The organism is Rathayibacter sp. AY1C1, assembly GCF_002932105.1.
GTDB lineage: Bacteria > Actinomycetota > Actinomycetes > Actinomycetales > Microbacteriaceae > Rathayibacter.
Window position 1 is genome coordinate 1 of sequence record NZ_PSWH01000025.1, and the last position, 52,483, is coordinate 52,483.

Consider the following 52,483-nt stretch of genomic DNA (forward strand, 5'->3'; position numbering starts at 1 on the left):
GTCCGGGGGTCGGGGGCTGTGGGGAGGGATCGGGCCGTGGACTGAGCGGCCGGCGGGTTCGCGACCCGACCGGTCGTCGTGCTCGGAGCATCCCGACCACTGCCGCGCAGGATCCCGCCGATCACGCCCCGTTCGGGCCTCCTGGCCCGACCTCCCGCCGCCTAGGCTGGCGCGGAGGAGGCGACATGGAGCCGAAGGACCGGCGCGACGAGGACCCCTCGAGCGGGCCGTCGGAGCCGCGTCCGGGGGACGGGCCGACGCCGTCGGAGCAGGCGCTGCGCGCGATCCGCGATGTCGCGAACGGGGCGGACCCGACGAACGAGGCGTTCCGGCTGTCGAACGACTTCACCGACCGGCAGGCCGAGCGGCTCCGGAGCCTCCTCGCGCGCTTCCGCCGCGGGCGCTGACCGGCGCGAGGCTCCCGGCCTCCGCCAGTGCGCGACCGATCGCCGTGCGCCGGTCGCGCCGGTGATCGCCGAGGCGGCGCCCCGACCGCCCGGCGCCACCCCGAACGGCCGCTATCCGCGCCCTCGCAGGCCGCGGACTCACTCCGCCGGCCCGCTCCGCCGCCCCGCATCACCCCCGAATGGCCGCGATCCGCGCCCCTTCACGCCGCGGACGCCCCGCACGAGCCCACTCCTCCGGCGCTCGGCTAGCCTCGGAGGCACCCGCGAGGAAGGCCCGCATGACCCACGACACCGCCTCGGCCGCCCCGACCCTCGAAGCCGTCGCCGCGCTGGCCGGAGTCTCCCGCGCGACGGTCAGCCGGGTCGTCAACGACTCCCCGCGCGTGAAGGACGGCGCCCGGACGGCCGTGCTCGCCGCGATCGAGCAGCTCGGCTACGTGCCCAACCGCGCCGCGCGCTCCCTCGCCAGCCGCCGCACGCAGACCGTCGCGCTCGTGGTGCCGGAGTCGGCGGCGAAGGTGTTCGCGGATCCGTTCCTCGCCTCGGTCGTGCAGGGCGCCGCGATGGCCTTCGCCGGCACCGAGTACACGCTCACCATCGTGATCGCGTCGGAGGCGGCGCCCGAGAAGACGCGGCGCTACCTGCTCGGCGGCAACGTCGACGGCGCGCTCGTCGTCTCGCACCACAGCGGCGACCACTCCTACGCGCAGCTCGGCGCCTCGCTCCCCGTGGTCTTCGGCGGGCGGCCGCTGACGGAGGAGGGCGGCAGCTACTTCGTCGACGTCGACAACACCGGAGCGGCGCGCACGGTCACCGAGCACCTCCTGGGCCTCGGCCGCACGGCCCCCGCGATGATCGCGAGCCGCCAGGACATGCCCGCCGCGATCGACCGCCTGTCGGGCTGGCGCTCGGCCGTCACCGCCGCGGGGCTCGACGACTCGCTCGTCGAGTACGGCGACTACTCGCCCGAGGACGGCGCGACCGCGATGCGCCGCCTGCTCGACTCCGGGCGGCCTATCGACGCGGTCTTCGCCTCCAACGACCAGATGGCGGCGGGCGCCCTGACGGCGCTGCGCGAGCGCGGCCTCACGGTGCCGGGCGACATCGCGCTCGCGGGATTCGACGGCGACTACTTCGCCGAGGCGAGCGAGCCGCGCCTCACCACGGTGCGCCAGCCCTCCACGGGCCTCGGCGAGGCGATGGCGGACCTGCTGGTGCGCCTCCTGGCCGGCGAGGAGGTGCAGCGCGTGACGCTGCTGCCGACCGAGCTGCTGGTGCGCGGCTCCACGGTCGCGGGCGCGTGACCCTGCGCCGCCCTGCGCGGATCCGCTCGCTGAGTCGCCCGGATCGGCTCCCCGCTGCGGTGTGTCGCGAGCCGATCCGGGCGACTCAGCGCGGGACGGGCTCGTCGGGGATCTCGAGCAGGTGGAAGGGACCCCGGGGGAGCGGGCCTGTGCTCCACAGCGCGACGACGGCCCAGCCGAGGTCGGCGTGGGCGACGGCGCCCTCGGGCACAGTCCGGGTGAAGAGCGCGTAGTCGATCCCGTCGAGGGGGAGGGGGCTCACGTCCCACGCGGGCCGGTCGGCGGCCAGCTCCTGGGCCCGCGCCTCCGCCGCCACCATCGCCGCTCGCGTCCGGTCCCCGGGCAGGCCGGCGGGGATCACCGAGAGGAGGAGCGAGCCGATCGCGAGCGCGGCCGTCGCGACCGGGTCGGTGACCACTCCGTGCACCGAGCCGCGCGGCCCGAGGCGGACACCGGTCAGCCGCAGCGTGCGGACCGAGTACGAGCCGCCGTCCCGCTCGGCGCGGACGGCGAGGTCGTCGACGGGCCCGTCGTCCGTCCGCCCGCTCCCGTCGACGGACCACGGATCGGAGACGGGGACCAGCGCGCGCACGCCCTCATCCGACTCCCTGCGGCGCCGCCGGTCAAGAGGCGCAGCTCGTTCAGGGGTCCTCGTTGAAGTTAGATCGAGAGCCGAGCGACCCTGAGCTCTGCTGTGCGGAGAGATCAGTTCAGGCTTAGAAAGTTCTGCGCGGCCTCCGGGGTACGACAGGAAGGCAAAGCCGCCTGAGGCGCGGCCCTCTGAGTGGGCGGCCAGCAGTTGGAGCAAGACCGCCTCAACCGTCGACGATGCGACTGTCGGGGGCAGAGTGGTGCACCATGAACGGATGACTGCACTGGAAGAAGAACCAGGCTCGGATGTTCCGATCTGGCCCGTATTCGTGGTTCCGGTACTCCAGATATTGGAGTCGGGCGATGTGCTCCATCGGAAGGACGTGTTCGGAAGAGCGGCAGATGTTCTGGCGCTCACACCGAGGGCCCGTGCGGAAACCCTGCGGACGGGTGGCCTTCGGTATACCCAACGGATCGGCTGGGCCCTCTCGAACTTGATGAAAGCCCGATGGATCGAGCGTCCGCTGAGAGGCCACTACTCAATAACGGCCGACGGTCGTGAGGCCCTCGCTCGCCATGCCGGTGGGTTCGACTACGCGAGTGCGCGTCAGATCTTCGCCCCCTTCTGGCCGAAGGATGTAGAGAAGCAGCGGGTCAGCGAGAGCGAAGCGGTCGATCATCCGCTGGACACGCAGGTGCTGGATCCCGTCGAGCAGATCGAGGACGCGATCTCGCGTATCGAGGCAGAGGTCGGTGAGGAGCTTCTCGCCCGGCTTCGCGATAGTCACCCTGACTTTTTCGAGCAGGCTGTCGTCGATCTGCTGCTTGCGATGGGCTACGGAGGGGCTGAGCAGCGAGGCAAGCGCATCGGCGGTACCGGGGACGGTGGAGTAGACGGCGTCATCGACCAGGATGCTCTTGGCTTGGAACGCGTCTACGTTCAAGCGAAGAGATACCGGGCTGGGAGCAATATCAGCCGGGAGACGATTCAGGCTTTCGTCGGAGCTCTGCACGGTTTTGGTGCTTCAAGGGGAGTATTCCTGACTACGTCCGCATTCACCCCGGCTGCAACCAGCTACGCGAACGCAGTCCAGTCCCGCGTCGTCCTCATCGACGGAGAGCGTCTCGTGGGGCTGATGATCAAGTACCGAGTGGGCGTCCAGGTGAAGGAGACGTACACAGCGGTCGAGATTGATGCGGACTTCTTCGACTGATGTGGGAGGGCGGCCGCTGAGGTGCCCGGATCGGCTGGCAGTTCCGGCGTGTCGCGAGCAGATCCAGGCACCTCAGTGCGGAGGCGTGAAGGCCCGCAGGCGCGGCTCAGAACTCCTCGTAGTTGTAGGGCTCCGGGTCCTCGTCGATCACGGGGCGAGCGATCGTGGCGCGGTTGCTCTTGATGCGGGAGCGGATGTCCTCGACGGCGGCCTCGACGGCGCCGGTGGTCGACTCCTCGTCCTTGATGGAGACCTCGACGGGGACGGCGACGAGCTCGCTGCTCGCGTCGAGCGTCATCTTCGCCTCGATGAGCTCGCCGTCCTCGGTGAACGCCGGGACCGTGACCGCTTCGGAGTGCTCCTGGCGGTCGATCGCGGTCACCAGGTCGAGGAGGGCCTCGGTCACGGCGTCGGTCGTCACGAAGCTCTTGGAGGCGTAGGTCAGCTGCTGCATGCCTCCACTCTCCCGAACGGGAGCGCCCCTCGCGCGGGGTTGCGCCTTGTCGGCCCAGCCCGTAGCGGAGGGGCAGCACGACCGGCGCGGGCGCGAGGAGTCAACCCTCTAGGCCGCGATCCGGGCGTCCGCTTCCCTGGTGGCGGGGCTTCGGGAGGAGGCGCGGGGGTCTCGGGATCCCGGGGCCCCGGCACTCGATCGGGAGGGGACCGGATGCGGCGGAGCGGCCGGGGACTCCGCGGCGACAGGGCGTTCCAGGGCGCCTTCCTGATCGGAGTCGGCCTCATGGCGGCCGTCGACGAGATCGTCTTCCACCAGATCCTCGCCTGGCACCACTTCTACGACCGCTCCACTCCGGCGATCGGCCTGCTCTCGGACGGGCTGCTGCACGCGGCCGAGATCCTCGCGCTCGTCGGCGGCGGCTTCCTGCTCGCCGACGCCCGGCGCCGATCCGCTCTGCGTCCGCGCACGGCGTGGGCCGCGGGGCTCACGGGGGCGGGGCTGTTCCAGCTGTGGGACGGAGTCGTCGACCACAAGCTGCTCCGGGTGCACCAGGTGCGCTACGACGTCGACCTGCTGCCCTACGACTCCGCCTGGATCGCCTCCGGAGCGGTGCTGCTCGTGGCGGGACTGCTCCTCCTGCCGCGGCGACGGCGCGCGACGGCGTGACCCCGCACCCCGACCACTCCCTGCTCGACCCGGGCCTGCTGCTCCTGGTCCCGCTGGCCGCGGCGGCGGCGCTCGGAGGAGGCGCCGCGGCCCTCGAGCGGCGGCGCGGACGGCCGTGGCCGCTGCACCGGACCGCCCTGCTCCTCGGCGGGCTCGCGACCGCGGCGCTCTGCTTCACGGGTCCGCTCGCGGAGTGGTCGCACGCGGATCCGCGCGGGGCGATGCTGACGCACCTGGTCCTCGGGATGCTCGCGCCGCTCCTCCTGGTGCTCTCCGCCCCCGTCACCCTGGCCCTGCGCGCGCTCGACGTCACGGCTGCCCGGCGGCTCTCGCGGCTGCTCCGGAGCCGCCCGGCCCGTCTCCTCGCCCACCCCGTGACGGCGCTCCTGCTCTCGACGGGCTCCCTCTGGCTCGTGCACGCGACCGGACTGCTCACTACCGCGCACGCCGATCCGCTGCTGCACCTCGCGCTCAGCGTGCACTTCCTCCTCAGCGGCTGCCTGCTGACGGCGGCGCTCGCCGGAGTCGATCCGAACCCGCACCGCGCCCCGTTCGGCCTGCGCCTGGGGGTGCTCGGAGCGGGCATCGCCGCGCACGGGCTGCTCGCGACCGTGCTCTACGCGGAGGCTCCGGACGAGACCGGACGCCAGGCGGCGCTCCTGCTGTTCTACGGAGGCGACCTGCTCGAGACGGCGCTCGCCGTGGTCGTCTGTGCCCGGCGCTCCGCGGCGACGGCGCCCCGGCAACCCCCTCCGCCGAGCGCGCCCTGCTCCCTACGCTCGGACGCATGCTCCTCATCTTCGGGACCCGAGCCGTCGAGGACCTCCTCCGGACGCTCGTCTTCGTCTGCCGCGTCTGCGGGCAGCGCGACGAGCAGCGGATCCTCCGCCGCCGGACGCGCCTCTCGCTCTTCTTCGTCCCCGTCCTGACCGTCTCGACCCGCTACCTGCTCGAGTGCTCGCACTGCGGCACCGTGTCCCCGATCAGCAAGGAGGAGGCGCAGGGCTCCGTCCGCTGGGCCGGCAACTCCGACCGGTGACCGCCCCGAGCGGGAGGCTCCCGCGGTGCGCTCAGCGCACCGGAGCCGGCACCGCCGCGGGACGCGCGGCGACCGCGGCCGCGCGCCGCGTCGCCCAGTTGTTCAGCAGCAGCGCCGTCACGACGATGGCTGCGCCGAGCAGGGCGACGGGCCCCGGCCGGTAGCCGCCCGCCATGCTGATCGCGAAGGTCGTCACCGGGACGAGGTTCTGGAAGAGCGTGCCGTCGAGTGCGCCGAGCAGCTTGATGCCCGTGTTCCACAGCAGCACGGCGACGACGCCGGCCAGGAGGATCAGGTAGGCCAGCTGCGGCCAGGCCGCGAGCACCTCGGCTCCGGTCGGCGGGTGCGCGGAGCCGGTGGCCGTCGCCACGGCGACCGCGACGGCGATCGAGGGGCAGCCGAGCGCGGTGGTGAGCGTCGAGTACCGCAGCGCCGACCAGCCGGGGAACGCCGCGGCTCCGCGCGTGTAGACGACCCAGCAGATCGCGCCGAGCAGGGCGAGCAGCTCGCCGAACCCCAGCTCGCCGTCGAGGAGGAGGGCGACGTCGCCGCGGGTGACGACGAGCGCGACTCCGGCGAGCGCGAGCAGGATGCAGCCGACGGTGGCGGCCGGCGGCAGGCGACGCGCGCCGATGCTCGCGAGCACCGCGCCGATCGCGGGCATCATCCCCATCATCAGGCTGACGTTCGGGGCCGAGGTGAACCGCAGAGCCGTGAAGGCGAGCAGTCCGAAGCCGGCGAATCCGGAGGCGCCGAGCAGCGCCAGCCGCCACCCGCGGCCGTCGAGCCGGAAGGCGCGGAGCCCCTCCGCCCGGGCGAGCAGCAGGGCGAGGACGACCGCGGCGGCGGTGTAGCGGATGAGAGTCATGAAGAAGGAGTCGACCGTCGCCGCGATGCTGTCCGCGACCGGCAGCATGCCGCCCCAGAGGATCGGCGGGATCAGGCAGAAGAGCAGGCCTCGCGACCGCATGGCGCCCCTGACCCGTCGGGTGCGGCCGCCCCGGGCGGGGGCCGTCGCTCGATGGTGGACCCCGGCGGCTCGACGCACAAGAGCGCCGCCCACCCCCGAACGGCCCGTCGCGGGGCCGAGCGGAGAGGGGTGCGCCGGGTGTGGAGGAGGCTCAGCGAGGCGAGGGATCAACTACGACGAAGACAAAGAAGCCGCAAGGACCTTGTACAGCCCCTTTAGGGTGACAAATTTTGCTTGCTTCCATCATCTCCGTGCCCCTAGGTTGATCGCAGCACCCCCCGATGCTGTCCTCTGTCAGGCCCTGCTCCGATCCCCCCGTCGGACGCCGTTCCTCACTCGGGTCGCGCCCACCCCGGCGACGACCTCCGTTCCGCGCGGGCGCTCATCAGCGCACATCGGCCCCCGGCCGCGGAGAGGAACAGTCATGAGCACACAGCCCGGCCACGGCGCGGACGAGCCGACGGCTCCCCGTCGCCGGGCGACCTGGGAGGCGCACGACGAGACGGCCTCGCGCCCGCTCTCGGGACGCCGTGCCGCCCGCTCCGGGCGCGAGCGGGTCTCCGCTCCGCGCCGCCTCGCGTCCGCGACGCCTGCCGGAGCGGTGACGGTCCCCGCCGCCCCGACCGCGGTGCTGGAGCGTCCGGCCGCCCCGCCCGCAGTGGTCGAGCGACCGGTCGTGCCGGCCGCTGTCCTGGAACGTCGGGCTGCGCCGACCGCGCTTCCGGCCGCGACGGCCGCTGTCCTGGAGTATCCGGCCGCCGCGACCGCCGTCCCGGAGCGTCCGACCGCCCCGACCGCGCTCCTGGAGCGCTCGGCCGCCCCGACCGCGCTGCTCGAGCGTCCGCCGGCCCCCACTGCGGTCCTCGAGCGCACCGGGCTCCCCGCCGTCGACGCCGACCGGCTCCCTCCGGCATCCATTCCGATCCGCGGCACGCGCCCCCGCAGCGGCCGCCGCGCCTCGTCGCGCATCGGCGACCTGGTCGCCGCCCTCCCCGCCCACAACGAGGAGGCCGGGATCGCCGCGGCGATCGAGGGCCTGCGGCGGCAGACGTGGCCGCCGGACCGGATCGTCGTCATCGCCGACAACTGCACCGACGCCACGGTCGAGATCGCTCTCGCGCACGGCGCCGAGGTGTTCGTCACCGTCGGGAACAGCCACAAGAAGGCGGGCGGCCTCAACCAGTTCCTCGCCGAGGTCCTCCCGGGGCTGCAGGCCGACGACCTGGTGCTCGTGCAGGACGCCGACTCCGCGCTCGACCCCGGGTTCCTCGAGATCGCCCGCGGCAGGCTGCACGGCGGCATCGGTGCGGTCGGAGGAGTGTTCCGCGGCGGCGAGGGCGGCGGCTTCGTCGGCCACCTCCAGCGCAACGAGTACGCGCGCTACGCCCGCGACGTGCGCCGGCTGAACGGGAAGTGCCTCGTCGTCACGGGCACCGCGGCCGTGCTCCAGGTCGCCGTGATGCGCCGCATCAGCGCGGCCCGCCTGGCCGGCTCCCTCCCCTCCGGAGACGGCATCGGCGGCATCTACGACACCACGGTCCTCACCGAGGACAACGAGCTCACGTTCGCGATCCGCCACCTCGGCTACGACGTGCTGAGCCCCGCCGGCTGCACCCTCGTCACCGAGGTCATGCCGACCTGGGGAGACCTCTGGCGTCAGCGCCTGCGCTGGAAGCGCGGAGCGGTCGAGAACTGCGTGCAGTACGGCTTCACGCGGGTCACGGCTCCCTACTGGGGGCGCCAGCTGCTCACGATGCTCGGCTGCATCATCACCTACGTCTACCTGGCCACGATCGTCTACGCGGTCGGGTGGGGCGAGCTGAGCCTCCAGCCGTTCTGGCTGGCCGTCACCGCGATCTTCGTCGTCGAGCGGATCGTGACGGTCCGCGACCGCGGCTGGCGGTACATGCTCGCCGCCGCGTCGATGTACGAGCTCGTCGTCGACCTGTTCCTGCAGGTCGTCCACACCAAGGCCTACCTGGATGCGCTGACACGCCGTCGGCGCGACTGGTGAAACAGAGAGAGAGACATGTACAACCACATCGGAACAGCCGCCGGAGCCGGAGTCGGTGCCGGAACGCTCGCCATGACCGGGTTCGACTCGGTCTGGCTGGCACTCGCGGCCTTCGCCCTCATCGCTGCGGGGACCGCCGTCCTGCGCATCGCTCCTCGCCGCAAGCGCGAGGTCTGAGACACGGTGGCGGGCGGGGGACAGCCCGCGCCCGTCACCGTCCCACGACCGCCGTCGCCGCGGAGGTCCGGCTCGCGGTGGAGTAGCCGGTCTTCGTCCCGGTGACGGTCAGCGTGATCCGCTTCCCCGCCTGAGCCTTCGTGAGCGTGAACCGCGGCGACGTCGCTCCCGCGATGGCCGCGCCGTCCGCCTTCCACCGGTAGGTGAGGTTGACGGGAGTCGGCGTCCACGGACCCGGGGCTGCCGTGAGCACCGCTCCGACCCGGGCCGTGCCCGTGACGGTCGGCGTCGCGGCGCCGAGGGTGCCGGCGGCGACCGGTGCGGTCGGCTGCGAGGTCGTCGGGCCGGAGCCGTCGGCGGCGCTCACCGTCACGGTCACCCGCTTGCCGACCGCGGAGGAGGGGACCACGAGATCCGGACCCGTCACTCCCGCGATGTCGACGCCTCCCGCCGCCCAGCGGTGCACGAGCGGTCCCGTCCGGCCGGCGGAGGAGGACAGGGTCGCGCCCACCGCGGCGGTCCCGACGACGACCGGAGCCGGCGCCGCGTCGGACCGGTAGACCGCGACGTGGTCGACGAGCATCGTCCCGCCGGAGCTCTTCGGAGCGGCTGCACTGTCGCACCCGCACACCCCGTTCGGCAGCCCGCCCCCGATGGCGAGGTTCAGGATCAGCAGCACGTCGTTCGGGACCGCGGCCTGCCACGCGGCCGTCCCCACCTCCGACTCCCGCACCACGTGCCGGGTGACGCCGTCGACGAGGAACTCCACGCGCTCGTCGCCGGGCACGGTCCGGTCGAGCAGGGCGGAGTAGCGGTGGAACCCCGTCACGCAGGACGCGCAGTCCAGCATCCCGCTCGTCCGGCCGGCGGGCTCGTCGCAGGGGCCGCCGTCCGGCACTCCGCAGTGCAGCGTCTGGATCACCTGGGCGGTGCCGTTGACGGCCTCGAGCATGTCGAACTCGCCGGTCGCGGGCCAGTCGATGACGGCGTTCGCGTCCCGCCCGAGAGCCCAGAAGGCGGGCCAGTAGCCGGTGGCCTGCGCGACGTCCGGCAGCTGGATCGAGGCGGTCATCAGCAGTCGGCCGCCCGCCGGCGCCGAGAACGACTTGTCGGCGGTGACGATCCGCCCGGAGGTCCAGGCTCCGGCGGAGTCGCGGAGGGCGCGGATTCCCAGAGCGCCGCCGCCCGTGAGGAAGACGTTCGCCGTCGACGCGGTCGTCCGGTCGACCGCCCCGGTGCCCCAGGTGCCGACCTCGTGCTCCCACTGGCTCCCGACCGGCGCGCCCGCCGGCCCGGTGAAGTCGTCGCGCAGGAGCGTGGTCCAGCCCGGGGCGTCGGCGGGTGCCGCCGTGACGGCCTGGCCGGCGGACGAGGCGGTCGGAGTCGTGGACGCCGGTGCGAGGGCGGCGACCGCCTGCGGGGGTGTCGCCGCCAGCACTCCGAGGCACAGGGCTGCGAGGGCGAGGGCGAGTCGCGGCCGGTCGAGGAGTCGTGAAGGCATGGCGAGTCCTCTGCGTCGAAGGGGCGCGCAGCTGCACGCGCCTCGACGCTAATGAGGAGTACTCGCTCTCCCCCCACCCTCCAGGCGGGGTGATCTCCGGCACGAAAGCTCACGACCGGGCTCGGCCGGGCCGGGTCCAGGGTGCTGGCAGAGGGGCGGCCGCCGTCGCCTCCGATCGCCCGTTCGAAGGAGAACACCATGCACCGTCGTCTCACGGCCACGCTCGCCGCGATCGCCCTCGCCCTCGGAGGGGCCGTCGCCGTCGCTACCCCCGCCTCCGCCGGGCAGCTCGTCTACCGGAACGGCGGCCCGGGCAACTGCTACGAGGTCCGCTCGCAGCGCGACTCCCTGGGTCGCGCGCAGGTCACGGTGTGGTGGCACTGCGACCAGGCGAGCAACGTCAAGGTCATCTGGAAGAACGGCCCGGACAGCGGCTGCAACACGATGAGCGTCATCAACCGCAAGTTCAGCGACAGCTCGGGAGTCGCGTCCCGCTTCGACCACCTCGTCTCCTGCTGACCCGGACGGGCTGCCCCTGATCCCTTCCGCGAGACGCCACCTCGGTACGCGGCACGCCGCGCGAGGTACTCGGGTGGCCTCTCGCGGGAGGGGGGCGGCGGCGGCCCCGCTCAGTGCTCGGCGCGCCCCGAATCCTCGATGAGGCGCACCTTCACGTTCACGGCGAGCGGCCCCGAGACCGACGGGTCGGCGGCGAGCAGCGCGTGCATCCGCTCGCCCACCAGCCGGAGCGTCTCGGGGGCCGGCAGTGCGGCGGACGCGGCGATGTGCGCGCTCACCGTGGTGAACCCCTCCGACCGGTCGATGTCGACCAGCACGTCGGGCTGCCGCAGGTCCAGTTTCACGGCGAGCGCGTCGGCCGCGGCCTCGACGATCGGCTGGGCGGGATAGACCCCCGCGACGCCCTCGATGTCGCGGATCTCGGCGGTAAGCCGCTGCGAGAGCTCGGTGTCGTCGGTCATTCCCGCTCCTCCCGGTGGGGGTACACGTCGTCGACGGTCACGTCGATCGCGCCGACGGTCAGCTCGGTGTGGCGCTCGAGGGCGTAGCGGATGCGCTCGCGCAGGCGGTCGGCGGCCACGGCGACCGGCAGGCCGAACTCGAGGGCGCAGGTCACGTCGATCCGCACCACGGCGCCGGGAGCCGAGACGTCGCCGTCGAGGGTGCAGCGGCCCATGATGACGCCGCCCATCGTGTCGCCGGCGCGGCGGATCATCCCGCGCACGGCCGCCTCCGTGAGCGCCAGGCGGAGGGTCGGGTCGGGGTGGCGGACGGGGATGTCGCGGCCGGAGCGCACCTCGGAGCGGATCGCGTCGAGCAGGCCGGCGATCCAGACCTCGTCGCGGTCGGGCTCGCGGTCGGCCTCCTGCCGCAGCGCCCGTGCCGAGAGCTCGGTGAGGCGGGTGAGGTTCGCGAGAGCGAGCCGGCACGCGGCGGAGTTCTCGATCGAGGGGTCGCGCGGCTCGCGGCCGCGGTCGAGGTACTCGCCCAGCTCCTCGAGCGTGTGGCCGTCGAGGTCGTCCTCGGGCACGGCGGCGTCGTCGGTCATCGCCATGCCTCCAATTCGTGGAGCAGGAATCGACGGGCCCGGGCGAGGAGGCCGCGGACCGTCGAGACGGGGAGTTCGAGAGCGTCGGCGATCTCCTGGTAGCTGTAGCCGGCGGTCTCGCGGAGTAGCCAACAGCGTCGCTGATCAGCAGGCAATCGGTCCAGCGCTTCCCAGACCGCGTCCAGCTGGAGTCGTGCCTCGACGATGCGCTCGGGGGAGTGCTCGGGCGGCGCGGGCGGATCCCAGTCGTCGATGTCGTCGTGGCGGCGGCGGACGCGGATCCGGTCGATCGCCTTGTGGGTGACGATGCGCATCAGCCAGTTGCGGATGTGCGCCGGGCTGTCGAGATCGGCCAGACGCCGCCAGCCGGTGAGGAACGCCTCCTGCACCACGTCCTCGGACTCCGCCTCGGAGCCGAGGAGCTTCGCGGCGTAGACGCGCATGAGGGCGCCGTGGCGGCGGGCGAGCTGCTCGAACGCCTGCACGTCGCCGTCGACGGCGCGCGCGGCGAGGGTCGCGTCGGACGCGTTCAGGAGGGGGTCGTCGTCGATGAGCGCCTCCTCCGCGGTCCCGCGCGCGGTGTCCCCGCGCGCCGATGCCCTCAGTGTGGGGCGCCGTCCGGCATGACTACCAGCCTTGACAACGGGCCGCCGAATCCGCTGGCCGGATTGCGAGTGCCGCCGATGGGGGACGTCTCGAGACGGGATTCGTGACATTCCGGCTCCTCGACACGTCTTGATTCCGTACCCCTCGTGCGTCCCCCCGAGCGCACGGACCCCGAACCCGGAAGAAGTCCCCCATGCACTGCTCCCTCCGCTGCCGCCCCGGGCGGACGTCATGAGCGAGTCGACCTTCACCCTCGGCAGCCCCTTCGCGGGCGACGAGCGGGCCGACCGGCGCTACGAAGCCTCCGGCGACGATCCGACCGCCGCGTCCGCCGTCTACTCCGAGGCGTACGGCGGAGGCGAGTTCCGCGTCGCTCCGTCGCAGCGCGGCTTCTCCTACCGCTACGCCGTCCGCGGCAGCGACCGGGTGACCCTGCGCACCTCCGACTGCTCCGGCGCCCTCACCGGCCAGGTCCCCCACCTGAAGGAGTACGTCGTCGGCTGGTTCCGCGCCGGCGGCGGACGCCTGAACCTGCCGCCGTTCACCCGGACCGGCGCGCTGTCCGCCCCGTTCCTGTTCCCTGCGGAGCGCCAGTTCGGGCTCGAGTTCGAGCCGCACCGGCAGAACCTCATCCACTTCGCCCCCGGGTTCCTCGAGGACGTCGCGACCGAGACGCACGCCGGCCCCCGCCAGCCCGTCTCCTTCGACCACGGGGCGGACGCCGACCCCGGCGTCCTCGCCCGCTGGCGCGCCGCGGTGACGGAGGCGAGCGCCGCGCTCGCGACGGCCGCGATCACTCCGCTCGTGCGCTTCACCGCCGAGCTCGACCTCGCCCGCGTGCTGCTCCTGCTGTTCCCGTGGCGCGCGTGGGACGTGCCGGCCGTGCTCCGGCGCCCGTCCGCCTCCCGCACCCGTGTCGCGCTCGACTTCCTCCAGCACCACGCCCACGAGCCGATCACCCCGGCCGACGCCGCCCGCGCGGCCGGACTGCACACCCGCACACTGCAGCAGGCGACGAAGCGGCACCTCGGGGTGTCGCCGTCGGTCTACCTGCGCGACGTGCGCCTGGACCGCGCCCACTCCGACCTGGTCGCCGGCGACCCCTGCTCGACCACCGTCGCCGCGGTCGCCCGCGAGTGGGGCTTCGGCAACCTCGGCCGCTTCGCGAGCGCGTACCAGGTGCGCTTCGACGAGAAGCCGAGCCACACGCTGCGCCGCTGACGCGCAGCCCCAGCGTGCCCGAGGGCCCGGACCGTCTCACGGCAGTGCCGGCCCTCGTCGTCTCCGGGTGCGTCCCGAGGGGCCGTTTCGGAGGATGCTTCATCGTGTCCTCCGACCGGTCTTCCGGACACGGACCTCGTGACACTCGGCGCCGGCTCAGCCCGGCTGATGCACGTGGATGTCGCTGCTCGACGTCACGCCGTTGAGCTCGAGATACAGCTGCCCCTCGACGACCGACACGGTCAGCGTGTTGCGGCGCTCGAGTACCGCGACCGCGGCATCCAGGAACCCCTGGTCGAAGCTCTGCACGGTGATCTGCTCGAGCTGGTGGACGCGCTTGCCGGACCACGCCGCGATCACCTTCTCCGGGTTGCGATGCGTGTAGACCGTCGTGCGGTCGGCCAGTCTGCTCCCGAAGTGCAGTCGCTCGGCGTCCGGCGCGCCCACCTCGATCCACGTGGTCAGCCTGCCGGTGAGATCGCGGACCAGCACCGCCGGCTCGGTCGCCGTCGACGAGATCCCCTCGCTGAAGGTGATCCCCTCCACGTATTCGAGGCAGTACGCGAGCACGCGCGTCATCATGTACGCGTCGGTCTCGGAGGGGTGCCGAGCGGCCCGCAACGTGATGTCCTCGTAGACACCGCGGTCCACATCGGCCAGCTGTATCGCGAAGTTGTACATCACTGCGCCGGCTGCCACGTGTGCGAGCTTATGTCCTCTCGCTCATCGAGGAGCGCGAGGCTTCTCCGGCGCCGGTGGGGGCATCGTGTCCGCGCGCCTCCACGCAGGAACGGCCCGGCAGGAGGCGTTCACTCCGTCGAGAGCGTCTCACTTCGGGCGACGTCGGCGCGCGTGCGCAGGTCGATGACGACGGGAGCCGACCGCTCGGCTCGCCGGGAGGGCGCGAGGCCCCGACCAGGCGACCGGACCACTCCGTTCATCCACCCCGGGAATTCCCCGCCACCCTCTCGCCTTCTTCTACCTGCATGCAATATATTGCATGCAGTCGTCTGACCACCTCATCCCGAAGGAGCAGCCATGTCCACGTCCGCGTTCACCCCTGAGGGCGAGAGGCCCACCGTCGTCCTCGTCCACGGCGCGTTCGCCGAGTCGTCCAGCTGGAACGGAGTCGCCTCCCGGCTCCTCGCCGAGGGCCTGCCCGTCCTCGCGGTCGCCAACCCCCTCCGCGGGCTCGCCCCCGACGCCGAGTACCTCCGCAGCGTCCTCGACGGGATCGACGGACCCGTCGTCGTCGCCGGCCACTCCTACGGGGGCTCCGTCGCGAGCGAGGCGGCGGAGGGCGCGGCGAACGTGCGGGCGCTCGTCTACGTCGCCAGCTTCCTCCTGGAGGCGGGCGAGAGCACCGGGGAGCTGGCCGGGAGGTTCCCGGGCGGCGAGCTCGGCCCCGCCCTGACCCCCGTCCCCTTCGCGTCCGGCGAGTTCTCCGGCGACGACCTCTACATCCAGCAGGACCGGTTCCGCGAGGTCTTCGCGGCCGACGTCGACGAGCCCACCGCCGCTCTGATGGCCGCGACCCAGCGGCCGATCGCGGCCGCCGCGCTCGAGGACTCGGCCACGGCGGCCGGGTGGAGGAGCATCCCCTCCTGGACCCTGATCACGCGTCAGGACCTCGCCGTCCCCGCCGAGTCGCAGCGGTTCATGGCCGAGCGCGCCCGCTCCACCGCGGTCGAGATCGACGCGTCGCACGCCGTGACGGTCTCGGAGCCGGACGCGGTCGCGGAGCTGATCCTCGACGCGGTGCGGGCGACGCGGTGACGGGGCGGGCGGGCCGAGGGGCCGCCTCCGGCCGCCGGACCCGGGCTGCCGCGGTCGTCCTCTCGTCCGCGCTGCTGCTCGTCGGCTGCGCGGGCGCGGCCGATCCCGGCCCGGCCGTCGAGGACGCAGCCGAGGCCGCGGCGGGCGGATCGTTCGCCCTCGCGGAGGTGGACGGCGTCGACGGCTCGGACTTCCTCGTCGTCTGCCCCTACGAGTCGCCGGAGTCGGTCGAGGCGCGGACCGGGATCTCCTGGTCCGGGCCCGACCGGTCCGAGGATGAGGGGGTGCAGACGCTGGTCGTGCTCGACGGCCGCGAGGTCGTGACGACGAGCGGACTGGACCGGGACCGCGTCGACTTCTGCTCGGGCGACCGGTGGGAGCCGCTCCCGCTCGACACCCGGCTCGCGGTGGGCGGAGCGGGCGCGGTGTCGGTGGAGTGACGCCGGTGGCGGCGGTCGAGTGGCATATGCAATATATCGCGCGGTGCTATCGTCGCCGTATGCCCATCCCGAAGACGACCGCCGTCACCCCCCGGTCCCTCCTCCGCGACGACGTCTACCGCGCCCTGCGCGACGCGATCGTCGACGGGACGTTCGAGCCGGGGGAGCGCCTCCGCGACCAGGAGCTCGAGGCCTGGCTCGGAGTCAGCCGGACGCCGATCCGGGAGGCGCTGCTCCGGCTGGCCCGCGTCGGCCTCGTCTCGGCCAAGCCCGGCCGGGCGACGATCGTGACCCCCGCCACGGCCGAGAGCATCAGCGACGCCCAGCAGATCGCCGCCGCCATGCACGAGCTCGCCACGCGCCTCGCCGGCCCGGCCGTCACTCCGGAGGCGCTCGCCGCGATGGAGTCGGCGAACGACGACTTCGCGCGGGCGCTGGCGGAGGGCGACGTCGAGCTGGCGCTGCGCTCCGACGACGCGTTCCACGCGGTGCTCACCGGGCTCAGCGGCAACGGGATGATCGAGGACGTGCTCGAGCAGGCCACTCCGCTCATCCGCCGTGCCGAGCGCCAGCGCTTCGCCTCCCTCGCGGCCCGCGGATCCGTGGAGCAGCACCGCGCGATCGTGGAGTCCCTCCGCGCGGGCGACACCGACGGCGCCGCCCGCCTCAGCCGCGAGAACTGGATGACGCTCGACCGTCACCTGCACGAGGCCTGACGCGCTGCTCCTCCGCGGGGAGGAGTCCGCGCTCGGTCATGCGCGAGGCCGACGCGATCGCATCCGCGACGAACCGCTCGGTCAGGTCGGCATGCCCTCGCCCGCGCGCTCCGCATCCATCCCGAGAGCGTAGCGCCGCCCTCCCCGCGCCTCCGCCGCCGGGATGCGGGTCGAGGCGGGTGCCGGGCGCGGCGCGGAACGACGGACGGCCGACGCGCGGGCGACCGGAGCGCTCTGGAACACTCGAGCGAGGGGCGGGGGCTCCGGAGCGGGGGAGCCGTGGCGTCACGCTTCGTCGAGCTCGACGGTCTGCGCGGCCTGGCCGCCCTCGGCGTGGTCGTCTACCACTTCACCACCGCGTTCTCGCTCGATCATCCGGATGCACCGCCGGGATCCTTCGCGCTCCCGTTCGGCGAGTTCGGCGTCCAGCTCTTCTTCGTCATCAGCGGCTTCGTGATCCTGATGTCCGCGGACCGCGCGCGGCGGCCGTCGGACTTCGCGATCTCCCGCGTCAGCCGCCTCTACCCGGCCTATTGGATCGCGGTGGTCGTCTCGATCGTCGTCGGCGCTCTCGCCCGCGTCCCCGGCACCGACCTCACGCCGCTGGAGCTGCTGCTCAACTTCACGATGGTGCAGCGGCTGCTGCTGGTACCCAACGTGAACGGCGCGTTCTGGACGCTGGCCGTCGAGATGCAGTTCTACCTGCTGGTGCTGCTCGTGCTCGTCCTCACGAAGTGCCGGTTCACGGATCGGCTGGTCCGCGTGCTGGTGGTCGTCTGGCTCGGCGTCGCCGCGACCGCCTCCGTCGCCGCCCACCTCGTCTCGGGAGGCGTCGACGTCGTCTCGGCGCCGGTCGCCGTCCGGGTCCTGGCGAACCTGACGCTGGCCGAGTACGGACCGCTCTTCTGCGTCGGGATGCTGCTGTTCCTCTCGCGACGGCAGGGGCGCTTCGAGCTCCTCGCCGTGCCGGCGGCTCTGATCGCGGCCCTGAACGCCCAGCTCCTCCACGGCGGGCCGGACGGAGCGGTCGTCCTCGGCGTCTGCGCGGCCGTCGCGGTCGTCGCGATGCGGCGCCGGACCGCCGTGCTGAGATGGGCGCCGCTGCTCTGGCTCGGGCGGATCAGCTACTCGCTCTACATCCTCCATCTGGTCGTGGGCAGCGCGATCGTCAGCGCGCTCTGGCCGCTGATCGGCCGCGACGGAGCCGGACTCGTCGCCTTCGTCGTCGTCCTCCTGCTGTCGTGGGGCGTCAACGCGGTCGCCGAGGAGCGGTGGAGCCCCGCCTGGCGCCGCGCCCTCACCCGTCGGCGCGACCGCCGACTCCCGGCGGGGACGGCGACCGCGGCCTGACGCGGCTGTGCACTCCGCTGGCCGCTCAGCGAGTGCGCCGCCGAGGCCTGTGGACGCCGGTGGCCGCGAAACGCATCTCCGCTCGACGTTCCCTGCACCTTGGCTGAGCCACCGGGACGTCCGAGCCCCGGGCCACGTCTTCATCATGTGCCACGGATCGTGAGCACCGCGGCCCCGGCCACGACCTCTGACCATCTGGAGAAGATCATGACCAACGTCACCCCCACCAGCCTCGCCAACGCCTCCTCGGCCAAGCACGGCACCGCCACCTCGGCCGGCAAGAACACGATCGCCGACGGCGTCGTCGAGAAGGTCGCCGGCATCGCGGCCCGCGAGGTCCCCGGCGTGCACGACCTGGGCAACGGCGCCGCCCGCGCCATCGGCGCCATCCGCAACGCGATCAACGCGCAGGACCGCGGCCAGGGCATCTCCGTCGAGGTCGGCGAGAAGCAGGTCGCCGCCGACATCACCGTCGTCGCCGAGTACCCCGTCGCGCTGCAGAAGCTCGCTGACAGCATCCGCTCCGCCGTCTCCGAGGCCATCTCCTCGGTCGTCGGCATGGAGGTCGCCGAGGTCAACGTCACCATCTCCGACGTCTTCATCCCCTCGGACGACAAGGACGACGAGACCGAGAGCCGCGTCAAGTGACTCCGTCCCACATCGGCCTGGTCCTCGGCGCGGTCCTCGCGCTGACCGCTCTCGTCTTCGGCTTCTGGGCGCTCCTCTGGGTCGCCCTCGCCATGGCGATCGGCTACGGCGTCGGGCGGGTCGTCGAGGGCAAGCTCGACCTGCGCTCCCTCGGCGACACCCTCCGCGGGCGGCGGTCTTCGTGACCGCGGCGGTGATGGCCGACGAGGCCAGCCACGGCCGCACGACGATCAGCTCGCGCGCCGTGCGCCGAGTCGTGTCGGCCGTCACCGCGGAGGCGCTGGACGTTAACTCGTCCGATGTGTCCGTCGAGCTCGACGACGAGGGAGGACGCCTCCACGTCGTCGCGCACGCCCCCATCCACGTCACGCCCCTGGGCGAGACGGGCCGCCGCTCCTCCGGGACGCTGCTGGACCGACTCAGCCGGGCGCAGACGACCATCCGCTCGCGCTGCCTCGAACTGACGGGCTCCACGATCGGCCGGGTCGACCTCCGGATCACCGGTGCCGACCTCCGAGAACGAAGGAGGGTGTCGTGACGACTCCCACCACTGCCGGCCGGGCGCTCTACCCGCGCCTGGTGCGGCGCGAGACGCACTCGTCCCGCTCCGGATCGGCGATCGTCCTCGCCGTCCTGCTCATCCTCCTGTTCGCGTGGCTGGGCACGGAGGCGGTCCTCGCCGTCCTCGGCCAGCCCGCGCTGCTCGTGGCCCCGCAGGACGGAGCGTCCTCGCTGCTCAACGCGGCCGCGGCGCCCATCGCGCTGACCGCCGCCGCCGGCGCCGTGCTCGCGCTGATCGGGCTCGTCCTGATCGTCGTGTCGCTCAAGCCCGGCCGCCGCGGCCGTCGCGCCGTCAGCACCGACCGCACCGCGGCGATCGTCGACGACCGCGTCATCGCGCAGGCCGTCGCGCGCACCGCCGGCTACGCCGGTGACGTCGACCCCGACAACGTGTCGGTGTCGGTCGGATCCCGCGTCGTCGACGTGACGGTCTCCCGCACCTCCGGCCGCAGCATCGACGTCACGCCGATCCGCGAGGCCGTCGACGCCGAGCTCGCCACGTTCGACTGCACCCCGCGCCTGCGCTCCAAGGTGCGCCTGTCCGAGAAGGGAACGGTCCGCTGATGACCACCACGAACCGATTCCTCAACCGGCTGCTCCTGTTCGTCGTGGGCCTCGTCCTCCTCCTCGCCGGCGGCGCCGTCGCGGTGGGGTCGCTGCTCCCGCAGGTGCAGGAGAACGTGTCCACCGCCGCGCAGGACGCGGCCGACCCCACGAGCCAGGCCCTCTCGGGCGGCACCCCGTGGATCCTCTGGGCCATCGCGGTCGTCGCGCTCGTCCTCATCCTGCTGCTGGTGCGCTTCATCGTGCGCCAGGGCCGCGGCCGCACCTCCACGCTGCTGCGCGTCGGCTCGGGAGAGGGAGCGGGGACGCCCACGGGCGGCTCCGTCACCATCGACGCGAAGGTCGCCGAGCAGGTCCTCGAGGAGGCCCTGTCGCAGGAGCCGTCCATCGTCGCGGTCGACGTGACCGCGTTCGAGATCAAGCACCAGAAGGTGCTGCGCGTCACCGCGCACACCCGCCGCGGCGCCTCGCCCGCCCGCACCCGGCAGACGGTCGACCAGGCCGTCCGCCAGTGGGACGCCCTCCTCGGCGAGGAGACGCCCGTCGTCATTCAGATCGTCAGTGGTCTGCGGACGAAGATGAGCGGCACCGCCCGCGTGCAGTAGCCGCCGGCACCACCGTCCGGCCCTCCCGATCGGGAGGGCCGGAGAGCCCCGCTCAGGCGGGATGGAAGTCTTTCTGAAGGAGCACCCCATGTCCGATCCGATGGAGCCCGGCACCGTCGAGCTCATCCGCACCGATGAGCAGCCGACCCCGAACGAGCAGAGCCGGCGCGAGTCCGCCCGCCGCGACGGGAAGCCGTCCGAGCCCGAGTCGACCGAGAGCCGGGTCGCGACCGCCGCCGGCGAGAGCGCCCAGCGCGTGTCCGGCGTCCACCACCTCGGTGGAGCCGTCGCCCGCGGCCTCGACCGCGCCTCCCGCCGCGTGCTGGGCACCAGCACCGTCCCTGGAGTCACGGTCTCGAAGGCCGACGGCGTCACCACCGTCGACATCGACCTCGTCGTCGAGTACCCCCACCCCGTCCGCGAGGTCCTGGACGCCGTGCGCGATCAGGTGCAGCGCGTGGCGGAGCCGGTCGCCGGCGGCCACGTCGTCGTCAACGTCGAGGCGACCGACGTCCACGGCCCGTTCGACCCGATCGAGAAGCCGGAGGAGGACAAGGAGCCGCTCGTCGACACCGCCAAGCGCGCCGCGTCCGACGCCCGCGACTCCGCCAAGGAGGCCGCCGGGAACGCTCGCGACGCCGTCTCCGGTGCCGTCGACTCCGCCCGCGGACGTCTGGCGGACGCCGCCGACGACGCCGCTGACGCGATGGACCGTGCGGCCGACGAGCGCGACGAGCGCGCAGCCGCCCAGAAGACGGCCGACGACGAGCGCGCCGCCGAGCGCGACGAGGACGACCCCCGCGTCGAGACGCACGCGGCTCCGGCCGTCGTCGAGACCGCGGAGTTCGTGGTCCGCGTCCAGGTCGAGCCGGTGGACGACGACGGCGACCCCCGCACCGCGACCGTCGAGGTCGCTCCGGCGGAGGAGTCCGAGCACGTCGAGCGCGACGAGGCCGCGGCCGATCGCGACGCCGCGTCCGACGACGCCGACGCCCACCGCTCCGAGGACGACCGCGCGTCTTCCGCCGCCGGTCGGGAGTAGTCCCGTGCGCACCCGCTCGTACGGCGCGCGACGCAAGCCGCGCGCGGCCTGGATCGCGCTCGGCACGGGCGTCGTGCTCTCGTTCGTGGTCGTCGTCGCCGTGCTGCTGCCCGTCCTCGGGCTGATCGGCGCGGCCGACGGCACCACGGCCGGGGCGCTCGACGTCCCGGTCGGCGCGATCGTCCTCTCGATCGTCCTCAGCTACGCGGTCGGCCTGGCCTGCCTCGCCGTCGCGTTCCTCTCCCGCAACGCGGCCCTCGCCTGGGTCGCTGCAGTCGCCGCCGTCATCGCGACGCTCATCGGCTCGATCTGGCCGCTCGTCGCGACCGGATTCGCCAGCGTCGACCAGGCGAAGGACGTCATCCCCTTCATCCAGGACCTGATCGCCCGGGTCCGGGGGTAGCGTCGGGGCGATGAGCTCCGACTACCTCCGCGCCTACGACGACCAGCTCCGCTCCGACGCCGAGACCCCGAGCGCCGTCTCCGTGACGCGCGAAGGGCCTCTGCGTCTGGTGACCTTCGCCGGCGGACGCGGCTTCGTCACCTACCGCGACCTCGCCGGCGCCTCCTCCGCGGAGATCGCCCGCCTGGTCGCCGCGGCCTGCGCGCACTTTGACGCCGATCCCGGCGTCACCCGCGTCGAGTGGAAGACCCGCGGCCACGACGAGGCCCCCGGCCTGCACGACGCGCTCGTCGCGAACGGCTTCGCGCCGGACGAGGCCGAGTCGATCATGATCGGCCCGGTCGAGGCGCTGCTCTCGGACCGGCCGGTCCCGGAGGGGGTCGTGCTGCGGCGGGTCGTCGACGAGCCGGACGTCCGCGCGTTCAGCGCCATGATCGACGCCGCCTTCGAGGAGGAGGTCGACGTGTCGATCGCCGATTCGCTCGTCGCCCGCCTGGCGCGCGGCGACGGCATGGAGCTGTGGGTCGCCGAGGTCGACGGGCGCATGGCGTCCGGCGGCCGGCTCGAGCCCGTCCCGGGCACCGCCTTCGCCGGCATCTGGGGCGGAGCGACGCTGCCGGAGTACCGCGGACGCGGGCTCTACGGCCTGGTCACGGCCGCCCGCGCCGCCTCCGCACAGGCACTCGGGAAGACCCTCGTGCACAGCGACTCGACCGAGTACTCGCGGTCCATCCTGGAGCGCGCGGGCCTGGTCCGGGTGTCGACGACGACTCCGTACCGTCGACGTCGTCCGTAGTCCGCGCTCCGTGGGTTCGCGGGGATCCCGAGACGCGCGCTGAGCGCGCTACTCGATCAGCACGGCGGGGACCCTTGCTGGTCGAGTAGCGGCGCAACGGCGGATCGAGACCCGCCCCTTCGAGCGTGGGGGATCTCGATACGCGCGCTACTCGATCAGCGTGGAGGCCTGGTGAGACCCGCCCGATCGTGCGCGCGCTGCTCCGATCAGCTCGGGGACGTGATCTCGAGCGCGATGTTGTCGGGGTCGCGGAACTCGAGGAGGCTCATGCCGCCGGCGTCCTTGATCGGCTCGTGGGCGATACCGAGGTCGTCGAGCACGGCCGCGGCGGCCTTCAGCGCGTCGAGGTCGGGGACGGTGAAGCTGACGTGGTCGAGCCCGACCCGGTCCTCGTCGAAGCGGTCGTCGCCGGGCGCGACGGGGCGCAGGCCGAGCAGTCCGCCCGGGAACTGGTAGATCACGCCGCCGAACACGAACGCCAGCTGCTCCTTCTCCTCCGGCGACGCGTCGGCCGGCGGCGCCTCGAAGGCGACGTCGAAGCCGAAGACGGAGTCGTAGAAGGGGCGCGAGACGGCGATGTCGCGGACGGTGAGTCGGACGTGGTTGTAGTCGACAGCGGGGATCGGCACAGGGGTTCCTCTCGGCGGGGCGGGCGGAGTGCCCGTCTCCAGTGGTTCGGAGGCGGCGGGCCGCCGGTTCGGGGCTGGCGCCGCCTCCGAGGATCGGGTAGCGCGTCAGTCCAGCTCGGTCGGGCGCGCCGGCTCGGCCAGCAGGGCGCGCGCCGCCATCCCGATCACCGCGCTGTAGGTGGGGTAGGCGAAGCGGACGTTCGCGAGGGTCGCGAGGTCGACTCCGGCCGCCATCGCCGTGGTCACCGACTGCACGACCTCGATCGCGTTCTCGCCGACCGCGTGCGCGCCGAGCAGCAGCTCGCGGCGCCGGTCGGCGATCAGCGTGAGGAACCCGTTCTCGCGGTCGTCGATGACGGCGCGGTCCAAATTGGAGAACGGCACCGAGGCGACGACGCACTGCGGGTCGCGCTCGCGGGCCTGCTCCTGCGTGAAGCCGACGCCCGCGTAGTCCGGGTCCGTGAATCCGCCCGCGGGCAGGAGGAACTGGGGCGTGCGCCGGTTCGCGCCGAGCACCGCGTTCTCGGCGGCGGCCTCCGCCTCGAACTGCGCCGCCTGGACGAGCATGTCGCGCCCGTTCGCGTCGCCGACCGCGAAGATGTGCGGCACGACGGTGCGGAAGTACTGGTCGGCGGGGATCGCGGAGCGGACGACCTCGATGCCCGCGTTCTCGAGTCCGAGGTCCTCGACGTCGGCGGGCCAGCCGGTGGCCATGACCACCACGTCGACCTCGACCGTCCGGTCCTCGCCGCCCTCGCGCCACGCGATCGCGAGCGAGCCGTCGTCCTGCCGCTCGATGCCCGACACCGTCTCGATCCCGGTGCGGACGCGGACTCCCTGGCGCTCGAAGGCGGCGCCGACGTGCTCGGAGATGCTGGAGTCGGAGGTCATCAGGATCCGCGGGGCGACGTCGAGGAGCGTCACCTCCGAGCCGAAGGCGTTGAAGACGGTGACGAGCTGGGCGCCCGTGTTGCCGCCGCCGATCACGGCGACGCGGCGCGGCAGCTCGGTCAGCCCGAGCACGTCCTCCGGCACGGTCGCGAGCTCGGCGCCCGGGATCGGCAGCCGCCGCGAGTGCCCGCCGACGCAGACCATGATCGAGCGCGCGCGGATCCGCCGCCCGCTGTCGAGCACGAGGGTGCTCTCGTCGACGAAGCGGGCGCGGCCCTCGTGGATCAGGTCGACCCCCGCCTCCTCGAACCGCTGCGCCTCGCGCTTGATCGAGCGCACCAGGTCGACGCGCTCGTGCACGTGGCGCACGGTCGCGGCCCAGTCGAGGACGGGAGTGCCGATCTCGATCCCGTAGTCGCCGGCGGAGCGGGTCTCGCGCATCATCCGCGCCGTCTTCGCGAGGACGCGGGTGGGCACGCAGCCGGTGTTGACGCAGGTGCCGCCGACGCGCGCGGCCTCGAGCACGACGACGCGCGCTCCCAGCTCCGCGGCGCGGAGGGCGGCGGCCGTCCCCGCGGGTCCTGCGCCGATGACGGCGACGTCGTACTCGGCCTGCTCGGGAGTGCTGTCGGGCACGGGGACCTCCGGTTCTGGGTGTGCTCCGATCCTGCCGCTCCGCGCCCCGCTGCACCCGGCCTTGACAGCCCGCCCGCGGACCGGCGTCGCGGGCGTCCCGACGCTGAACATCGGCCGAGGACGGTTGCTCGGCGGGCGCCCGGCACGGTGGGATGACCGGGTGGGCTGCGGCGGGGGACTCGAGCGGAAGGCGCTCCGATGAGCGCCCGCACCTTCGGGGTGGAGGAGGAGTACCTCCTCGTCGACGCCGGCACGTTCCTCCCGACGCCCGCGGCGCCGCTGCTGCTCGGCTCCGTGCGCGGCTCCGCTGCGGTCGCCCTGGCCGCCGAGCTCAAGGCGGAGCAGATCGAGGCGGTCGGCTCGCCCGCCCGCACGTACGACGCGCTGCTGGCCGGACTGCGCGAGGGCCGCCGCCTGGCCGACGACTCCGCCCGCGAGGTCGGCGCCCGCGCCGTCGCGGTCGCGACCAGCCCCGCCGCGTTCGAGCCGCACCTCTCGGCCGACGAGCGCTACGACCGGATGGCCGAGCGCTTCGGCCTCGTCGCCCGCGAGCAGTTCACCTGCGGCCTGCACGTCCATGTCGGGATCGGGTCGCCGGAGGAGGGGATCGCGGTCCTCGACCGGCTGCGCGGCTGGCTGCCCGCCCTCCTCGCCCTGAGCACCAACTCCCCGCTGAGTGCCGGCGTCGACACCGGCTTCGCCAGCTGGCGCTACCAGTCGTGGGGGCGCTGGCCCACCGCCGGCCCGGTCGGCATCTGGGGCGACCTTGAGCAGTACCGGAGCGTCGTCGCCTCCCTCACCTCCTGCGGCGTGCTGCTGGACGAGGGGATGCTCTACTTCGACGCCCGTCTCTCCCGTGCGCACCCGACCGTCGAGGTGCGCATCGCCGACGTCCCGCTGCACGCCGAGGACTCGGCGCTGATCGCCGTCCTGATCCGGGCGCTCGCCGAGACGGCCGTGCGCGACGCGGGCGCCGGGGTCCCGCCCGTGCCGCTGCCGACTCCGGTGATCGCCGTCTCCTCGTGGCTGGCGAGCCGCCACGGCACGACCGGCGACCTCATCGATCCGGTCGACGGCTGCCCGGCCCCCGCCTCCGCGGTACTGGCGCGCCTGCTCGACCACGCGGGTCGGGCGCTGGCGGAGTCGGGCGACGAGGAGGTCGCGGCGTGCGGCGTCGAGCGGGTCCTGGCGCGGGGCACGGGCGCCGAGCGGCAGCGCGCGGTGTGGGAGCGGACGGCGTCCGCGGCCGAGGTGATCGCGGACGCGGCGGAGGCGACGCGCGCCTAGCGGCTCGCTGGTCGCGGCCTCGGCGGTTCAGGGCTCGCTGGTCGCGGGGTCCGGTGACCCGGACTCCACCGACCCGGACTCCACCGACCCGGACTCCACCGTTCCGGACTCCGCCGCCTCGGGCTGCGGCGACTCCGGCACCAGCTGGTAGCCGCCCTCGATCGTCCCGTCCGGGCGGAGCAGGATCTGCGTGTACACCGGGGCGCCGCTGCGGAGCGTCGTACCGCTGACCCGGAGGGGTTCCCCGGCGAAGAACGCCTCCGAGCCGGTGCAGCCGGCGAAGAAGGACGCGTCCGGGCGCTGCACGGCGAGGCACACCGTGGTGCCGTTCGGCTCGGTGATCAGCAGGCGGTCGTTCTCGGCGGTGTCGAACCCGGAGCCGTAGACGACGGCCTCCCCGGCGAGCAGGGCGAGGCCCGGCGGGACGTCGGTGGTCGGCTCCCAGCCCTCGACGAGCGCGGCGAAGCGGTCGGCGGGATCCGCGGAGGCGGTCGGCGGGGCGACGGGGTCCGCGGGCGGAGGGAGGAGGAGCGCGGTGGGGACGATCGCGCCGACCGCGGCTCCGCCGACGATCGCGGCGGCGAGCACGAGGCGGCGGCGGCGGGGGTGCGGCGTCCGCGGGGCCGGCCGGTCGGGGTGCTCGGCGGGCGACTCCGGAGTCCCGGAGCCGGCGGTCGCCGACAGCGGGAGCGCGGTCGCGGGCAGGGGGAGAAGCGAGTCGGTCGCCGTCCAGGGATGCGCCGCGCCCGGCTGTGCCACGGACGGCGCGGCGCCGGTCTGCGCGCCGGACCGCGTCGCTCCGGGAGGCGCGTCCTCCGCCTCCAGCTCGCCGAGCCGTCGCAGCGCCTCGCGCCGCTCGTCCCGGTCGGCGCCGTCGTCGCGGGGTCGGGCCGACAGGATCCGCTCGAGATCCCTGCGCTCGTCGTCCTCGGCCTGCACTCCGTCAGTATGGCGGCGCCGGACACGGGAACGGCCCGCGACCCCCGGGACTCCGCCTTTTCAGCGGTGTCCCGGTGGCCGCGGGCCGTTCCGGTGCGGGCGTCAGCCCGACGGGTTCTCGACCGGGTCGCCCTCGGGGTCGGTGGCCGTCTCGGGGTCGACGTGCTCGGGGTCGGTGGTCTGCGGGTCCTCGGGAGTGTTCTTCTCGGTCATCGGATCCTCCTTGTCGCTGGATGCGGAACGTGCGGACAGATTCCACGCTACGGCGGGAGCTCCGTGGAGCGCGCCCGGTTGACTCCGCCGCCCGGTGTCCGGAACCGAGGCCAGGAGCGGCGGATCCGCCCGAGCGGCCCGTCACGCTGCTTCCGGCCTCGGCTCCGGACGCCGCTCGCCTCAGCCGGCCCCTTCACCCGTGGCAGCCGTGGGCCTCCACCGCAAGGCCTGGCAGCGCTCTGTCGCGATTCGTACGCTGAATCCATCGAGCCGAGGAGCAGCAGCGCCACATGATCCGCACCACCGTCACCATCGAGGGCAAGACCTACGGGCTGTCCCAGGGGACCGACGTCGCCGAGCTGAAGCGGTCGGCGACCGAGGCGACGCAGGCCGGAGGAGGCCTCGTCGACTTCGTGATCGTGGGCAACCGCCAGGTCAGCGTCCTGATCTCGACGGGTGTTCCGGTGATCTTCGAGGAGCTCGAGGTGCCGGACGACGACCGCGACACCGGTGACGTCCACCAGCCGTGGGACGACATCGACTACCTCGACTGACCCCGTCCTCCCGGTCGCGCCGAGTCGCGGCCGGGTCCCAGACGCCTGAGGGGCGCCGCCGGCTGGACCCGGCGTCTCTCGGGCACCTCGTGCCGCGCTACTCCGCGGACTCGCTCTCGGCCAGCTCGCCCTCGACCAGCGTGCGGGCGGCCGAGGCGAGGGCCGAGCGGATGCGCTCCGCCGGCTCCTGCAGCATCGCCGCGATCGCGTCGACGTCGTGGCCGCCGGTGTGCCGGAGCAGCCAGGCCTGGCGCTCGAGCGTCGGCAGGGCGTGCAGGCGGCGGTGGAAGCCCGAGCGCAGCAGGTCGTCCTCGCGGATCGCCGGCGGGGCCTGCTCGGCGCGCTCCATCGCGGAGCCGCTGCGCTGCACGCTCGCGCGTCCGACCTCGGAGCGCATCAGGTCGAGGGCGCCCGTGTCGTCGAGTCCCTGCGGCCGTCCGCTGCGGACGGTGACCGCCGCGTGGCGGAGGGCGGCGCTCGCCGCGGAGTCCGACAGCGTGAGGCGGTAGGCGTACGCGTAGAGGCCGAGGGCGCGGTTCTCGAGGGCGCGGCCGGCGAGCAGCTCGCCCTGCTGCTGCGACTGCGTCATGCCGACGGCGGCGACGGGTCTGTCGTAGGTGGTCACGGTGACTCCTCGGCTCCGCGCGCTCCCGGTCGGGAGACGCGTCGGAGGCGATGCTAGGGAGTCGAGAACGATCGTTCTACCCTTGACTTCTCAGATTCTTTTTCGATGCGTGCGCATGGAAGCGCTTTCCCGACAACCGTCCTGGAAAGTGGAAGCGCTCTCACTCCCGAGCGGAGAGGATGCAGAACTCGTTGCCCTCCGGGTCGGCGAGCACGACCCAGGACTGCTCGCCCTGCCCGACGTCGGACCGCGTCGCCCCCAGGCCGACCAGCCGCGCGACCTCCGCCTCCTGGTCGTCCGGCACGAAATCCAGGTGCAGGCGGTTCTTCACGGTCTTGCGCTCGGGTACGTCGAGGAAGAGGAGGCTCGGCCCGCGGCCCGACGGGGCGAGCAGCTCGATGCCGTCCTCGTCCTCGTCCACGACGTCCCAGCCGAGCGCCTCCTGCCACCAGTGCCCGAGGGTCCGGAAGTCGGTGCAGTCGACGATGATCTCTTCGAGTCGGAGGGCCATGCACCGACGCTAATCGGCGCGGGGCGTGTCGGGGAAGTGCGTCCGGCGGGTCCGCGCGGCGCCGCGGCTCCGTCCGGCCGTGTCGTCCGCGGGACGGGTGCCCGTGCCGGTTCGGCACGACGGCTGGCGGCCGGAGCGGCGTCGCGGCACCCTCGACGCGGGTGCCCCTGCGCCCGGGGACGAGGAGCAGCATGAGCACCGCACGCGAGCAGTGGGAGGCGCGCTACGCCGACTCCGATCGGATCTGGTCGGGCCGCCCGAACGCGACGCTGGTCGGGCTGGTCGGCTCGCTGCCGCCGGGCCGCGCCCTCGACCTCGGCGCCGGCGAGGGGGCGGACGCGCTGTGGCTGGCGTCGCTCGGCTGGCGCGTGACCGGGCTCGACCTCTCCGAGACGGCGCTGGGCCGGGCGCGCGCGGCCGCGGCCGAGCGGGGCGCCGACGTGGACTTCGTGCAGGCCGACCTCGCCGAGGACTGGCCGGTCGTGGAGGAGTTCGACCTGGTGACGGCGAGCTTCCTGCACTCGATGGCCGAGTTCCCGCGGATCGACGTGCTGCGGCGGGCGGCCTCCGTCGTCGCTCCCGGCGGCCGCCTCGCCGTCGTCTCGCACGCCGCACCCCCGCCGTGGGCGAGCGGCGACGACCACCGCCACCGAGCGATGCACCTCGTCGGCCCCGAGGAGGAGCTCGCCGAGCTGGCCCTCGACCCCGCCGAATGGACCGCGGAGCTCGTCGAGACGAGGGAGCGCGCCGTGACCGCTCCCGACGGCACGGCAGCCGTGCTCCTGGACGGCGTGATGCTCCTGCAGCGACGCGGCTGAGCAGGCGCCGCTCGAGGACCCGCGGCCGGGCTAGCGTGGTCCGCGACCCCGACCCCGCAGGAGGCGCCGATGCCGCTCGATCCGTACCTCGCCGCTCGGCTGCCTCTCCTGGCCGGCCTCGCGTATCCGCTCGACGCCGAGCAGGCCGCCCGCATGGCCGCCTTCGAGGAGGATCCGGGGCCCTGGTCGCTGCCCGAGGGGATCGACGTCGTCACGGAGACCGCGTCCGGCCCGCACGGACCGGTCCCGCTGCGCGTGTACTCGCCCGCCGCGCCCGAGCGCGCTCTGCTCTGGGTGCACGGAGGAGGGTTCGCCGCCGGCAGCATCGACATGCGCGAGTCGCACGTCGTCGCGGCGGAGCTCGCCCACCGGGCGGGGGCCCGGGTCGTCTCCGTCGACTACCGGCTCGCCGGCCCCGACGTCCGCTACCCCGTCCCGCTGGACGACGTGCACGCCGCCTGGCGGCACCTCCGCAGCACGGAGTCCGGATCCACGCCCGTCGCGATCGGCGGCGCGAGCGCGGGAGCGGCCCTGGCCCTCGGCGCGGTCCTCCGCGAGCGCGACGCCGGTGCGCGGCTGCCGGAGCACGTGCTCCTGGCCTACCCCTTCGCCCACTTCCCCAACCCCGCCGTCGACGACGCGATCGCGGCCGAGCTGCGTGAGCTGCCGCCCGTCCTCCGCTTTCCTCCGTCGAGCATCGAGGGCATGGTGCGCACCTACCTCGGGCGGATCTCCGACCTCCCCGTCGAGGCGCTGCCCGGCTCCGCGCCGCTGGCGGGTCTGCCTCCGGTCACGGTCCTCGTGAACGAGTACGACGAGCTGCGGGGGTCGGCCGAGCTGCTCCTGCGCCAGCTCGCGGAGGCGGGCGTCTCCGTGACCGGGCACCTGGCCGCCGGCATGCCCCACGGGCACCTCAACCGGACGCCGGCGCTGCCCGAGGTCGACCGCTCGCTGCATCTCTTCGCGGCTCAGCTGCGCGCGATGGGCTGAGGCGCTCGGCCCCGTCCCGTCCCGCTCTGCCCCGCTCAGCTCAGGCGCGGTCCGCACCGTCCCGCTCAGGCGCGGTCGTGCAGGGTGACGTGATAGCCGTCCGGGTCGGCGAAGGTGAAGGTGCGCCCGAACGGGCCGTCGATCGGAGCCGCGACGACGGGGTGCCCGTCGGCGACGAGCGCGTCGTGGATCTCCTGCACGCCGGTCGCGTGCAGCCAGATCGCGGCGCCCACACCGGGGCGGGAGGCGGATTCGAGGTCGGTGCCGGGCGCGAGGTCGCGCAGGGCGAAGGCGATCGGAGTCGTCGTGAAGACGACGGCGTGCGGCGGGCCGGCGGGCGAGCGGACCAGGCCGAGGTACTGCTCGTAGAACGCCTGGGACGCCGCGAGGTCGCGGACCTGGAGCGAGACGAAGTCGGGGCCGGTGACGGGCATGGGGTTCCTCCTCGGTTGTGTCAGCTTTCTGACACACCGGAGCGTATGTCAGAATACTGACATGAGTCAAGACGGCATCGACCTCGAGACCTCGCTCGGCTACCTCCTCAAGGAGGCGTCGAGCGCCCTGCGCGCGGCGATGGAGGCCGTGCTCCGCCCGCTCGGGATGACGGTCACCCACTACTCCTGCCTCGAGCTCCTCGCCCAGCGGCCGGGCCTCTCGAACTCGGAGCTCGCGCGGGGCGCCTTCGTCACCCGGCAGTCGATGAACGTCCTGCTGCAGACTCTGGAGCGCGACGGCGTCGTCACCCGCCCCGACGCGGCTCCCGTCGGCAAGGCGCTCCCCGCCAGGCTCACCGGGCGCGGACGCCGGAGCCTGGCCGAGGCGTCCGCCGCCGTCCGCGGGGTGGAGCTGCGGATGCTGGAGGGGCTCGCGGAGGAGGAGCGGCAGGCGGCGGCGCGCCTGCTCCGCGGGATGATCCGATCGCTGCGGGTGGACGACCGCGCCTGAGGGGCGCTGTTCCGCCGTCTGTAGGAACGGGCGCCGCGCGCTCGCCGGTACGGTCGCGCTCATGGCAGCAGGAGGAGCGGTGCGCCCGCTCGACGTCGGGATCGTCGGCGGCTCGATCGGCGGACTGTTCGCCGCGGCCCTGCTCGTCCGCGACGGGCACCGCGTGACGGTCCTCGAGCGGTCGGCGACGGGCCTGTCGCGGCGGGGCGCCGGGCTGGTGGCCCAGCAGGACCTGATCGACCTCCTGCACGCGATCGGCCGCGACGACGAGGCGCGGGTCGGCGTCGTCGCGCACGAGCGGATCACCCTCGACCGCTCCGGGCGCGTGATCGGCCGCGACCCCTCCCCGCAGACGCAGGTGTCGTGGGACCACCTCTACGACACGCTCCGCTCGCGGATCCCCACCGACCGCTACCTCCTCGGTCACGCCGTCGCCGGGGTGCGCCCCTCGACCGGGACGGACCCGGTCGTCGTCGAGCTGCGCGACGGGAGCGGCCTGGAGTTCGACGTCGTCCTCGGAGCCGACGGCCTCGGATCCGTCGTGCGCGCGGCGGTCGCGCCCGAGGCGCCGGGGAACCGCTACGCCGGCTACTCGACCTGGCGCGGGCTGATCCCGGAGTCGGCGCTCCCCGCCGGGGCCGCGGCGACTCTGCTCGGACGCTTCGCCTTCTACACCGCGCCCGGCGAGCACATGCTCGGCTACCTCGTCCCCGGACCCGCCGGCGAGGTGGAGCCCGGCCGACGGCGCTACAACTGGGTCTGGTACCGGCCCCTCTCCGAGGACGCCCTCCGCGGAGTGATGACGGCGTCCGGCCGTCCGCCGGAGAGCGTGTCCCTCGCGCCCGGCGACCTCGCTCCCGATCTCCGCCGCCGGCTCGAGGAGGACGCGGTCGACCGCCTGCCGCCGCCCTTCGCGGCCTCCGTCCTCGCCGAGCCGCAGCCCTTCCTGCAGGCGATCGTCGACTACGTCCCGCCGCGGACGGTGCGCGGCCGGGTCGCCCTCCTCGGTGACGCCGCCGTGACGGTGCGGCCGCACACGGCCATGGGCGCGGCCAAGGCGGCGGGCGACGCGCTGGCCCTCGCCGCCTCCCTCGCGCGGCACCCGGTCGACGAGGCGCTCCAGCGCTACGAGGCCGAGCGGCTCCCCGTCGGCCGCGCCATCGCCGAGTACGGCAGGCGCGTGGGCCGCTCGATCCCGCTGCTGTCCGAGTGACCGCAGCAGCATGCGCCCGGCCGAACCCGGATCGACGGCGCGAGCCGATCCTCGGTCGGAGCGGACATGGCTCGCGCTCGCCCTTCAGCGTGCAGGGTCCGATGCGCTGCCCGGCGGCGACTCGAAGGGAAGCTGGAACGGGGGTTCGCAGCATCGCATGGTCGCCACCACGTGGCGCCGGCGCGGACGATTGCAGTCGATAGCGACGAATTAGGTTTCGGCTAGAGGTGACTATCATCGGCTAGATGTTGCCTGAGCAGAACCCCTACAGCCCTGGATCCGGTCGGCGGCCGCCCGAGCTCGTTGGTCGGACTGGCGAGCTCGAAGCGTTCGACACGATCCGCGCTCGTGTCACGCATGGAATGAGCGATCGCGGCATCGTCCTCACGGGCCTCCGCGGCGTCGGCAAGACGGTGCTGTTGAACGAGATGCACCGCATGGCGGAGTCGTTCGAGTGGCTCACGGTGCGCCTCGAGGCGCGTCGGGATGAAGGCGGCGCGCGGGCCGTACGGCGTGCCCTGGCTCGAGAGCTCGTCGTGTCCGCTCGCAAGCTCACCCGCTCGAAGCCGACGGCGCTGATGCGAGAAGCACTCGGCACGATCTCCTCGTTCAATGCGAAGGTCGGTGCAACGGGGATCGAACTCGGAGTCGCACTCAACGACGGACGTGCCGACTCCGGCGACGCTGAAGTCGACCTCCTCGAGCTCGTCGAAGACGTTTCCACCGCTCTGGGGGAGCGTCGTCGTGCCTTCGGTGTGTTCGTCGATGAGATGCAGGACCTCGATGCGGAGACGATGGGTGCGCTCATCGCCGCTCAGCATGCGGCGAACCAGCGGGAGTGGCCGTTCTACATCATCGCCGCCGGCCTCCCGAATCTCCCCCGTGTCCTCACCGAGACGCGTTCGTACGCCGAGCGCCTCTTCAACTACCGACAGATAGGCACCTTCTCTCGCGACGATGCGGCGCACGCTCTCCGAGAGCCCGCGGAGCGGCTCGGCGCTGAGTTCGCTCCCGATGCGCTCGAGATTCTCCTCGAAGCCGCAGGCGGCTACCCGTACTTCATTCAGGAGTACGGGCAGGCCGCATGGAACCTCTCCAGTCGTCTTGTCACTCTGGCCGACGCCACGGCAGCAGTGCAGTACGGGACCGAACAGCTCGATGCCGGATTCTTCCGCTCACGATGGCAGCGAGCCACGCGCTCAGAGCGACGAATGCTCCGCGCCATGGCAGCCGACGGTGAGGGACCCTCCTCCACCGCTCTCGTCACGCAGCGAATGGGTATCCCGACAACCAGCCTCGGGCCCTACCGTGCCGCGCTCATCAGCAAAGGACTGGTCTACTCACCCGAGCACGGCCAGATCGCCTTCACGGTCCCCGGCATGGCTGGATACGTCGACCGCCACCACGAGGACCTCGACGACGGGAGCCCGAGCGTCTGAAGTCGACCAGACGTCTCCTCTCTCAAGGGCTCGGAGTCCGGTCGCGTACGGGACGTCGCAGAACAGTAGGCCTGGGGAGGCATCAAGACGGAGAACCAGGGACGGCCCTGATCTTCCGGCTGGTCTCCTCAGGTGAGCCGAGGTCCGTGCTCGTCACGAGTTCATCCGCCGCCCCCGCCTGGCCGCTCCCCGCCGTCCGCCGCGCGTCCCTTGCTCCTCGACCGCGGAGACGGCACCCTCGGGTGACGGCCCACGGCGAAGGAGACGCATGGACGACGACGGACTCCTGGCTGCGCTGCTGCGGGGACGGCCGGCGACGCTGGCCGACGCGGCGGAGCTGACCCACATCGACGAGGCCGAGGTCGCCGCGGCGATCGAGCGGCTCCGCGGCCGGGGGCTCATGGGCGGCGAGGGCGAGCAGCTCGACTTCCCGGCGCCGATGGAGTGGGCGGCCGCGGCCATCGCCCGGCACACGGAGTCGGCGCGGCGGGCGGGCAGGGAGTCCCTGGACGGGATCGAGCGCGTCGTCGCGGGCCTGCCGATGCTGCTCGGCGCCTGGCGGGTCGGCGAGGACACGTCGGATCCCGTGCCGACCCTCCTCCGCCACGGGCCGCACGCCTCCGAGGACCTCTGGTTCGACCTGGTGCGCCGCGACTCCGGCTCGCTCGTGGCGGTGCTCCCGAACGTGGAGCGTTTCCTCGATCCGCCGACGGAGCGGGCGATCCGCTTCGGGCACGCGCTCGCGGCGAAGGACCGGGTGCGCGTCATCATGCCGGCCGCCGGCGCGCGCGACCCGCGGGTGCTCGCCCGGGTGGAGGCGTACCAGGCGGCGGGCGTCGAGTACCGGCTCCTCGAGAGCCCGCCGAGCTGGTTCTGGGTCGACGGCGACCACCTCGCCGTCCCGTTCGAGTGGGGCGAGACGAAGCCGACCAGCGTGCTCGGCGTGCGCCATGCGGCGCTGGCCGGGCTGGTCGAGTCGTACTTCGAGGTCCTCTGGCGGCAGGCCGCTCCGATCGGCGCCGTCGACCAGAGCTGGCTGCCGCTGCTCCGGCTGATGCGCCAGGGCGTCACGCTCGAGACCGCGTCGCACCGGCTCGGCATGAATCCGCGGACCGGCCGCCGCCGCGTGGCCGCCGCGATGGAGCACTACGGAGTGGCGACGCTCTTCGCGCTCGGCACGGCGTGGGCGGCGGACTCGCGCACCCGCGACGGCGACGCCGGTGCCGGAGAGCCGGTGCTCGTCGATCCGGAGGCGCTCGAGCCGGGAGCGCTGGACGACGGCGAGATCGACCTCGCCGAGACGGTGCCGCGCGATTGAGCTCCCGCGGGACCGAGCCGTGCGGCCGACCCCTCGACGCCTTCGGGTGGCCCTGAGGAGTCGGCCGATGCGCCCGCCCGGGCACCCCTCCAGTGTCCGGACGTGACCACGGCGGGGACAAGAGCCTGTAGCGGACACGTCCGGAAGAGGACATCGCACCCGGGAACGGATCGCCGGCGCTGCCGCTCCGGGGTGGGCGCGTGCCAGGCTTGCCGCATGGATCTCGAGGTGCGGCCGGGGCTCGTCGTCCCCACATCGGAGCTGCAGTGGCGGTTCTCGCGCTCCTCCGGGCCCGGCGGGCAGCACGTGAACACCTCCGACAGCCGCGTGCAGCTCACCTGGAGCGTCGAGGAGTCGACGGCCCTCTCGGACGAGCAGCGCTCGCGCCTGCTCGAGCGCCTCGGGAGGCGGCTCGTCTCCGGGGCGGTCACCGTCACGGTGGCGCAGGAGCGCTCGCAGCTGCGCAACCGCGAGACGGCCCTCGAGCTGCTCCGCGGGATCATCACCGCGGCCCTCGCGCCGCCCTCCGCCCCGCGGCGCCCGACCCGGCCCACGCGCGGCTCCACCCGCCGGCGGCTCGCCGCGAAGCAGCAGCGCTCCGAGACGAAGCAGCAGCGCCGGCGGCCGCCCGGCGACTGAGCGGAGCCGCGGGGCCCGCCTGGCGGTTGCGCGGGGTCGCAGGGTCCGCCCGCACACTGCGCGGCGCCGCGGACCCCGATCGCGCCCGACCCGGCTCAGGGAGTGAAGAACGCCTCGATCGCCGCGGTCAGGGCGACCAGGTCGTCCACGTGGGCGAGCTCGCGCGCCGAGTGCATCGAGAGCAGCGGCACTCCCACGTCGACCGTGGAGATGCCGAGCCGGGTCGCGGTCAGCGGGCCGATCGTGGATCCGCACGGCACCGAGTTGTTCGAGACGAACTCCTGGTACCCGACCCCGGCGCGCTCGCAGACGCCCGCCCACAGCGCCGCGCCGCGCGCATCCGTCGCGTAGCGCTGCGTCGCGTTGATCTTGAGCAGCGGCCCCTTCCCGGCGACCGGCTGGTTCGACGGGTCGTGCTTCTCGGAGTAGTTGGGGTGCACGGAGTGGCCGGCGTCGGCCGACAGGCACCAGGAGGCGGCGATCGCCCGGGCGCGCTCGTCGACGCCGGCGCCGAGGGCCGTGCCGATGCGCGAGAGGACGTCCTCGAGGAACGGCCCGCTCGCTCCGGAACGGCTCGCCGAGCCGAGCTCCTCGTGGTCGAAGGCGGCGAGCACGCTGATGTGCGCGGGCGGCGCCGCGGGATCGGCGCTCGCCGCGAGGAGTGCGACGAGGCCGGCGTGCACGGAGCTGAGGTCGTCCATCCGCCCGGCGGCGAGGAACATCTCGTCGAGGCCGAAGCGGCGCGGCGCCTGCGTGTCGGCGGTGAGCAGGTCGTAGCCGGCGATGTCGGAGGCGTCGTCGAGCCCGGCGTGCGCGGCGAGCAGCTGGAGCAGGTCGACCTCGGAGGCGTCGCCGACGCCGAACACGGGGACGGTGTGCTTCTGGCGGTCGAGGGTGAGTCCCTCGTTCGCCGTGCGGTCGAGGTGGATCGCGAGCTGCGGGATGCGCAGCAGCGGGCCGGTCCGGAGCAGGCGCGTCGAGCCGTCGCGGGTGACCACGCGCCCGGCCAGCTCGAGCTCGCGGTCGAGCCAGGAGTTGAGCAGCGGGCCGCCGTAGATCTCGACGCCGGCCTGCAGCCAGCCCTTCGAGCCGATCGTCGGCCGGGGCTTGAGCATGAAGCCGGGGGAGTCGGTGTGGGCGCCCAGGATGCGGAAGGGCGTGGTCGCCCCGGAGCCCTTGGGCAGGTGCCAGGCGATGATCGCGCCGTCGCGGACGACGTAGTACCGGCCGGGCCCCGCGGGCCACGCCTGCGTCTCGTCCAGCCCCGTGAATCCGGCTCCCTCGAGGCGCCGTGCCGCCTCGGCGGCCGCGTGGTACGAGGAGGGGGAGGCGGTCAGGAACTCGGCGAAGTCGGCGATGTGGTCGTCACGCGTGGTCATCCCTCCAGTGAAGCACGCGGCGCGGCCGGGACGGGGAGGGTGCCGGGGGAGCCCCTGCGGCGGCCGTCACGGCCGGGCAGGGGCACCCCGGGGCGGAGGGTCAGCGCCGGGTCAGGTCGACGTCGGCCTCCGCGGCGATCGCCTTGATCAGCGCCGAGGCGTTCTCCCCGCCGAAGCCGGCGGCCATCGCCTCGTCGATGTAGTGGCGGGCCGTCGCGACGCCGGGGACGGGCGCACCGACGCTGTCCGCGTAGGTCTGGATCAGCCCCGCGTCCTTCTGCATCAGCGCGAGGGCGAAGGACGGCGAGTAGTCGCCGGCGACAGCCTGCTCGACCCGCTGCGGGCGTCGCACTTCCCCGTTCGAGTCCGCGACGGCCGAGGACGCGGTCATCACGGACGCGGAGTTCAAGTCAGTTGCCGCGGATCTGATGAACATCCGCAGCACGATCGGGTACGTCTCGAGCAACCTCAACCAGCTCGCCCCTCGGTGGCGCCAGCGGGCGAGGGCTGATGCGCAGAAGTTGTGCGCGGGAAGAGGTGCTGAACCGCTCGTCGCCGCGTGAGGAGGGGGCGACGAGCGGTTCAGCGCTGGTCTTTCGGGTGTCGTCAGCGCACGACTCCGTCGATCTCGAAGCTGTCGAAGCTGCCGGCGAGGTACGGGTCGGGGAACTGTGACTTGCCGAGGAAGTTGCCGCTGGTGCGGCCTAGGTCCTTCGGAGCGAGCGGCATGGCGGTGTTCTGCCCGACCTGCACTTCGTTGGCGAAGATCGTTCCCGTCGTCGTGCCGTTCGTATTCGCCTTGAAGGTCACCTTGATGTCGGTCCACTGCCCAGCGGGCATCGTGAAGTTCGTCGAGATCCGTGTCTCCGCTCCATTACCGGAGGTCGTGAGGGCGAGCCCTAGCTTCCCGTCAGTCGACTTCGGCGTGAGGAACACGTACTTCTGGGTGCTGCTGCCGAAGTCGAACAGCCGGCTGAAGGTGGAGATCGAATCGACCTTCACCCTCATCGAGATGGTCAGGTCCTTCGAGCGTGACAGGATGTCCGACGGCAGCTGGGCGAAGGCCCCGTCGCTTCCGTTCAGCCGCAGCACGCTCGCCGTGCCGTCGGTGGCGGTTGCCGCCGTCCCCTTGAGCGCGAGCGCGTTGCCGTTGCCGGAGGCGTCGGGGACGGTGCCGTTCGACGATGAGTCGAAGGTGTAGGTCACCCAGTCGGCCGGGAGCGGCTGCAGGGCTTGAACGGTCACGGACACCGTGTCGGTGGTCGCAAGGACGCCGTCGCTTGCCCGGAGTGCGAACACGTAGCTGCCGGCGGTACTCACCGACGCAGACGTGCGGCGAGCAGTCGGCGACGCGAAGGTCGCGGTGGCACCGGCAGGAGCAGACTGCACGCTCCACTGCGTCGTCAGGGTTCCGTTCGGCGAGCCGAGTCCGTCGTCGGAGGCGGATCCGCTGAGCTGGATCGGATCGAGTCCGAGGGACAGCCCGGCCTGGTCGGGTCCGGCGTTGACGGTCGGCGCCGCATTCGCGCCCGGGGCGGTCGAGACCAGGTGGACGATGTACGTGCTGCCGGCGGGCGCATCGAACGGGACGCGGACCGGCGCGGGAAGCGTTCCCGCGAGAGAGGCGGGCCGGTAGACGTTGACGGTGCGCTGGCGCACGCCGTTCACGATGACCGCGTAGCTGCCCTGCGCGAGGCCGCTGACCTCAGCGATGCCGGAGTGTGCGGTGCCGGTGCGGTTGAGCATGTCCAGGCGCAGGTCGGCGCTGTTCGAGCCGACGATCGCCTGCGAGTAGGCGTCGTTCTCGAGGTCGACCGACAGCTGCTGGGTCACCAGGTTGAGGCGGCGCTGCAGGCCGTCCTTCGGGATGACGGTGGTGGAGTAGGCGTCCCGCGAGACGTCCGCTCCGTATCCGACGACTCCGAAGATCGGGTCATCGGTGACGACGTCGGCGCTGAGGGTCTGCAGGGTGCCCCACAGTCCGAGATCGCTCTCGCCGGTCATGCCCCGCCAGCCGTTGTTCAGCTTGACGTTCGCGCCTCCGCCGACCCCGAGGGTGCCGAGGTTGCCGCGCTCGGCCTGGTACGACCACGATGCGGCTCCGATGTTGGCCGGCGCGTTGCTGATCTGGCCGGAGTTGATGGTCGCGAGTCCTGCGACCTTGCCGGCGTAGTTCAGGCGCTGCAGCTCGGCGCGGCGCGCGGCGGTGATGGCCGTGGTTCCGGTCTCGAGTGCTGCGGTGTGGTTGATGTAGTCGTCCATCGTGTAGCCGGCGAGGGAGGCGCTGTACTGGAACTGCCACCAGTTCTCGCCCGTGATGGTGGTGGGGTCGGAGTACCAGTACCAGACGGGCATGCGTCCGCGGGCGGCCTCCGTCTTGGCGACGATGTCGCGCATGACGCGCAGGGCGTTCGTCTTGTCGTCGTTCACATTGAGCTTGGCGAGGGTGTAGACCGCCTCCTCCCCCGTGTTGTCGTAGCTGTACTCGGAGCCGTAGGGGTAGGCGTTGGAGGAGAAGTTGGCGTACTTGATCGCCATCTTCGCTTCGATGTCGTTGGCCTGCGTGTCCAGTCCCTCGGCGCGCAATGCGGCGATGAGATCGGGTGTCGAGAGCTCACCCATGAGTCCGGTCTCCCAGTTGTAGGCGACGGGTCCCTCGTAGAGCTCCTTGAAGATCCCGTAGGCCGTCGTCAGGTACCACTGAGCGGGGTGGGCGTAGGCGATCGCGGAGGGGTTCTGCTTGGCGATGTTGTACATGCCGAAGAACGTGTTGTAGACGTGCGGGTAGGCGTAGCCGCGGTAGCCGGGCGTGGTGTTCAGGCTGCCGGGCTTCCCCTGCTCCCAGAAGTCGTAGACGGTGTACTTCGGCGCGGCGCTGGGCGACGTGTTCCCCATCAGGTTCTCCCAGACGGCCTTCTGGAGGTAGTCGTCGAGGGCCTTGATCTGGGTGGCGTCGGGCAGGGCGACGAGCTTCTCCGCAAGGAACTGGCCGTGCGGGAGTCCCCAGTCGTCGCCGAGCCCGTAGTAGCCGGCGTACTCGTTGCGGCGGCCCTGAGGGGCGTTCGTCGTGGTGGCGAGGCTGCCGTCGGGGGCGTTCATCATCCAGTCGTCGAAGGTGTAGTTGCGGATGTCGCTCGCGGAGAGTCCGTCGGACGGCTTCCACTGGGTCTTCTCGACCATGAACTTCGCATGCGTGTCGAGGAGTCCCGCGACACTGTCGATCACGGAGAACTGGAGGACGGACTGCCGCGCGGCGCCGGTCTGGTCCGTGTACGAGACGGTGACGTCGTTGGCGCCCAGCTGCGTGCGGTCGAAGGTCATCCCGTAGATCCGGTAGTCGCCGTTGCTCCGGGAGAACGTCACGACGGGGTTCGTGGGCGCTGACCCCTTGAGGTCGTTGCGGTTGCGCGCGGTGACTGACGTGATGGTGCCCTTGATCCGGAACGCCATCTCTGCGCGCCGGTCGATGGGCACGATGAGTCCGGGGACGACCGTGGTGTCGAGCAGCCCTCGATCGAACATCGTCTGCTTGAGTGCTGCGTCGTCATCGACCTTGCCGATGCGATAGGTGTAGCTCTTCGTCGCGCCCGGCGCGATGGCGACACTGGTGGAGCTGAGGTAGCCGCGGTTGGTCTTCTGGATCGCGGTGGAGTGCGGGTAGTAGATGTTGAGGCCCTTGATGTTCGAGCTCTCGTTCGCCGAGTTCCAGGCCCAGGAGGTGTTGCCGACTTCCTCGGTGCGCCAGCGGTCCTGGTACTCGAAGCCGGAGCCGGATGCGGTGTCGGCGGTCATGGCGATGAACGGGCCCTGGCCGCTGGGACGCTCGAGAGTGACGTAGGAGCCGTTCTTACCCACGTAGGAGTGTGTGAGGACCCGGGTCTCGTAGATCGAGTCGCCCTGCCTCCATAGCTCGTTGCCGGGAACGGGGACACCCCAGTCGCCGATGACGAGCTGCGTGGCCGCGGTGTTCTTGACGTCCTGCTTCCAGACCAGGGAGCCGTCGGAGGCGAGAGAGTACGTCTCGGTGACGGTGAAGCCCTTCACGCCTTCCGCGTTGGTGGAGTTCTGGTGGGTGACCGTCACACTGCTCGACGTCGCCGAGACGGTGCGGCCGTCGGCCGACTGGGAGGTCCACGCGGTCTTCCAGGGGTTCGCGCCGACACCGGTGGTCGACACTGCTCCCGTGCCGTTCGCGTAGGAGAACATCAGGTTCCCGAACCACTGGCGGTACTTGCTGTTCGTCTCGCGGGCCTGCTCCGGAGCGCTGTCCGGGTTCATCAGGTATTCGGTGTCGTGTAGGTCGCCGACGATCTTGAGCGACTGCATCGACCCGTCCGCGGCGAAGCTCGCGCGGATCTTGTCGGAGGCGAGCGTGTAGGGGTAGCTGGTGGCGGCGTCGGCGGTCTGGCCGACCACCACCGATCCTGCTGCGGCGATGACGCCGATCGTGAGTGCCGCGAGCAGCCGAGAGGCTCTGCGTGAGAGGAGGGACATGTCCTGCCTTCTTCGTCGAAGTGCGGATGCGGTGACCGGCGGCCGCCGCAGAGGAGCGAGGATCCGCCCGGCGGTGGGAGCTCGCCCGGGAATCAGGAGTGGTTCACGGGAAGCCAGATGCGCATCGACACGGGACCTCGGGATCCCCACGACCGGTACGGGGTGAGCGCCACGGTCAACGGCCGTCGGTGCGGGGTTCGAGGGATTCTGGAGAAGGGCCATTCGTGCTCGTCGCGTTCGGCGACGCTGCCGGCGAGCGTCACACGCCCCTCTCGTGCGATCGGGACCGCTCCGGCGTCCAGGGCGATGTCGTCGACGTGGGCGCCGGCGGGGAGGTCGACGGACTCGAGGCAGAGGATGTCCGGTCCGTGCTGGACGGCGACGGTGCCGCGGGTGGCATCGATCCTCTCGTCGGGCTGCACGAGGACGGGTTCGAAGGGGAGGTCGAGTTCGATCCGGTCGCCGACGCGGAAACGCCGTTCGAGGTGGAGCGTGCCGTGGAACGGTCCGGTCGGCGTCTCGGCAGCATCCCCGTCGGCGGAGACGACGACGACGTCCGCGTTCGTCGCCCAGGTCGGGATCCGCAGCGTCAGAGTCCACGGCTCGACGGGTGTGCGCGTGATGGTCACGGCGACTCGCCCCCGCTCCGGCAGGTCGCTGGAGACCTCCATCGAGACGTCTCCCTGGAGGAGAGCGGCGGAGATCGTGGCGGACGCGTACTGGTGCAGCTGCACACCCTTCGCATCGGTGGTGGCGAGGTAGCCGGACAGCGAGGCGAAGGTGCGGGCGAGGTTGTTGGGGCAGCAGGCGACGTCGAACCACGCCGCCCGCTGACTGGAGTCCGCGCGCTTGGACTGCTCCTCCGGGGAGGACGCGACGCCCGGCTCGCGCCGGTGGAGGGTGTTCGCGTAGAAGAAGGAGCGGCCGTCCTCGGACACGGCGGTGGCGATGATGTTGTGCAGAGTGCGTTCGATCAGGTCCGCGTAGCGCGGGCGGCCGGTGGCGAGCAGCAACCTCCACGAGAGCATGATCGAGCCCACGCCGGCGCAGGTCTCGCAGTACGCGCGGTCGTTGGGTAGCTCGAAGTCGGCGCCGAACGCCTCGTCCTGGTGATGCGAGCCCATTCCACCGGTGATGTAGGTCCGGCGTGCGACTGTGGCCTCCCACTGCCGCTCGACGATCGCGAGCAGCTCGGCGTCATCAGTGTCCACGGCGACGTCGACCACCGCGGACGTGAGGTAGAGGGCGCGCACCGCGTGTCCGCGGAGGACCTTGGCCTCGCGGATCGGGACGTCGTCCTGGAAGTAGGCGCGACCGAACTCGACGTCTTCCAGGCTCTGGTGACCGCGGCGGTCCAAGAACACGCGGGCTTGCTCGAGGTAGCGCTCCTCCCCCGTGGCGCGGGCGAACTCCGTGAGCGCGACCTCGATCTCCGGATGTCCGCAGACCGTCTGGCGGCCGTCCGCCCCGAACTCCGAGCAGATGTGGTCGGCGAGACGGCGCGCGGCCTGCGTGAACCCGTCCTCACCGTGGGTGCGCAGTCGCGCGACCGCGGCCTGGAGGAGGTGTCCGGCGTTGTACAGCTCATGGCCCCACTCGAGGTCGCTGTAACGCTCAGCCTGACCGTGCCGGCCGAAGCGGGTGCCGAGATAGCCGTCGCTCTCCTGCGCACTGACGATGCGGGCGGTGAGAGCGCGGATGATCGATTCGGTCTCCGGGTCCTCACGTCCGGCGGTGTGCCAGCAGAGCCCTTCGAGGGTCTTGTAGACCTCGGAGTCGGCGAACTCGCGTCCGCGACGGCCTTCGGCGAGTCCGCCCCCGACGGCGAGCTCGAAATTGCGCAGCCATCCGGCGCGCTCCAGCCAGCCGAGGTTGTGCTCGAAGGTGGCGGTCGCGTTGACGGCGACCCGACGTCCCCAGAACCCCTCCGGGTCCAGCTGGACCCGGTCGATGGCGAGGGGTGTCAGGGTCCCGGCGGCCGGGTCAACGGGCAGGGCTGGGGAGAAGGTCATGACGGGATCTTTCAAGAGTGGCGCGGGACGAGAGGAAGGACGACTGCTACTTGACGCTGCCGACGGCGAGGCCCTCACGCAGCAGCCGGAACGACAGCACGTAGACGGCCAGCAGCGGCAGCGAGGAGATGACCGCGAGAGCCATCAGCCCGGGCCAGTCGATCCCGTACCCCGACGTCTGCTGCGCGATGAGAGCGCTGATCGGGTAGTTGACCGGAGAGAGGAAGAGGTTGATCGCGAAGAGGAACTCGCCCCAGGCGACGAGGAAGATCAGCGAGCCGACCGTCGCCATGCCGTTTCGAACGATCGGGACGACGACGGCGAAGAAGGTGCGCAGCCGACCGGCCCCGTCGATGGAGGCGGCCTCTTCGATGGCGTCGGGCACCGCGGCGAAGAACGGTCGCAGCAGCAGCACGGCCCACGGCAGCAACATCGCCGTATCGGCGAGGACGAGACCGGCGGTGGTGTCCAGAAGACCGAGCCTGCTGAAGATCGCGAACAGAGGGATGATGCTCGCCGTCTGCGGCACCATCTGCAGGAAGATCAGCAGCCCGAGGACGAGACCGGCGACGACGCCGTCGACGCGGCGCAGCGCGTAGGCGAACGGGACGCCGAGCGCGAGCACCAGTGCAGTGGTCCCGAGGGCGATCTGCGCCGACTGGGCGAGCGCCGTCGCGAGGGCGGGGTTCGCGAGCGCCTCCGCATAGGCGTCGAAGGAGGGCGCCGAGAGGATCGCTCCGCCGACCACGTCGCCCTGGCGCTTGAGGGAGGTGAGCACGATCCAGACAAGGGGCAGCCCGTACAGGACGTAGAGCACCACGCGGACGGTGAAGGCGACCGGCTCCCGGGTGGGGTACGGTCGCGCGACGCGGGTCGCAGCGCCGCCTCGCAGGCGGGTCAGGGGGGCGGTGAGGGTGCTCATCAGGACTCGCTCCTGGTCGATCGGACGTAGACGACGGCGAGGACCGCCACGATGGCGAGGGCGATGATGCCCGTCGCGGAACCCAGTCCGTAGTCGTGCTGGACGAAGGCCTGGGAGTAGCTGAGGTAGGGCAGCGTGGACGTCGCGTCTCCGGGGCCGCCGGCGGTCATCACGTAGATGAAGTCGAAGCTGCGGAAGGCGTAGACGACGGTCAGGATCGCCAGGATGACGGCGGTCGGCCGCGCCGCGGGGATGAGGATGCTCCGGATCTCCTGCCAGCGGCTCGCGCCGTCGACCGAGGCCGCCTCGAGGATCTCGGGGTCGATGCCCAGCAGAGCCGACCGGAAGACCAGCGCGTTGAAGGGGATGACGGCCCAGGCGTTCACGATCGCGACCGAGAGCAGCGCGAACCTCGCGTCGTAGAGGAAGGGGACGCCCTCCGCCGAGAGGCCGGTCGCCCGCACGAGCGTGTTGACCAGACCCTGATCGGCGAGGAGGAACTTCCAGATGCTGCCGTTCACCACGGGCGGCATGGCCCAGATGAACACCATCATGCCGAGCAGGAACGAGCTGCCCAGGCGGGACGAGCGCAGAGCGATCGCCGCGCCGAGGCCTCCGACGACACCGACGACGGTCACGAGGAGCACGAAGGCGGCCGTCCTCAGCGTGGCTCCTCCGAGCTCGGACCCCTCGAGCAGCGCAAGGAAGTTGCTCGCGCCGATGAACGGCCAGGCGCCGTTGAGCGTCCCGGAGCTGACTTCGCTGACGCTCATCCTCAGCAGCAGGTAGATGGGGTAGAGCGACAGCGCCGCGAGCAGCACCCCTCCCGGGGCGGCGAAGCCGAGGCGGCCGCGTCGGGCCCCTGGCCGCCTCCGGGTCGTGGTCGAGGTGCTGCTCACGGTCGCTCCGTTCGTCGGTGGTGAGGGACTACTGCGCGAGCAGCGGGGTGAGGGTGGTCATCAGATCGCTCGAGAGCTGTTCGGGTGACCCGTTGCCCGCCACGGCGGCACTCCACGATTCACCGACCGTCTGCAGGACCTTCGCGACGTTCTCCGAGGGGATCGCGGGGTCGGGGGAGGTGTGACCGTTGTCCTGCAGGATCGTCGCGAACTGCGAGAGGACCGGATCGCTCCCGACCTTCTCGTCCGCGGCGGCGTCCGCTCGCGACGGAATGGATCCGAATGCGTCGAGCAGCGTCAGCTGGCCCTTCTTCGAGAAGAACTCCTGCTCGAGGTACTCCTGCGCGAGCTCCTTGTTCTTGGAGAACGCGCCGACGTTCTGCACCTCGCCGCCGAGATACACGGAGCCCTTGTCGCCGACCGGGATCGGGACGACGCCGTACTCGAAGGATGCGTCCTTCTTCGCGGAGGCGATCTGCCAGTTGCCGTTCACTGCGAAGGCCGTGTTGCCGGCCTCGAACTGCTGGAAGGGGACCGTCTGGTCCCAGGTCGCCGCTTCCTTGGTGAGGTACCCCTTCGCGGTCCAGTCCTGGACCATCCCGAAGGCGTCCTCGAGGGGCTCCTGCTCGGGGGTCGTGTAGTCCCAGCCTGCCCGCGAGAGCCACGGGAACGCCTGCCACTCGCCCTCGGAGTTCGCCTTGCCGGTCAGGGTGATCCCGTCCTTGCCGGCTGCCTTCGCGAGGGCCAGGTCGGCCTCGAGCTCGTCGAAGGTGGTCGGGGGCTGCACGCCGAGCTCGGTGAGGATGTCCTGGTTGTACCAGAGGCCGATCAGGTTCACGAAGCCCTGCACGCCCATGACGTCGTCGCCGACCTTCTGGACGACGGCGTCGGGGAACTGGCCGGCGTCGGCGTACTCGTTCCACCAGTCGTTCATCGGCTCGATCGCCTTCGCCTCGGTGAGCGTGTAGGTGTCGGCCGCGTTGTAGACGACCACGTCCGGACCCGTCCCGGTTCCGGCAGCCTGCACGAGCTTGTTCGTCAGCTGATCGAACGGGACGTAGACGTTCTCGACCTGCACGCCGTCGTGAGTCGACTCGAAGTCCGACGCGAGGTCGTCGAGGCCGGCCGTCTGTCCGTCGACGGAGTAGTAGTGCCAGACCGTCAAGGTGTCGCCGCCGTTCCCGGCCGAGGCACCTCCCGCGGACGACGGCGTGCAACCGCTGAGAAGAAGGGCCGCAGTCGCGGCTGTGATCGCTGCGACGATGCTGATCCGGGTGCTGTGACGCCTCACGACGTGCCTCGCTTTCACTGTCTTCATTGACTCGGCCACCTGGTGCAGGCATTTCATCGATGAAATCGAGGACCGCTGTCGGCGATAGTAGAGCCGCCGGGCCGACCCCGTCAACATTCGACACCATCCCTTTCGGATCGCGGTGTGCTGGTCGAGGCGTGCATACTGTGCGCACCAGTTCATCGATGAAACGGAATGGCCATGACCTCGCACCCCGTCCACCGAGCGCACGGCATCGTGCACCCCGCCTTCACGGTCGGGACGATCGATCCGCGGCTCTTCGGATCGTTCGTGGAGCACCTGGGCCGAGGCGTGTACGGCGGCCTGCTCGATCCTTCGCACGAGAGTGCCGACGCCGACGGATTCCGCACCGACGTCCTCGCGCTCGTCGAGGAGCTCGGAGTCACGACCGTCCGCTACCCGGGCGGCAACTTCGTCTCGGCGTACGACTGGCGCGACGGCATCGGTCCGGTCGAGAATCGTCCCGTCCGGCTCGATCCGGCCTGGCACACCGTCGAGCCGAATCGCTTCGGGATCGACGAGTTCGTCCGCTGGTGCCGGGCGGCGCGCGTCGAGCCGATGATGGCGCTGAATCTCGGGACCGACGGAATCCGCTCGGCCCTGCACCTGCTGGAGTACGCGAACCACCCCGGCGGCACCACTCTCTCGGACGAGCGGCGCGCGAACGGCGCCGACGAGGCGCACGACATCCGGCTCTGGTGCATCGGCAACGAGATGGACGGGCCGTGGCAGATCGGCCATCTCAGCGCCGGCGAGTACGGGCGCCTCGCCGCCCGCACCGCCGCCGCCATGCGCGCACTCGACCCCGACCTCGAACTGATCGTCTGCGGCAGCTCGAACGACCGGATGGCCACCTTCGGAGCCTGGGAGCAGGAGGTGCTGCTGCACACGGTCGAGCACGTCGACTTCGTCTCGTGCCACCAGTACTTCCGCTACGACGGCGACCTCTCCGCGTTCCTCGCCTCCGGCGTCGCCATGGACCGCTTCATCACCGCCATCGCCGACACGATCGGACAGGTCCGAGCACAGAGGCGATCAGAGCGTCCGATCGCCATCTCCTTCGACGAGTGGAACGTGTGGGACTTCGTCGCACACGATGAACGAGTCGCCGGAGGGCTCGAATGGGAGGAGGCGCCCCGACTCCTCGAGGACCGCTACACGGCAGCGGACGCCGTCGTCGTAGGCGACATGCTCATCAGCATGATCAACAGAGCCGACATCGTCCGTGCAGCGAGCATGGCTCAGCTGGTGAACGTCATCGGTCCGATCATGACCGAACCGGACGGCCCCGCCTGGCGGCAGAGCACCTTCTGGCCGTTCGCCCAGGCGCGGCGCTCCGCCGGCGCGACCGCGCTCCGGACCGTCGTCGAGGCGGACAGCACGGGAGCGGGCGATGACTCCGCTCCCGTCCTCGCCTTCGCCGCAGCGGCGCACGCCGACGGCTCGCTCGACCTGATGATCGTCAACCGCGCGACCGACGGCGTCACGGACACCACGGTCGACCTCACGTCGTTCCCCACCCTCACGGTGACAGAGGCACTGATCCTCCGACACGAGGACCCCTTCGCGACGAACTCGGCGGAGCTCCCCGACACCGTCACTCCGCGGCCCCTCGCCGTAGCGCTGACCGACGGCGTCCTCTCGCTCCGGATCCCCGCCATCGCCTGGGTGACCGTGCGCCTCTCGCCGACCGTCGACCTGGGATGATCGGGGAACGCTCATGGGAGGGATGATGCCGATGCCGCGATCGCGAACCCGCCCGGTGACCATGGCCGATGTCGGCGCTGCTGCAGGCGTCACCGCTCGCACGGTCTCCAACGTGCTCAGCGGCAACGCCAACGTCAGACCCGAGACCCGCGATCTCGTCCTCAAGGCAGTCCGCGATCTCGGATACCAACTCAACGTCTCCGCGCGCGGACTGCGCACCGGCCAGACCGGGCTCATCACCCTCGCGATCCCGGATCTCGCGATCGAGTACTTCGGCCAGCTCGCGACGGTCATCATGTCGGAGGCCGAGCGGCACGGCTGGACCGTGATCATCCAGCAGACCGGAGCGCGCCGAGACGCCGAGATCGCCGTCCTCTCCGGCTCCAGCCGCCAGCTGTCGGACGGACTGATCTTCCAGCCTCACGCACTCGGCCCCGGAGACGAGAAAGTACTCGTCGGGGACCGCCCACTCGTTCTCCTGGGCGACAGGATCTTCGACGGCCCGGTCGATCACGTGACCATGGCGAACACAGCCGCCGCGGCCACCGCCACGCAGTACCTGATCGACCGCCAACACCGGCGCATCGCCGCGATCGGCAGCAACCCCGCCGGCGGATCCGTCAGCGCCGCAGCACTCCGCTTGGACGGATACCGCGGTGCCCTCGAGGCGAACGCGATCCCGTTCGACCCCGCCCTCGTCGCGGTCGCCACCGAGTGGCACCACGCCGACGGCGCCGTCGCGATGACGCAGCTGCTCGACTCCCGCGTCCCTCTGGACGCCGTCTTCTGCTTCAACGACACCCTGGCCTTCGGGGCACTGCACGCACTGCACGTTCGCGGCATCCGCGTACCGGAGGACATCGCCGTCGTCGGCTTCGACAACGTCACCGCCGCCGCCTACGCGATACCCGCCCTCACCACGATCGATCCCGGCAGCCGCCAGATCGCCAAGACGGCCGTCGACCTCCTCGCTCAGCGCATCCGGAACGGCCCTCCGGCGCACCCGAGCGAGATCGTCGTCGAGCACTCGCTCATCTCCCGCCGCAGCGCGTAGCACAAGCACATTCGTCAGCGACGAGCCGGTCCGCGCCCGAGAACACGTCTGGCTTTGATCGCTGCGACCTTCTCCTTCGTGCCCTCGTACCAGGGAACGGTGCGCAGCAGCGCGGCGCGGGAGCCGGTGGAGAGCATCACGGCGCGGCCGCGGGGCATCGCTCCGAGCTCGTCCACGGTCAGGATCCGCTCGCGCTTCAACGCGATCGAGGTCGAGCGGACGCCCTTGTTATAGCTGGCGGAGGTCGTTTCGCGGTCGTAGTCACCGACGAGCTCGGAGACGTTCTGCAGGAAGTCGTTCTCCTTGACGCTGCCGAGGTAGAGGAACGCGTTCGATGCGCTCCACAGCTTCAACATGCCCTCCTTGCCCCGTGCCGCTCATCCAGGCGTCGATCCTCCCGCCCGACGGCAGGCGCGCCTAGCCGCGAAGCCCGCGTCTCTGCGGGACGGAGGCGCCGTCGTTCCCGCGGCGGGACGGCGCTCGTCACTCCTGTGGTGGAAGCGCGCCCGTCACTCCTGCGCGCCCGTCACTCCTGCTCAGCCGCCGCGAGGGCGCGGTCGAGCCAGTCCGCGAGCAGCAGGCGCTCCGCGGGCGTGAGACCAACGAGCTCCGGTGCGAGGGCCCGGACGCCGACGAGGGCGGTGAGCCGCCCGCCGTCGCCGGGGGAGGGCGGGTCGGCGAGGATCCCCGCGAGCACGCTGTCGAGCGCGGCGTCGGCGAGACCGGGGTCGCGGTCGGCGGCGGGGGTGGAGAGCAGGGTGGTGACCACGCCGGTGCCCGCCGCCTGGATGAGGCCGACGGCGCGCTCCTCCGGCACGCGGAGGCGGCCCTCGGCGGCCACTCGCTGCACGCGGGCGGCGAGGACCCGCCGCCCGGAGAGGGCGGCCGGCGATCCGGAGGCGCGGCCCGGATCGCTGAGGAGGCGGAAGAGCGCGGGGTTGGCCAGGCCGAACTCCACCTGCGCGGCCCAGCCCGAGCGCAGGTCCTCGACCGGGTCGACACCGCCGGCGACGGCCGCTTCGACCGTCCGCGCCTTGGAGTCGACCCAGGTGGCCAGCACGTGCTCCGCGACCGCCTCGAGCAGGCCGTCCTTGTCGCCGAAGAGGCGGTAGATCGCCGGGGCCTGCAGCCCGGCCGCCTGGGCGACCGCTCGCGTGGTGACGGCGGCGGGGCCCTCATCGCGGAGGAGGCCGGCGGCCGCCTCGACGAGGCGCAGGCGCGTGTCGGTCGGAGGAGTGGGGCTGGTCACGTATCGACGGTAGCGCACTGTTGCTATCAAGGGAATTCCGTGGTTATCTTCCTCGTGGTATCGCTGATACCCCTCATCGGAAGGCTCTCCCCGTGATCATCGTGACCGGTGCCACCGGCGCTCTGAACGGCGCCACCGTCGACCACCTCCTCGACTCCGTTCCCGCCTCCGGGATCGCCGTCGTCGCCCGCGACGCCTCGAAGGCCGCCCGCTTCGCGGAGCGCGGAGTGGAGGTGCGCGTCGGCGACTACGCCGACCCCGCCTCCCTCCCGGCCGCCTTCGACGGAGCGGATCAGCTGCTCCTCGTCTCCTCGAGCGACCCGCGGGCCGACGCCGTCGCCCTGCACCGCACCGCCGTCGAGGCGGCCGTCGCGGCCGGAGTCGGACGGGTCCTCTACACGAGCCACCAGGGCGCCGCCGCCGACACCCCCTTCGGCCCGGGCCGGGACCACGCGGCGACCGAGCGCCTGCTCGCCGAGTCCGGACTCGCCTGGACGTCGCTCCGCAACGGCTTCTACGCGCACAGCCTGGGTCTGTTCCTCGGACCGTGGCGGGAGACCGGCGTGATCGAGGTCCCCTCGGACGGTCGCGTCTCGTGGACGGCCCGCGAGGACGAGTCGGAGGCGGCCGCCCGGCTCCTCCTCTCGGGGAGCCCGCAGGACGGGCCGATCATGCTGACCGCGACGGAGGCTCCGACGTTCGAGGAGATCGCCGGGATCGCGGCCGAGGTCGGCGGGCGGCCCGTCGAGCTGCGCGTCCTCGGCGACGACGAGTGGGTCGCCGCGCGCGTCGCGGCGGGTCAGTCCGAGTTCCTCGTGCGCTTCACCCTCGGGATGCACCGGGCGGCCGAGCGCGGCTTCTTCGCGGGCACCGGCCCCGAGCTCGGGCGCCTCCTCGGACGCGAGCCGCGCAGCGTCCGCGACCTGCTCGAAGCCGGGCAGGCAGCCGTCGCCGGATGACGCCGGGCGGGCCGCCCCGGGCCCGCCCGCGTGACGAGGCGCCGCGCCGTCCGTCGAAGCGCGGCCGAGGCGGCGGCGTCTCAACGTCAGGGCGGTTTCCCGGCTCCCCCCCCCCCCCCCCCCCCCCCCCCCCGCCCCCCCCCCCCCCCCCCCGCCCCCCCGCCCCCCCCCCCCGCCCCCCCGCCCGCCCCCGCCGGCGCCCCCGCCGCCGCGG

General features: G+C 72.4%; 57 protein-coding genes. 34 read left to right on the forward strand and 23 right to left on the reverse strand.

Annotation, left to right across the window (positions count from 1 at the left end):
* Positions 1-185: 185 nt before the first annotated feature.
* Both C5C71_RS12065 and C5C71_RS12070 read left to right on the forward strand, forming a co-directional pair.
* Positions 186-407, forward strand: a complete 222-nt coding sequence (locus tag C5C71_RS12065; RefSeq protein ID WP_104232942.1) for a hypothetical protein — start codon at positions 186-188, stop codon at positions 405-407.
* Positions 408-685: 278 nt separating this feature from the next.
* Entirely contained in the window at positions 686-1,711 is a 1,026-nt protein-coding gene (locus tag C5C71_RS12070) for a LacI family DNA-binding transcriptional regulator (RefSeq protein WP_104337767.1), read from the forward strand.
* Between the two features lie 85 nt (positions 1,712-1,796).
* On the opposite strand, the gene C5C71_RS12075 is transcribed toward C5C71_RS12070, so the two are convergent.
* Entirely contained in the window at positions 1,797-2,303 is a 507-nt protein-coding gene (locus tag C5C71_RS12075; protein WP_104337768.1) for a hypothetical protein, read from the reverse strand.
* A gap of 274 nt (positions 2,304-2,577) precedes the next feature.
* Between C5C71_RS12075 and C5C71_RS12080 the strand changes: the two genes are divergently transcribed.
* Positions 2,578-3,516, forward strand: coding sequence for a restriction endonuclease (locus C5C71_RS12080; RefSeq protein WP_104333159.1), 939 nt, complete (start codon positions 2,578-2,580; stop codon positions 3,514-3,516).
* A gap of 106 nt (positions 3,517-3,622) precedes the next feature.
* On the opposite strand, the gene C5C71_RS12085 is transcribed toward C5C71_RS12080, so the two are convergent.
* Positions 3,623-3,970: a hypothetical protein gene (locus C5C71_RS12085; protein ID WP_104223965.1), complete on the reverse strand. Its 348-nt coding sequence runs from the start codon at positions 3,968-3,970 to the stop codon at positions 3,623-3,625.
* Positions 3,971-4,183: 213 nt separating this feature from the next.
* Between C5C71_RS12085 and C5C71_RS12090 the strand changes: the two genes are divergently transcribed.
* The 3 genes from C5C71_RS12090 to C5C71_RS18115 are packed head-to-tail and all read left to right on the forward strand — an operon-like array spanning position 4,184 to position 5,678.
* On the forward strand, positions 4,184-4,639 hold the full coding sequence (locus C5C71_RS12090) for a DUF2243 domain-containing protein (RefSeq protein WP_104337769.1): 456 nt from the start codon (positions 4,184-4,186) through the stop codon (positions 4,637-4,639).
* Entirely contained in the window at positions 4,636-5,568 is a 933-nt protein-coding gene (locus tag C5C71_RS12095; protein WP_104337770.1) for a cytochrome c oxidase assembly protein, read from the forward strand. Before C5C71_RS12090 ends, C5C71_RS12095 begins: the two co-directional genes overlap by 4 nt.
* Positions 5,520-5,678 carry a hypothetical protein gene (locus C5C71_RS18115; RefSeq protein ID WP_374954291.1) on the forward strand — a complete coding sequence of 53 codons (159 nt, stop codon included), beginning with the start codon at positions 5,520-5,522 and terminating at the stop codon, positions 5,676-5,678. The genes C5C71_RS12095 and C5C71_RS18115 overlap by 49 nt, the downstream gene beginning before the upstream one ends.
* A gap of 31 nt (positions 5,679-5,709) precedes the next feature.
* Here the strand turns inward: C5C71_RS18115 and C5C71_RS12105 are convergent, their stop codons facing one another.
* Positions 5,710-6,648: a DMT family transporter gene (locus C5C71_RS12105; protein ID WP_104337772.1), complete on the reverse strand. Its 939-nt coding sequence runs from the start codon at positions 6,646-6,648 to the stop codon at positions 5,710-5,712.
* Positions 6,649-7,072: 424 nt separating this feature from the next.
* Between C5C71_RS12105 and C5C71_RS12110 the strand changes: the two genes are divergently transcribed.
* A complete protein-coding gene (locus tag C5C71_RS12110; RefSeq protein ID WP_104337773.1) occupies positions 7,073-8,662 on the forward strand; it encodes a glycosyltransferase family 2 protein in 1,590 nt (529 codons plus the stop codon).
* A gap of 15 nt (positions 8,663-8,677) precedes the next feature.
* Positions 8,678-8,839, forward strand: a complete 162-nt coding sequence (locus C5C71_RS17635) for a hypothetical protein (protein WP_167305255.1) — start codon at positions 8,678-8,680, stop codon at positions 8,837-8,839.
* Between the two features lie 34 nt (positions 8,840-8,873).
* Here C5C71_RS17635 and C5C71_RS12115 read toward each other — a convergent pair whose 3' ends face one another.
* Complete coding sequence (locus tag C5C71_RS12115) at positions 8,874-10,340, reverse strand: family 16 glycosylhydrolase (RefSeq protein WP_104232935.1); 1,467 nt, start codon at positions 10,338-10,340, stop codon at positions 8,874-8,876.
* 198 nt (positions 10,341-10,538) lie between these two features.
* Between C5C71_RS12115 and C5C71_RS12120 the strand changes: the two genes are divergently transcribed.
* Positions 10,539-10,859, forward strand: coding sequence for a hypothetical protein (locus C5C71_RS12120; RefSeq protein ID WP_104337774.1), 321 nt, complete (start codon positions 10,539-10,541; stop codon positions 10,857-10,859).
* 110 nt (positions 10,860-10,969) lie between these two features.
* On the opposite strand, the gene C5C71_RS12125 is transcribed toward C5C71_RS12120, so the two are convergent.
* From C5C71_RS12125 to C5C71_RS12135, 3 genes are read right to left on the reverse strand one after another with little or no spacing between them, the layout of a single operon-like run.
* On the reverse strand, positions 10,970-11,320 hold the full coding sequence (locus C5C71_RS12125) for a hypothetical protein (protein WP_104223972.1): 351 nt from the start codon (positions 11,318-11,320) through the stop codon (positions 10,970-10,972).
* A complete protein-coding gene (locus C5C71_RS12130; protein WP_146076902.1) occupies positions 11,317-11,907 on the reverse strand; it encodes an Asp23/Gls24 family envelope stress response protein in 591 nt (196 codons plus the stop codon). The genes C5C71_RS12125 and C5C71_RS12130 overlap by 4 nt, the downstream gene beginning before the upstream one ends.
* Complete coding sequence (locus C5C71_RS12135; RefSeq protein ID WP_104223974.1) at positions 11,904-12,623, reverse strand: RNA polymerase sigma factor; 720 nt, start codon at positions 12,621-12,623, stop codon at positions 11,904-11,906. The genes C5C71_RS12130 and C5C71_RS12135 overlap by 4 nt, the downstream gene beginning before the upstream one ends.
* 121 nt (positions 12,624-12,744) lie before the next feature.
* Here C5C71_RS12135 and C5C71_RS12140 point away from each other — a divergent pair, with 121 nt between their 5' ends.
* Entirely contained in the window at positions 12,745-13,734 is a 990-nt protein-coding gene (locus C5C71_RS12140) for a helix-turn-helix transcriptional regulator (RefSeq protein ID WP_104337775.1), read from the forward strand.
* A 156-nt stretch (positions 13,735-13,890) separates the two neighbouring features.
* On the opposite strand, the gene C5C71_RS12145 is transcribed toward C5C71_RS12140, so the two are convergent.
* On the reverse strand, positions 13,891-14,433 hold the full coding sequence (locus tag C5C71_RS12145) for a YaeQ family protein (protein WP_104337776.1): 543 nt from the start codon (positions 14,431-14,433) through the stop codon (positions 13,891-13,893).
* Positions 14,434-14,772: 339 nt separating this feature from the next.
* Between C5C71_RS12145 and C5C71_RS12150 the strand changes: the two genes are divergently transcribed.
* From C5C71_RS12150 to C5C71_RS12205, 12 genes are all read left to right on the forward strand, one after another.
* Positions 14,773-15,510 carry an alpha/beta fold hydrolase gene (locus C5C71_RS12150; protein WP_104337777.1) on the forward strand — a complete coding sequence of 246 codons (738 nt, stop codon included), beginning with the start codon at positions 14,773-14,775 and terminating at the stop codon, positions 15,508-15,510.
* Complete coding sequence (locus tag C5C71_RS12155; protein WP_104337778.1) at positions 15,507-15,950, forward strand: hypothetical protein; 444 nt, start codon at positions 15,507-15,509, stop codon at positions 15,948-15,950. The genes C5C71_RS12150 and C5C71_RS12155 overlap by 4 nt, the downstream gene beginning before the upstream one ends.
* Before the next feature lie 59 nt (positions 15,951-16,009).
* The gene (locus C5C71_RS12160) at positions 16,010-16,666 is read left to right on the forward strand and encodes a GntR family transcriptional regulator (RefSeq protein WP_104308272.1); all 657 of its coding nucleotides are present in this window, start codon (positions 16,010-16,012) and stop codon (positions 16,664-16,666) included.
* Between the two features lie 279 nt (positions 16,667-16,945).
* A complete protein-coding gene (locus C5C71_RS12165) occupies positions 16,946-18,016 on the forward strand; it encodes an acyltransferase (protein ID WP_181065704.1) in 1,071 nt (356 codons plus the stop codon).
* 207 nt (positions 18,017-18,223) lie between these two features.
* Positions 18,224-18,664: an Asp23/Gls24 family envelope stress response protein gene (locus C5C71_RS12170; RefSeq protein ID WP_104223989.1), complete on the forward strand. Its 441-nt coding sequence runs from the start codon at positions 18,224-18,226 to the stop codon at positions 18,662-18,664.
* A complete protein-coding gene (locus C5C71_RS12175) occupies positions 18,661-18,849 on the forward strand; it encodes a DUF2273 domain-containing protein (protein ID WP_104223990.1) in 189 nt (62 codons plus the stop codon). Before C5C71_RS12170 ends, C5C71_RS12175 begins: the two co-directional genes overlap by 4 nt.
* Positions 18,846-19,202: a hypothetical protein gene (locus C5C71_RS12180; RefSeq protein ID WP_244230558.1), complete on the forward strand. Its 357-nt coding sequence runs from the start codon at positions 18,846-18,848 to the stop codon at positions 19,200-19,202. Before C5C71_RS12175 ends, C5C71_RS12180 begins: the two co-directional genes overlap by 4 nt.
* Positions 19,199-19,789: a DUF6286 domain-containing protein gene (locus C5C71_RS12185; protein ID WP_104225847.1), complete on the forward strand. Its 591-nt coding sequence runs from the start codon at positions 19,199-19,201 to the stop codon at positions 19,787-19,789. Before C5C71_RS12180 ends, C5C71_RS12185 begins: the two co-directional genes overlap by 4 nt.
* The gene (locus C5C71_RS12190) at positions 19,789-20,394 is read left to right on the forward strand and encodes a hypothetical protein (RefSeq protein ID WP_104250494.1); all 606 of its coding nucleotides are present in this window, start codon (positions 19,789-19,791) and stop codon (positions 20,392-20,394) included. Before C5C71_RS12185 ends, C5C71_RS12190 begins: the two co-directional genes overlap by 1 nt.
* Before the next feature lie 88 nt (positions 20,395-20,482).
* Positions 20,483-21,436 (forward strand): Asp23/Gls24 family envelope stress response protein, encoded by a 954-nt coding sequence (locus C5C71_RS12195; RefSeq protein ID WP_181065705.1) that lies wholly within the window; start codon positions 20,483-20,485, stop codon positions 21,434-21,436.
* A 4-nt stretch (positions 21,437-21,440) separates the two neighbouring features.
* Positions 21,441-21,839, forward strand: coding sequence for a hypothetical protein (locus C5C71_RS12200; protein ID WP_104223994.1), 399 nt, complete (start codon positions 21,441-21,443; stop codon positions 21,837-21,839).
* A 10-nt stretch (positions 21,840-21,849) separates the two neighbouring features.
* A complete protein-coding gene (locus tag C5C71_RS12205) occupies positions 21,850-22,635 on the forward strand; it encodes a GNAT family N-acetyltransferase (protein ID WP_104269572.1) in 786 nt (261 codons plus the stop codon).
* Between the two features lie 206 nt (positions 22,636-22,841).
* Here C5C71_RS12205 and C5C71_RS12210 read toward each other — a convergent pair whose 3' ends face one another.
* Positions 22,842-23,264 (reverse strand): VOC family protein, encoded by a 423-nt coding sequence (locus C5C71_RS12210; protein WP_104223996.1) that lies wholly within the window; start codon positions 23,262-23,264, stop codon positions 22,842-22,844.
* Positions 23,265-23,369: 105 nt separating this feature from the next.
* Complete coding sequence (locus C5C71_RS12215; RefSeq protein ID WP_258059335.1) at positions 23,370-24,791, reverse strand: NAD(P)/FAD-dependent oxidoreductase; 1,422 nt, start codon at positions 24,789-24,791, stop codon at positions 23,370-23,372.
* A 198-nt stretch (positions 24,792-24,989) separates the two neighbouring features.
* Here C5C71_RS12215 and C5C71_RS12220 point away from each other — a divergent pair, with 198 nt between their 5' ends.
* Complete coding sequence (locus C5C71_RS12220) at positions 24,990-26,078, forward strand: glutamate--cysteine ligase (RefSeq protein ID WP_104337780.1); 1,089 nt, start codon at positions 24,990-24,992, stop codon at positions 26,076-26,078.
* A gap of 27 nt (positions 26,079-26,105) precedes the next feature.
* Here C5C71_RS12220 and C5C71_RS12225 read toward each other — a convergent pair whose 3' ends face one another.
* Positions 26,106-27,017: a hypothetical protein gene (locus C5C71_RS12225; protein WP_104337781.1), complete on the reverse strand. Its 912-nt coding sequence runs from the start codon at positions 27,015-27,017 to the stop codon at positions 26,106-26,108.
* Between the two features lie 503 nt (positions 27,018-27,520).
* On the opposite strand from C5C71_RS12225, the gene C5C71_RS12230 reads away from it, so the two are divergent.
* Positions 27,521-27,784 (forward strand): hypothetical protein, encoded by a 264-nt coding sequence (locus C5C71_RS12230; protein ID WP_104224053.1) that lies wholly within the window; start codon positions 27,521-27,523, stop codon positions 27,782-27,784.
* 97 nt (positions 27,785-27,881) lie between these two features.
* Here the strand turns inward: C5C71_RS12230 and C5C71_RS12235 are convergent, their stop codons facing one another.
* Positions 27,882-28,409, reverse strand: coding sequence for a sigma-70 family RNA polymerase sigma factor (locus C5C71_RS12235; RefSeq protein WP_104247238.1), 528 nt, complete (start codon positions 28,407-28,409; stop codon positions 27,882-27,884).
* 160 nt (positions 28,410-28,569) lie between these two features.
* On the reverse strand, positions 28,570-28,920 hold the full coding sequence (locus tag C5C71_RS12240; RefSeq protein WP_104224051.1) for a VOC family protein: 351 nt from the start codon (positions 28,918-28,920) through the stop codon (positions 28,570-28,572).
* Between the two features lie 191 nt (positions 28,921-29,111).
* On the opposite strand from C5C71_RS12240, the gene C5C71_RS12245 reads away from it, so the two are divergent.
* Positions 29,112-29,738, forward strand: a complete 627-nt coding sequence (locus C5C71_RS12245) for a class I SAM-dependent methyltransferase (protein WP_104337782.1) — start codon at positions 29,112-29,114, stop codon at positions 29,736-29,738.
* A 69-nt stretch (positions 29,739-29,807) separates the two neighbouring features.
* On the forward strand, positions 29,808-30,728 hold the full coding sequence (locus tag C5C71_RS12250; RefSeq protein ID WP_104337783.1) for an alpha/beta hydrolase: 921 nt from the start codon (positions 29,808-29,810) through the stop codon (positions 30,726-30,728).
* 65 nt (positions 30,729-30,793) lie between these two features.
* Here C5C71_RS12250 and C5C71_RS12255 read toward each other — a convergent pair whose 3' ends face one another.
* On the reverse strand, positions 30,794-31,162 hold the full coding sequence (locus C5C71_RS12255; protein WP_104263258.1) for a VOC family protein: 369 nt from the start codon (positions 31,160-31,162) through the stop codon (positions 30,794-30,796).
* Positions 31,163-31,223: 61 nt separating this feature from the next.
* Between C5C71_RS12255 and C5C71_RS12260 the strand changes: the two genes are divergently transcribed.
* The 5 genes from C5C71_RS12260 to arfB all read left to right on the forward strand — a co-directional run bounded on the left by C5C71_RS12260 (position 31,224) and on the right by arfB (position 36,282).
* Positions 31,224-31,673 carry a MarR family winged helix-turn-helix transcriptional regulator gene (locus C5C71_RS12260; protein WP_104263257.1) on the forward strand — a complete coding sequence of 150 codons (450 nt, stop codon included), beginning with the start codon at positions 31,224-31,226 and terminating at the stop codon, positions 31,671-31,673.
* A gap of 61 nt (positions 31,674-31,734) precedes the next feature.
* Positions 31,735-32,886: an FAD-dependent monooxygenase gene (locus C5C71_RS12265; RefSeq protein ID WP_219813894.1), complete on the forward strand. Its 1,152-nt coding sequence runs from the start codon at positions 31,735-31,737 to the stop codon at positions 32,884-32,886.
* Positions 32,887-33,131: 245 nt separating this feature from the next.
* Positions 33,132-34,325 (forward strand): ATP-binding protein, encoded by a 1,194-nt coding sequence (locus C5C71_RS12270; protein WP_104225860.1) that lies wholly within the window; start codon positions 33,132-33,134, stop codon positions 34,323-34,325.
* Positions 34,326-34,593: 268 nt separating this feature from the next.
* The gene (locus C5C71_RS12275) at positions 34,594-35,643 is read left to right on the forward strand and encodes a hypothetical protein (RefSeq protein ID WP_104337784.1); all 1,050 of its coding nucleotides are present in this window, start codon (positions 34,594-34,596) and stop codon (positions 35,641-35,643) included.
* Between the two features lie 216 nt (positions 35,644-35,859).
* Positions 35,860-36,282: an alternative ribosome rescue aminoacyl-tRNA hydrolase ArfB gene (gene arfB / locus C5C71_RS12280; protein WP_104273698.1), complete on the forward strand. Its 423-nt coding sequence runs from the start codon at positions 35,860-35,862 to the stop codon at positions 36,280-36,282.
* Between the two features lie 95 nt (positions 36,283-36,377).
* Here arfB and C5C71_RS12285 read toward each other — a convergent pair whose 3' ends face one another.
* From C5C71_RS12285 to C5C71_RS12315, 7 genes are all read right to left on the reverse strand, one after another.
* The gene (locus C5C71_RS12285; protein ID WP_104337785.1) at positions 36,378-37,661 is read right to left on the reverse strand and encodes a M18 family aminopeptidase; all 1,284 of its coding nucleotides are present in this window, start codon (positions 37,659-37,661) and stop codon (positions 36,378-36,380) included.
* 100 nt (positions 37,662-37,761) lie between these two features.
* The gene (locus C5C71_RS12290) at positions 37,762-38,133 is read right to left on the reverse strand and encodes an NAD-binding protein (protein ID WP_181065706.1); all 372 of its coding nucleotides are present in this window, start codon (positions 38,131-38,133) and stop codon (positions 37,762-37,764) included.
* 134 nt (positions 38,134-38,267) lie between these two features.
* Complete coding sequence (locus C5C71_RS12295) at positions 38,268-42,155, reverse strand: DUF5695 domain-containing protein (protein WP_104337786.1); 3,888 nt, start codon at positions 42,153-42,155, stop codon at positions 38,268-38,270.
* A 92-nt stretch (positions 42,156-42,247) separates the two neighbouring features.
* Positions 42,248-44,167 carry a glycoside hydrolase family 127 protein gene (locus C5C71_RS12300; protein WP_104225865.1) on the reverse strand — a complete coding sequence of 640 codons (1,920 nt, stop codon included), beginning with the start codon at positions 44,165-44,167 and terminating at the stop codon, positions 42,248-42,250.
* A 46-nt stretch (positions 44,168-44,213) separates the two neighbouring features.
* Positions 44,214-45,089 carry a carbohydrate ABC transporter permease gene (locus tag C5C71_RS12305; protein WP_104337787.1) on the reverse strand — a complete coding sequence of 292 codons (876 nt, stop codon included), beginning with the start codon at positions 45,087-45,089 and terminating at the stop codon, positions 44,214-44,216.
* Complete coding sequence (locus C5C71_RS12310) at positions 45,089-45,988, reverse strand: carbohydrate ABC transporter permease (RefSeq protein ID WP_146084463.1); 900 nt, start codon at positions 45,986-45,988, stop codon at positions 45,089-45,091. The genes C5C71_RS12305 and C5C71_RS12310 overlap by 1 nt, the downstream gene beginning before the upstream one ends.
* A 28-nt stretch (positions 45,989-46,016) precedes the next feature.
* Complete coding sequence (locus C5C71_RS12315; RefSeq protein WP_181065707.1) at positions 46,017-47,153, reverse strand: extracellular solute-binding protein; 1,137 nt, start codon at positions 47,151-47,153, stop codon at positions 46,017-46,019.
* Between the two features lie 327 nt (positions 47,154-47,480).
* Here C5C71_RS12315 and C5C71_RS12320 point away from each other — a divergent pair, with 327 nt between their 5' ends.
* Together C5C71_RS12320 and C5C71_RS12325 are read left to right on the forward strand one after the other, a co-directional pair.
* Positions 47,481-49,007, forward strand: coding sequence for an alpha-N-arabinofuranosidase (locus C5C71_RS12320; RefSeq protein ID WP_104337793.1), 1,527 nt, complete (start codon positions 47,481-47,483; stop codon positions 49,005-49,007).
* A gap of 31 nt (positions 49,008-49,038) precedes the next feature.
* Complete coding sequence (locus C5C71_RS12325; protein WP_104224058.1) at positions 49,039-50,061, forward strand: LacI family DNA-binding transcriptional regulator; 1,023 nt, start codon at positions 49,039-49,041, stop codon at positions 50,059-50,061.
* A gap of 14 nt (positions 50,062-50,075) precedes the next feature.
* On the opposite strand, the gene C5C71_RS12330 is transcribed toward C5C71_RS12325, so the two are convergent.
* Entirely contained in the window at positions 50,076-50,417 is a 342-nt protein-coding gene (locus C5C71_RS12330; protein ID WP_104337790.1) for a TraM recognition domain-containing protein, read from the reverse strand.
* Between the two features lie 170 nt (positions 50,418-50,587).
* A complete protein-coding gene (locus tag C5C71_RS12335) occupies positions 50,588-51,310 on the reverse strand; it encodes a TetR/AcrR family transcriptional regulator (RefSeq protein WP_104337791.1) in 723 nt (240 codons plus the stop codon).
* 92 nt (positions 51,311-51,402) lie between these two features.
* On the opposite strand from C5C71_RS12335, the gene C5C71_RS12340 reads away from it, so the two are divergent.
* Positions 51,403-52,269: an NAD(P)H-binding protein gene (locus C5C71_RS12340; protein WP_104337792.1), complete on the forward strand. Its 867-nt coding sequence runs from the start codon at positions 51,403-51,405 to the stop codon at positions 52,267-52,269.
* Positions 52,270-52,483 lie beyond the last annotated feature (214 nt).

Excerpts from the sequence above, each read along its gene's own strand:
- C5C71_RS12065 (WP_104232942.1), top strand. The coding sequence starts at position 186 with ATGGAGCCGAAGGACCGGCGCGACGAGGACCCCTCGAGCGGGCCGTCG.
- C5C71_RS12070 (WP_104337767.1), top strand. The coding sequence starts at position 686 with ATGACCCACGACACCGCCTCGGCCGCCCCGACCCTCGAAGCCGTCGCC.
- C5C71_RS12080 (WP_104333159.1), top strand. The coding sequence starts at position 2,578 with ATGACTGCACTGGAAGAAGAACCAGGCTCGGATGTTCCGATCTGGCCC.
- C5C71_RS12085 (WP_104223965.1), bottom strand. The coding sequence starts at position 3,970 with ATGCAGCAGCTGACCTACGCCTCCAAGAGCTTCGTGACGACCGACGCC.
- C5C71_RS12090 (WP_104337769.1), top strand. The coding sequence starts at position 4,184 with ATGCGGCGGAGCGGCCGGGGACTCCGCGGCGACAGGGCGTTCCAGGGC.
- C5C71_RS12105 (WP_104337772.1), bottom strand. The coding sequence starts at position 6,648 with ATGCGGTCGCGAGGCCTGCTCTTCTGCCTGATCCCGCCGATCCTCTGG.
- C5C71_RS12110 (WP_104337773.1), top strand. The coding sequence starts at position 7,073 with ATGAGCACACAGCCCGGCCACGGCGCGGACGAGCCGACGGCTCCCCGT.
- C5C71_RS17635 (WP_167305255.1), top strand. The coding sequence starts at position 8,678 with ATGTACAACCACATCGGAACAGCCGCCGGAGCCGGAGTCGGTGCCGGA.
- C5C71_RS12115 (WP_104232935.1), bottom strand. The coding sequence starts at position 10,340 with ATGCCTTCACGACTCCTCGACCGGCCGCGACTCGCCCTCGCCCTCGCA.
- C5C71_RS12120 (WP_104337774.1), top strand. The coding sequence starts at position 10,539 with ATGCACCGTCGTCTCACGGCCACGCTCGCCGCGATCGCCCTCGCCCTC.
- C5C71_RS12125 (WP_104223972.1), bottom strand. The coding sequence starts at position 11,320 with ATGACCGACGACACCGAGCTCTCGCAGCGGCTTACCGCCGAGATCCGC.
- C5C71_RS12130 (WP_146076902.1), bottom strand. The coding sequence starts at position 11,907 with ATGACCGACGACGCCGCCGTGCCCGAGGACGACCTCGACGGCCACACG.
- C5C71_RS12135 (WP_104223974.1), bottom strand. The coding sequence starts at position 12,623 with ATGTCACGAATCCCGTCTCGAGACGTCCCCCATCGGCGGCACTCGCAA.
- C5C71_RS12140 (WP_104337775.1), top strand. The coding sequence starts at position 12,745 with ATGAGCGAGTCGACCTTCACCCTCGGCAGCCCCTTCGCGGGCGACGAG.
- C5C71_RS12150 (WP_104337777.1), top strand. The coding sequence starts at position 14,773 with ATGTCCACGTCCGCGTTCACCCCTGAGGGCGAGAGGCCCACCGTCGTC.
- C5C71_RS12160 (WP_104308272.1), top strand. The coding sequence starts at position 16,010 with ATGCCCATCCCGAAGACGACCGCCGTCACCCCCCGGTCCCTCCTCCGC.
- C5C71_RS12170 (WP_104223989.1), top strand. The coding sequence starts at position 18,224 with ATGACCAACGTCACCCCCACCAGCCTCGCCAACGCCTCCTCGGCCAAG.
- C5C71_RS12190 (WP_104250494.1), top strand. The coding sequence starts at position 19,789 with ATGACCACCACGAACCGATTCCTCAACCGGCTGCTCCTGTTCGTCGTG.
- C5C71_RS12195 (WP_181065705.1), top strand. The coding sequence starts at position 20,483 with ATGTCCGATCCGATGGAGCCCGGCACCGTCGAGCTCATCCGCACCGAT.
- C5C71_RS12205 (WP_104269572.1), top strand. The coding sequence starts at position 21,850 with ATGAGCTCCGACTACCTCCGCGCCTACGACGACCAGCTCCGCTCCGAC.
- C5C71_RS12220 (WP_104337780.1), top strand. The coding sequence starts at position 24,990 with ATGAGCGCCCGCACCTTCGGGGTGGAGGAGGAGTACCTCCTCGTCGAC.
- C5C71_RS12230 (WP_104224053.1), top strand. The coding sequence starts at position 27,521 with ATGATCCGCACCACCGTCACCATCGAGGGCAAGACCTACGGGCTGTCC.
- C5C71_RS12240 (WP_104224051.1), bottom strand. The coding sequence starts at position 28,920 with ATGGCCCTCCGACTCGAAGAGATCATCGTCGACTGCACCGACTTCCGG.
- C5C71_RS12245 (WP_104337782.1), top strand. The coding sequence starts at position 29,112 with ATGAGCACCGCACGCGAGCAGTGGGAGGCGCGCTACGCCGACTCCGAT.
- C5C71_RS12250 (WP_104337783.1), top strand. The coding sequence starts at position 29,808 with ATGCCGCTCGATCCGTACCTCGCCGCTCGGCTGCCTCTCCTGGCCGGC.
- C5C71_RS12255 (WP_104263258.1), bottom strand. The coding sequence starts at position 31,162 with ATGCCCGTCACCGGCCCCGACTTCGTCTCGCTCCAGGTCCGCGACCTC.
- C5C71_RS12260 (WP_104263257.1), top strand. The coding sequence starts at position 31,224 with ATGAGTCAAGACGGCATCGACCTCGAGACCTCGCTCGGCTACCTCCTC.
- C5C71_RS12265 (WP_219813894.1), top strand. The coding sequence starts at position 31,735 with ATGGCAGCAGGAGGAGCGGTGCGCCCGCTCGACGTCGGGATCGTCGGC.
- C5C71_RS12270 (WP_104225860.1), top strand. The coding sequence starts at position 33,132 with ATGTTGCCTGAGCAGAACCCCTACAGCCCTGGATCCGGTCGGCGGCCG.
- C5C71_RS12275 (WP_104337784.1), top strand. The coding sequence starts at position 34,594 with ATGGACGACGACGGACTCCTGGCTGCGCTGCTGCGGGGACGGCCGGCG.
- arfB (WP_104273698.1), top strand. The coding sequence starts at position 35,860 with ATGGATCTCGAGGTGCGGCCGGGGCTCGTCGTCCCCACATCGGAGCTG.
- C5C71_RS12285 (WP_104337785.1), bottom strand. The coding sequence starts at position 37,661 with ATGACCACGCGTGACGACCACATCGCCGACTTCGCCGAGTTCCTGACC.
- C5C71_RS12295 (WP_104337786.1), bottom strand. The coding sequence starts at position 42,155 with ATGTCCCTCCTCTCACGCAGAGCCTCTCGGCTGCTCGCGGCACTCACG.
- C5C71_RS12300 (WP_104225865.1), bottom strand. The coding sequence starts at position 44,167 with ATGACCTTCTCCCCAGCCCTGCCCGTTGACCCGGCCGCCGGGACCCTG.
- C5C71_RS12305 (WP_104337787.1), bottom strand. The coding sequence starts at position 45,089 with ATGAGCACCCTCACCGCCCCCCTGACCCGCCTGCGAGGCGGCGCTGCG.
- C5C71_RS12320 (WP_104337793.1), top strand. The coding sequence starts at position 47,481 with ATGACCTCGCACCCCGTCCACCGAGCGCACGGCATCGTGCACCCCGCC.
- C5C71_RS12325 (WP_104224058.1), top strand. The coding sequence starts at position 49,039 with ATGCCGCGATCGCGAACCCGCCCGGTGACCATGGCCGATGTCGGCGCT.
- C5C71_RS12330 (WP_104337790.1), bottom strand. The coding sequence starts at position 50,417 with ATGTTGAAGCTGTGGAGCGCATCGAACGCGTTCCTCTACCTCGGCAGC.